The organism is Comamonas sp. MYb69, from assembly GCF_037479315.1.
Lineage (GTDB): Bacteria > Pseudomonadota > Gammaproteobacteria > Burkholderiales > Burkholderiaceae_C > Comamonas.
In genome coordinates, this window is the sequence record NZ_JBBGZG010000002.1 from 1 (window position 1) to 56,281 (window position 56,281).

Below are 56,281 nucleotides of genomic sequence, written 5' to 3' on the forward strand. Positions count from 1 at the left end.
GCCCGTGCGGGCGGGGCGCTCGCTGCGCGCCTGGCGCTGCACCGGCGCGGCATCGGCCTCAACCGGGGCTGCTGGCGCAGCAGCCACTTCCAGCGCATGGCCCTTGGTGGCCGCGCGCAGTGCATCGGCCATGGCCGAGTTCAGCACCGGCGCTGGGCCTGCAGGGCGCTCGCGGCGCTCCTGCTTGGGCTGGCGACGCGTATCACCGCCCGCTGCGGGCGCTGCCGCAGCTGGTGCCGGTGCGGAAGCATCAGAAGAGGTGGGGAGGGTCGGTTCGGTCATAAACAGAGGCTGGCGCAGAAAAAAGTGCAGACCCGCCAAGAGCAGCTGCACCGGTAAAAAGCAAAACGCCCTGGATCACCCAAGGCAAGACTGCAAGTATAACGAATCAAGCCCATCGCCCCGTAAGCAGCTGCACACCGCAGCAGGGCTTTAGAACGGACGCAGACAAGGCCAGCTGCGCGCTTGCATGGCAAAGCCAGGCCACCCAGCAGCGCCGGCTTTGTCCTTTGTCAATAAGTGCCCGGATACTCACCCCCGTCGATCAGCCAGCTCTGCCCGGTCACATAGCCGGTATGCTGCGATGCCAGGTAGGCGATCAGCGCGCCGACTTCTTCGGGCTGGCCAAAGCGGCCTGCGGGGTTGGCGGCCTCGCGGCTTTGGCGCACCTGGGCCGGCGAGCGGCCGCTTTGCTGGGCGAGCTTGTCAATGTGGCGAGCCTGCGCATCGGTGTCGAATGCGCCGGGCAGCACATTGTTGATGGTGACGTTGTGGCGCACCGTCTGGCGCGCCAGGCCTGCGACAAAGCCGACCAGGCCCGAGCGCGCGCCATTGGACAGGCCCAGCTCGGCATGCGCCGCCTTGACACTGCGCGAGACGATATTGATGATGCGCCCGTAGCCGCGCTGCTGCATGCCATCGACCACGCGGCGCATCATGTCGATGGGGCCGACCATCATCATGTCCAGCGCCGCGTGCCAGGTCTCGTCCGTCCATTCCCGAAAGTCGCCAGGCGGGTAGCCGTCCGAGTTGTTGACCAGAATGTCCGGCTCAGGGCAGGCAGCCAGCGCGGCCTCACGCCCCGCCTTCTGGGTGATATCGGCCACCACATAGCGCACGGGGCGGCCACATTCTGCCGACAAGGCCTGCGCCGCCGCCTGCAAGCTGCTTTCAGTGCGCGCGGCGATCACCACGTCCACCCCTTCCAGCGCCAGCTGGCGTGCCGCTGCATAGCCCATGCCCTTGCTGCCGCCCCAGACCAGCGCGGCCTTGCCCGTCAATCCCAGATCCATGGTGTGGTTCCTCAGCTTTGTTCGCTCAACTCGGCCACGGCGGCCGCTTCGTTCTGGAAGATGAAGCTGTCGCTGTAGATCTTGTCCAGCGCCGCCCCCGACAGCGCCATCAGCGCTTTCGCATCGGCAATCATAGAGGGCGATCCACACAGGTAGATCGAATGCTCGGACAGGTCCTCGAAGTCCTCGGCAATGGCGTCCTGCACATAGCCGCGCCGGCCAGTCCAGCGATCGGACGGGCGCGAGAGCACCGGCACAAAAGTGAATTCATACAGCTGCCCGGCCCAGGCCGCGATCTCATCGAGCAAATACAGATCGGCCTCGCTGCGCATGCCCCAGTAGAAGTGGATCGGCGGGCAGTCGGCATCGCCCAGCAGCGATTCGAGAATCGCCTTGATCGGCGCAAAGCCGGTGCCGGTGGCGGCGAACACCATGGGTTGGTAGTCCTGCGCGCGGTAGTAAAAGCTGCCATGGGGCAGTTCCAGCTCCAGCACATCACCCACTGCCATCGTCGCCAGCAGGCCATCGGTAAAGCGCCCGCCGGCAATCCTGCGGATCTGCAGGCTGACGCGCCGGCCCTGTGGCGGTGTGGCCATCGAGAAGCTGCGGTGCGCGCCACCGGGCAGGCAGATGTTCAGGTACTGGCCCGGCACATAGCGCAGGCCATGGTCCTCGGGCAGGTCGAGCGCCAGGTGGTAGATATCGGGCGTGTGCATGCGCAGCTCGGCCACCGTGGCCTGCACGCGGGTGGGCGCGGAGCTGTCCGGCCCGGTCGCGATGCTGATGACCAGGTCAGACTGCGCCCGGGCCTGGCAGGCCAGCGCATAGCCCTGGGCATGCTCCTCTTCTACCATGGCCAGCGGCAGCTCGCCGTCGGCATAGGCAAACTGGCCCTCTTCGACCTTCATGCGGCAGCTGCCGCAGCCGCCAAAGGTGCAGTCATGGGGCAGCGCCACGCCCTGGCGCGTGGCGGCGTCGAGCACCGATTCATCGGCGCCCACGTCAAACGATTGCTGCGTCTGCAGCCACTGTACGCGGTAGTTCATCGCAGACCTCAGCTCGGTTGTCCCTAGCGCTTATTTCTTGATATCGGCCTGCACCAGCACATCGGCTGCGGCGCCCAGGTGGTCTTTCAGCGCCTGCAAGGCGGCCACACCACAGGCAGTGTCCTGCTCGCCATTGCCGCCCGACAGGCCCACGCCACCAATCACCTCGCCGTTGACGACAATGGGGTAGCCGCCCACGAAGACGGCAAACTTGCCCTCAAAGCTCCACTGAATGCCAAAGGCCTCGTTGCCCGGCAGCGCCGGCCCATTGGGCAAGGTGTTGAACAGGTGCGTGGAGCGCTTGTGCCCTGCGGCCGTGAAGGCCTTGTTCCAGGCGATCTGCGGGCCGGTGACGCGGGCGCCATCCATGCGCTCGAGCACCAGCGGAAAGCCGCCTTCGTCGGTGATGCAGACCGTCTCGGTCACGCCAATTTCCTTGGCTTTGGCCAGTGCGGCCAGGGACATCACACGGGCTTCTGCCAGTTCCAGTTTCAGTGCGCTTTTCATCGTGTTTCCTCTTGCAGTCAGGGGTTCAGATACCGCGGTAGACGGTCTTGATCTGGGTAAAAAATTCCAGGCCGGCGCGGCCCGATTCGCGGAAGGTGGAGGTGCTGGAGTTCTTCAGCCCGCCAAAGGGCGCATTGACCAGGTTGCCGGTGGTCGTGCGGTTGATCTTGACGGTGCCCGCCTGGATCTCGTTGGTGAACACATGCATGTAGCGCGGGTTCATCGTGACGATGCTGGCCGACAGCCCGTACTGCGAGTCGTTGGCCTGGCGCAGCGCGTCGTCAAAATCGGCCACCTCGATGATCGCCAGCACCGGGCCGAAGATCTCTTCCTGTGCAATGCGCATGCTGTTTTTCACATCGGTGAACACTGCGGGCGACAGGTAGTAGCCATGGTCGAACTCACCGCCGGTGAGCCGCTCGCCGCCGCAGAGCCAGCGGGCCTCGCTCTTGCCGATGTCGATGTAGCGCTGCACGGTCTGCAGCTGCTTTTCCGTCGCCAAGGGGCCCAGGTCCATGCCCGGCGCCATGCCGTTGCCGATCTTGAGCTGGGACACGCGTGTCAGCAGCTTGTCGGTAAAGGCCGCCTTCACGCTGGGCACCACCAGGATGCGGCTGGTGCCGGTGCAGGCCTGGCCGGTCAGTGAGAAGCCGCCCTTGATCGCCAGGTCCACCGCCAGGTTGAGGTCGGCGTCCTCCATCACGATCAGCGGGTTCTTGCCGCCCAGCTCCATCTGCAAGCGGGTGGAGAGGTGCACGGTGCGGTGGATCTGGGTGCCCGCCGTCGTCGAGCCGGTGAACGAAATCGCGCGGATGGCCTGCGAATTGGTGATCACCGGCCCCACCTCGCCAGCGCGGCCGGTGACGCAGTTGACCACACCAGGCGGCACGCCCGCCTGCTCCAGCGCCTCGACCAGGCGCAGGCCCGAGAGCGGCGCATCCGACGAGGGCTTGAACACCACCGTGTTGCCGGTGATCAGCGCCGGCGCCAGCTTGCGCGCCGGGATGGACGCAGGGAAGTTCCAGGGCGAGATCACCGTCACCACGCCCAGCGGCTCGCGGTGGCTGAACACATGCATATTGGCATCGTCCTGCGGGTAGGTCTCGCCGCCCAGGGTCTGGCCTTCGGTGGCATAAAAACGAAAGGTTTGCGCGCTGCGCAGAAACTCGTCGCGCGCCTGGCTCAGCTGCTTGCCCTCCTCGCGGGTCAGCTCCTGGGCAAACTGCTCCACGTTCTTTTCCAGGTAGCTGGCCGCGTCGTTGAGGATCTTGGCGCGCTTGCCAATGGCCAGCTTGCGCCAGCCGTCAAAGGCCTTTTGCGCGGCCTGCACCGCGGCCTCGGCGTCAGCCGGGCCCGAGGCCTGAAAACGCCCCACCACATCGCGGGTATCGGCGGGGTTGAGGTTGTCAAAGGTGCTGCCCAGCAGGCAGGGCACCCAGGCGCCGTCGATATAGTTCAGAAACGTTTGCACGGTGTCGGCCATGGTCGGAGGTCTTGGAGAGGTGGGGGGGTCGGTCACAGCGGCGGCCGCCAGGGGCGCGCCGCTGCACGGGGCAAGGGGATGCCGCCAGGCTCAGGCGGCCAGCAGCTCTTCCTGCGAGATCTGCAGGTCCTTGGCGACATAGTCGTGGTAGAGCGCCGTCGTGTAGAGCAGGCGCATCTGGGCACCAATCTCGCAGATGCGCAGGCACTTGGCTTGCAGCTCGGGCGTGTTGGCGTGTTCCAGCACGATCTGGTAGCCACGCTCGCCATGGATTTCGTCAGAGACGATGTGCAGGTCAAAGAACTCGACCTCTTCATCGGTAAAGCCGTACTTGTCACGCAAGGTGGGCGTCTGCTTGCGGTAGATCGACGGCACCTGCGACTCCAGGCCCACGACCAGCCCAGCCACCGCAACCACCGGGTCTTCGCGCATCGCAATCGCATAGCACCAGGACTGCAGGCCGCGTGTGGTGGGCGACATGTTGTTGGGGTCGACCACGCGCTCACGCGTCGTGCCGCAGGCCTCGGCAAAGCGGATCAGCAGATCGGTGTGGCGGTCGCCACCAATCTCTTCCTCATACATATTGGCCAGCAAAAAGTCCTTGGCCTCCGTCATATGGTCTGGCGTGCGGGCATACAGATAGCCCAGGTAGTCGGCAAACGGGCCTACATAGTGGTAGTGGTTCTCGGCCCAGCGCGCCAGGTGCTCACGGCTCAGGCGGCCAGTGGCCCAGGCCACGCTGAAAGGGGCCTTGTTGGCGCTCTTGCCCTTGATGGCATTTTCAAGCGCAGCGCGGAATTCGTCGCGGTTCATCAATGTGCTGGTCATGGCGGGTTCCTCTGAAATGTTGGGGTCGTCGCCAAGTCAAACCGATCCAAGCGACGAAGTTAGAATACTGTATACAGAAAACATGGTCAATGTTTTCACACCCTCTTCCGCCTCAGTGCTTACCCCTATCCCCAGCAAATCTCAGAGCTAAGCATCGTCATCTCGTAGCCAAAACCCCTTGATATTCCATCGTTTTCAGGTGCACCCATGCAGCCCCCCATTCCCTTTGCATCAGGTTATCCCTAATACATCCATAACATCAAGTTGTATACAGTATACGTAATTGCAATGCGGAGGATGCCATGCCCCAGATCACCTTTCACAAGAACGGACAGACCTTCCAAGGCGAGGTCAAGACCGGCGCCAACCTGGTGGTGCGCGCGGGGATCAAGCAGTTCCCCTATCCCCACCTGGCCTACCAGTGCGGCATGGGCAAGTGCGCCACCTGCGCCTGCAAGGTGCTGGCGGGGGCTGAGCATTTGCCGGCGCCGAACTGGAAAGAAAAGAAGCAGTTGGGCGCGCATCTGGACGAGGGCTTCCGCCTGGTCTGCCAGCTCTGGCCCGAGCAGGACCTGGAGCTGGAACAAGTGCCGCTGCCGGCCACCAACGCCGGTACCGCCAGCGCCACCCAGCCCGCAGGCACAGCGTCCGCCACCCCTGCAGCCTGAGGAGCGCCCATGTTTGTGATCTTGACCAGCAAGCCCGGCCAGTACCGCACGCAGCCCAATGCCGACATCACCCTGCTCGAAGCCTGGGACTACCACTTCTGCGGCCGCCTGCTGGCCCGCTTTGCCGTGGGCGAGTTGCTGCGCGAGACCAAGGTGCTGGTGATCGAGGATGGCCCCGGCGGCACCACCAACCAGGTGCCATCCAAGTTTCTGGAGCGCTTTGACTCGCTGGAGCAAGCGCGTAGCGAGCTGCAGCACCTGTGCCAGTTCGGCGCGCTCGATGCCACCCTGACCCCAGCGCCCCTTACCGCCCCGCCTGCCACCCCATCCGCTGCCTGATTGCCCCGTATGCCCACCATCACCTTTGTCAGCAACGACAACAAGACCGTCGAAGCTCCGGAAAACAGCAACCTGCTGCGCGTGTCGCTGCGCGAGAAAGGCGGTATCCCGTTCAAATGCGGCGGGGGCCTGTGCGGCACCTGCAAATGCCGCATCGAGGAAGGCCTGGCCCACACCGATGCCATCAAGGCCAAGGAGCGCAAGCATTTCAGTGAGGAAGAGTTTGCCGCTGGCCACCGCCTGGCCTGCCAGACCTTTGTCAACGGCGACATCAAGGTCAGCTGGGTGCCCCGGCCATGAGCACCTGGACCGCCATGGCCGAGCACCTGAGTTGGGGCCGCTACCTGACCATGGGGCTGATGGTGCTCGCCGGTGCCGCCATGCAGGGCGTGGGCGGCCTGGGTTATGCGATGTTCTGCGCGCCGCTGGCGGCGATCCTCTTCCCCGAGCTGGTGCCCGGCCCCTTGCTGGCCGTGGGCGCGCCGCTGGCCCTGCTGGCCTATCTGCGTGAGCGCGAGGCCCTCAACCGCCAGGTCGCAGCAGCCACCTTGGTCGGCCGCGTCATCGGCACCTTTGCCGCCGCCGGGCTGCTGGTGCTGTTCAGCGCCCATGCGCTGTCCGTTCTGTTTGCGGTGCTGATCCTGGCAGCCGTCTGCCTCAGCACCCTAGGCTGGCGCGTGCAGCCCAGCACCACCAACCTGTCGATTGCCGGTGTGGCCAGCGGCATCATGGGCACCATCACCGCCGCGGGCGGCCCGCCGTTTGCGATTGCGATGCAGCACCTGGCACCGGCCACGATGCGCTCCACGCTAGGCGTGGTCTTTTTTGCCGGCACCATCGTCTCGCTCAGCGCGCTCGCCTGGGTCGGGCGCATGGGCAGCGGCCAGTGGCTGCTCAGCCTGGTGCTGCTGCCCTGGATGCTGGGCGGCTTCTTGGCCTCCAACCGCCTGGCCCGCCATATCTCCAAAGCCACCATCCGCCGCTGGCTGCTGGGCACCGCCGCCATCAGCGCCTGCATCATCCTGCTGCGCGTCTGGCTCTGAGCGCATTCCCACGCCAACCCACCCACCCATCACCCCACCACACACCATGCTGCACATCACCGATGCCATGGTGGACACCCTGGTGTCCACCGACCAAGCCCTGCAGGCCATGCACCGCGCCTTTGCTGCCTTTGGCGCGGGCGAAGCGGCCATGCAAGCGCGCGAGCGCACCGATGCCGGGGGCGTCAAGCTCTCTACCCTGGGCGCCGTCATTCCCGCGCAAGGGGTGACCGGCGCCAAGGTCTACACCACCATTGCCGGCCAGTTCAACTTTGTCATCCTGCTGTTCTCGACCGAGACCGGCGCGCCGCTGGCCACCTTGGATGCCAATGCCATCACGCGCCTGCGCACCGCCGCCACCACGGTGCTGGTGGCCCAGCACCTGGCGCCCGCCAACGCGCGCCATCTGTTCTTGTGCGGCGCTGGCGTGCAGGGCCTCGCCCATGCGCAGCAGATGGTGCAGCACTTCGGGCTGCAGCGTATCGATGTGTTTGACCCCTATGCGCCCAGCGGGCTGGAAGCACGCCTGGCGCAGCTGACCGGTTTGCCCGAGGCGCAGATCCGCCGCGTGGCGCACACCCAGGGCGTGGGCGAGGCGGACATCATCGTCACCGCGTCCCGCGCCAAGGAGCCGCTGTTCAACGGGGAACATGTCGCCCCCCATGCACTGGTCGCCGCCATTGGCTCCAGCCTGCCCCACACCCGCGAGCTCGACGATGCCTTGCTGGCGCGCGCGCAGCTGATTGTGGTGGAATGGAAAAAGCAGGCAACGAGCGAAGCAGGCGACCTGGTGCTGGCCGACCCGGGCCTGTCGCTAGCGGACAAGCTGGTGGAGCTGGGCGATATCGTCAGCGGCCGCCATGCCATCAGCGCGCAGCCGGGCATCCGGCTGTACAAGGCCGTGGGCGTGGGTTTGGAAGATATTGCGCTGGCGGGTGTGGCCTACCAGAACCACCTGGCCAGCAGGTCGTAAACGCGGACCTCAGGGCTCGATGCCGGCCGCGTTGTAGATATGGCGCGCGGCCAGCAGGCCGGCCAGCTCGGGGTCGCCCTTGATCACGGCGCGCAGGATGGCGGCATGCTCTTCCCAGTTCTGCGGCGCACGCGCCTGGCTGCGCGGCGCAAACAGCACCTCGGTGCGGTCGCGCAAGGACAGCATCACCTCTTGCAGCACCGAGTTGGCGGCAATCTTGCCCAGCGCGAGGTGGAACTTCTGGTTTAGCACGGCCAGCACATCGCCATCGCCCGAATGGGCGTTCTTCGTGCCCTCGGCCAGCAAGGCCTCCAGCGCAGCAATCTGCTCGGGGTCATGGCGCTTGGCGGCCAGGCGCGCATTGAGCGCTTCCAGGGTGGCGCGCACCTCGACCAGCTCGCGCAGCAGATCGCCATGGAACTTGGCGACCGAGGCACCGCGCCGGGGCTCGATGATCACCAGGCCGCTGGCCGCCAGCTGACGCAAGGCCTCGCGCACGGGCATGCGCGAAACGGAAAACTCCTCGGACAGACGCTCTTCCACCAGCCGCTCGCCCGAGGCCAGCTCGCCCGACATGATCTTCTCGCGCAAGGCCTCCACCAGCTGCTGGGTCAGCGGCGAGTGGTTGAGTCCAGGTTTTTTGTCTCCGTTGGCAATGGGCATGAAAGTCGGTCCGTTCGGTACGTTGCAAGCCCCGGGCCAGCGCATTGGCTGCAACGCGCCGCTCAGGGTCGCGCCCAGTTTACATGCCCAGCCAGGGTTTGCAGCGTCTTTGCCTTGCCTTGTATACAGAAATCTGCGCTCAGCGCCGGGCGCGGCGGATCTCGGCCAACGAGCGCGTATCTTGCAGTGCCTGGGCCCACAGGCGGCCCGGCTCCAGCTCGGCCAGGCGCTTGGCCTGCCAGCGCACAAAGGCGTTTTCCACCGCCGACAACCAGCCCAGCGATGCCGGCAGCAAGGCTTGGCGGGGCTCACGCAGTACCAGCAGATCGTCTTGCTGGGCAACCACCGCTTGGGAAGCAATGTTCTTCATGGGATAGCTCCTGGATAACCTAGTAGTAACCCTAGTGTATCCAGTGTACAAATCCATGTCCTTGATCTGGATCCATAACCCTGCACTATCCAAGCCTTTGATGCGCCTCGCAAATTTCTAAAAAAACAAGACTCTGACACCACCATAGCGTCAGGCATGCAAACGCCTTCATCGCGCAGATCCACCCTGAAATCCCCATCTTTGTATACGAAAATGGCGTTTTTTCACATTTAGCCCGGGTTTATCGCATGTTGCAATGCAATATTTCTGGTATTCCCTGATGATTTTTTGCTTCATTGTATTTAGTATACAAATTGGCTGTTAATCATTCTAAGGAGTAGCCACGATGGATCCGTCAGTCTCTATAGGCCCTGCGCACTGGGCCTACCTCGCCGGGGTGCTGGTCATCATCTTGACCATGGCCTTCCGTGCCAATGTGGTGGTGCCATCGATACTGGCTACCGTCGTTGTCGCCTTCGCCTGGAGCGGCAGCGCCATCACCGGGATAGGAAGCATATTCAGTGCCAGCATGGTGGCGGCCAAGGAGCTGTTCAACATCTTCCTGATCATTGCGCTGATGACGGCCCTGCTCAATGCGCTCAAGGACCTGGGCTCGGACATCCGCATGGTCAAGCCCTTTCGTGCGGTGATGAAAAACGGCCATGCGGCCTATTTCATCCTGGCGCTGGTCACCTACCTGATCTCGCTGTTCTTCTGGCCCACCCCGGCCGTGCCGCTGGTCGCGGCGGTGCTGCTGCCGGCAGCGATTGCGGCCGGCCTGCCGCCCATTGCAGGCGCGATGGCGATTGCGATTGCCGGCCAGGGCATGGCGCTGTCATCCGACTATGTGATTGGCGTGGCGCCGGGCATCAGCGCCAAGGCCGCTGGGGGCATCAGTGCCGTGGCGGTGGCCGACAAGGCGCTGCTGCTGTCCTGGGTGGTCGGAATGATTGCGCTGTTCCTGTCGTACTTCAAGGTGCGCAAGCTCATCGTGCCCAGCGACAACGCACTGCTGGAGCGCTGGGAGCTGAACCCCGTAGGCATCAACGCACAGATCGAGGGTGCAGGTGCCTTTGACAAGGCCGAGATCGCCAAGGGCACCGCCCATGAGGGCGACCTGGGTACCAATTCCGAGCTGGAAGCCGAGCTGCGCAAAACCCAGCCACTGGCCTCGGCCTCCAGGCTGTTTGCCGTCGTCACGCCGCTGGCCTTCCTGGTGGTGATTCTGGTGATGGTGGCGCCCAAGTTCACCAGCAGCGTGCCTGAGCTCAAGGGCGGCGATGCGGCCATGCTGATCGGCGGCGTCGCGGCACTGCTGATGGTCTGGGCCACCACCGCTGCCCGGGGCTTTCGCAAGATGCTCGACGGCGCGGCCGACCACATCACCGACGGCTTTGTCTTTGCGTTCAAGGCCATGGGTGCGGTGCTGCCGATTGCCGGCTTCTTCTTTATCGGCTCGCATGAGACGGCCGGTCCCATCCTGGGCATTGCCGCCGGCCAGCCGGTGCCCGATCTGCTGTTCGAGCTGGTCAAGGCCAGCCAGCACCTGATTCCCGACAGCCAGCTGCTGGTGTCCTTTGGGGTGCTGCTGATGGGCATGATCACCGGCATTGATGGTTCGGGCTTTGCCGGCCTGCCACTGACCGGCACCTTGTCGGGCGCACTGGGCCCAGCCTCGGGCATGGATGTGTCGGCGCTGGCCGCGCTGGGCCAGATGGGCGCGGTGTGGACAGGTGGCGGCACCTTGATCGCCTGGTCCTCGCTGATTGCGGTCGCAGGCTTTGCCCGCGTGAACGTGCTGGAGCTGGCCCGTGCGCTGCTGGTACCGGTGGTGCTGGGCCTGTTGGCCGCCGTCTTCACCGCCGTGGCGCTCTGGGGCGGTTGAGATGGCGCAATTGCACCGCCAAGACCTGCCAGCCGCAGCGGGCGTGCTGGGCCGGGGCGCGATGCTGGCCACCGGCCATCCGCTGGCCGCAGCGGCCGCCCGCGCCCAGCTGCAGCAAGGCGGCTCGGCCGTCGATGCCGCGATTGCCGCCGATGCGGTGCTGGGCGTGGTCGAGCCCATGGCCACCGGCGTGGGTGGCGACCTGCTGGCCATGCTGGTGCCGCCAGGCCAGGCGCCGCTGGCCTACAACGGTACCGGGCGCGCGCCCCAGGCTTTGACGGCGGCCCTGGTCGAGGCCCTGCCCCAGCGCCGCATCCCCGAGCGCCACCCGCTGTCCGTCACCACGCCCGGCGTGGTGCAAGGCTGGTGGGATCTGCACCAGCGCTTTGGCAAACGCCCCTGGGCGCAGCTGTTCGATGCCGCCGTGCAGGCCGCCAGCCAGGGCTTTGCAGTGGCCCCCGTTGCTGCGCGCGAATGGGCACTGTTCCAGCCGGTGATTGCCCGCGATGCCGCCAGCGCCGCCCTCTACCGCGCCGATGCCCCGCCCCACGCTGGCGAGCGCTTTGACAACCCGGCACTGGCCCGCTTGCTGCAGGCCGTCGCTGCGCAGGGGCCGCAGGCCTTTTATGCGGGTGCCATCCCCGCCGCTTGCGCCGCTGCCGTGCAGGCAGCGGGTGGGGTGTTGGCCGCTGCAGATTTCAGCGCCCACCAGGGCAACTTCTGCACCCCAGTGAGCACCTCGTTTCGCGGCGCCACCATCTACGAATGCCCGCCCAACACCCATGGCGTGGCGGTGCTGCATGCATTGGCTGCGATGCAGGACCAGGCCATCGACATGGCCAGCGCGGCCACCCAGGTCGCGCTGGTGCAGGCGATGGAGGCCGCGATAGCCCATGCCCAGCAGACCGTGGCCGACCCGGCCGGTAACACCGTCTGCACCACCGTGGTCGATGGCGATGGCCTGGCCATCAGCCTGATGAGCAGCGTGTTCAAGCGCTTTGGCTCGGGCATCGGCGTCGCTGAAGGCGGCTTTGTGCTGCAAAACCGGGGCCATGGCTTTTCGCAGCCCGGCCATATCAATGGGCCCGCGCCAGGCAAGCGGCCGTACCACACGGTGGTACCGGGTGCAGCGACGCGTGATGGCCAATTCCTCGGCGTGTTTGGCGTGGTGGGCGGCGCGATGCAACCCCAAGGCCAGGTGCAGCTGCTGTGCCGTATGCTGGCCGGCGGCGAGGCACCGCAGCCGGCCATGAACCAGCCGCGCTGGCGCCTGGAAGGCGGCCGGGTGCTGGCGGTGGAAGCCGGCATGCCACCCGCGATCAGCGCCGCACTGCGGGCCCAGGGCTACCGCGAGCCCAGCGGCGAAGGCGAGCTCGGCGGGCGCAGCGATTTTGGCGGCGCGCAGTGCATCTGGCGCCTGGCCGATGGCCAGCTCTGCGGCGCATCCGACCACCGCAAGGACGGCCTGGCGCTGGCCGTCTGAGCCGCTTCAGCGCTGGGCCTTGGCGGGCGCCAGCGCCTCGTCGATCACCTCGATCCAGTGGCGCACCGGCACATCGGTGCCCGACTGCAAATGCGAGATACAGCCGATATTGGCCGACAGAATCGCGGCGGGCGGCGCATCGCTGCAGGCCTGGTTCAGGGTGCCGATCTTGCGGTCGCGCAGCTGGTGCGCAATCTCGGGTTGCAGCAACGAATAGGTGCCGGCCGAGCCGCAGCACAGGTGCGATTCCACCCGCGAGACGCGGATGTCAAAGCCCAGGCGGCGCAGGCTGGTCTCCACCCCGCCGCGCAGCTTTTGGCCATGCTGCAAGGTGCAGGGCGGGTGGTAGGCCAGCGGCGCCTCGGGCAGGTTCAGCTGGCCCTGCAGGCGCTGCTCCAGCTCGGGCAGCATGTCGGGCAGCAGCTCGCAAAGGTCACGCGCCAGCGCGCCAATCGCAGCGGCACGCGCGGCATAGGCGCTGTCATGGCGCAGCAGGTGGCCGTAGTCCTTGACCATCACGCCGCAGCCAGAAGCCGTGGTCACAATCGCTTCGACCTGCTGGCTCTCCACATGGGGCCACCAGGCATCGATATTGGCCCGCGCCTGCGCCAGCGCGCCCTGCGGGTCGCTCAGGTGCTGCTGCACCGCGCCGCAGCAGGCAGCGGCCGGCGTGACCAAGGTCTGGATGCCCACAGCATCGAGCACCCGGGCAGCGGCCGCATTGATATTGGGCAGCATCACTGGCTGCACGCAGCCGGCCAGCATCAGCACCTTGCGCTCATGGGCACGCGTCGGCCACTTGCCGGCACGCGGTACGCGCGCCAGCTTGGCCTTCAGCGCGGCAGGCAGCACCGGGCGGGCCAGCCGCCCCAGCGCCAGCGCCGGGCCAAAGGCCTTGGAGACCATGCCCTTGCGCAGCGCCCAGCGCTGCAGGCGCTCGGCCGTCGGGCGTTCCACCTTCTGGTCAACGATGTGGCGGCCGATATCGAGCAGCTTGCCGTATTGCACGCCGCTGGGGCAGGTCGATTCGCAATTGCGGCAGGTCAGGCAGCGGTCCAGGTGGGTCTGGGTCTTGCGTGTGGGCTCCTGGCCCTCGAGCACCTGCTTGATCAGGTAGATACGGCCGCGCGGGCCGTCGAGCTCGTCGCCCAGCAGCTGGTAGGTGGGGCAGGTGGCCGTGCAAAAGCCGCAATGCACGCACTTGCGCAAAATGGCCTCGGCCTCCTGGCCTTCGGGGGTGTCTTTGAATTCGGGGGCTAATTGGGTTTGCATGGTGCAGGGGTGCCTCGATTAGCTTAGTTCAGCGCCCAGTCGCCCAAGCGCCCAGGGTTGAAGATGCCATGGGGGTCAAACGCGTGCTTGAGCCGCTGCTGCACTTGGCGCAGTGCGGGCGAGGCGGGCGTAAAACCAAAATCATCGGATGCGACCAGGCCCACCTGGGGGCCGGGCCTGAAGCACACGGCGCTGCCGCCGACACTGGTGGCCAGCGCCTGCAAGGCCTGGGCATGCTGCATGGGGGCCTGCACCCAGCGCAGCGCGCCGCCCCATTCCATCAAGGGTTGCAGGCCTTCTTCGGTGCAGGGCAGCACCGGCGTGGTGGCCGGCAGCGACAGGCGCCACAGCGCATGGCTCGGGTCCATGGCACTGAACCAGGGCAGCTGCTGCTCGCGGCAGGCCAGCCAGGCGGCATCGGCCTGGCCGTGGTCCAGCATGGTGCCGCCCATGCCATCCAGGGCCGACTGCACCGCTGCCACTGCGCCGCGCAGCCGCACCAGCAGATGGCCTTGCTCACCGTCGTCCGATTGCTGCCACAGGCTGGCATTGATGGGCAGCGGCTGGGCGCGCCAGGCCGAGAGCTTGTCCAGCGCCTGCTGCGCCGTGCATTCGTAGTACAGGGTGGCTTGGGCGCGCTGCATCGGCAGCACCTTGAGGCTGATGTCGGTCAGCAGGCCCAGGGTGCCCCAGGCACCGGCCATCAGGCGCGACACGTCATAGCCCGCGACGTTCTTCATCACCTGGCCGCCAAAGCGCAGCAGCTCGCCCTGGCCATTGATCAGCTCCAGGCCCAGGATGTAGTCACGCACCGCGCCCACCGCCGCCCGCGAGGGGCCGGACAAACCGGCAGCCACCATGCCGCCCACAGTAGCGTCCGGGCCAAAATGCGGCGGATCAAAGGCCAGGCATTGGCCGCATTCGGCCAGGCTCGCTTCCAGCGCCGCCAGCGCTGTGCCGGCCCGCACGGTCACGACCAACTCACTGGGCTCGTAGCTGATGATGCCGCTGTAGCTGCGGGTGTCGAACACCTCGCCGCCCAGGCGCGCACCATAAAAATCCTTGCTGCCACCGCCCCGGATGCGCAGCGGCGTCTTGTGGGCATGCGCCGATCGAACGCGCTCCTGCCAGTCGAGCACGGTGGGGGAAAGAGAGGCAGCCACAGCTTGGTCCATGGCCCCATGGTAGCGGCAGTTGCGTCTGGCGTGGTCCGCTCAAGTTAGATGGGAGACTGAGGCCCAGCCCCGCAAGGCCCATGCAGCCTGCGCCTGCGCTTAAAACCCATGCCCGATTTCCCGCCAAGGCTGGGTTGGCAGGCCCGCCACACCGACGCGCATCGCAAACACGCAGCCCGACAGCGGCAGCTGGGCCAGCTCGTCGCGGCTGCGGCCGTGGCGGGCGGAGGTGACGTACAAGGTGCGGCCATCGCTGCCACCAAAGCAGGGCATCGTGGGGCAGAGCGCCGGCGTGTAGTGGCTGGCGAGGATGCGGCCCTGGGGGGAGATCTGCAGCACGCGGCCGCCTTCGTACATCGCGCACCAGTAGTTGCCCTCAACGTCCACAGCGGCGCCATCGGGCCGGCCGCCATAGCCGGGCTCGCCCGGGGCCCAGCCCTCGGGCTTGGCATCAAAGCGCATGAAGACTTCGCCCTCGCCTTGCGGATAGCCGCTCACGTCGCAGGCGAATTTCTTGATCGTGTGGCTGGGGGTATCGGCCCAGTACATGGTGCGCCGGTCGGGCGACCAGGCCAGGCCATTGGCGTTGGAGACGCCATCTTGCACCTTGCGCACCGTCGTGGTGCCCGTCAGCCCATCGATGCAGTAGAGCGCGGCCACCGGCTGGCGCGGGCCGCTGGCGGGCTCGTGGATGGTGCCCACCCAGAAGCGGCCCTGGGCATCGCAGCGGCCATCGTTGCCGCGCTCGGTAGCCGGGTCGATCGGCAGGCGGGCGATGTCGTGCAGGGTGCCGCCCCAGTGGGTGGCGCGGCAGATGCGGTCGCGCAGCACGACGATCCAGCCGTCCAACGCGCCGCCGCTGCGGGCTGGCGCGATGCAGCCGGGCTCGGCGGGCATGTCCCAGCGGTCCATATAGCCCGATCCGGGCATCGTGCGCCACAGCTGTTTGCCAGCGACATCGACGCCATAGAGAACACCACCGCTGGCTTGCCAGAAAGGAGACTCCCCCAACGCAAAGGGCTGGCTGACCACGGTATGCCAGATCATGGCGTTCCTTTAGAAATAAATTGCATGGAAAACCCTAAGCATTATCTGTGCCACCTGGGTTGCAGCGAGGCGGGCTTATGGAATATAGGACAGCGGCAAGGCGGTGGTGAACTTCAGCTCTTCCATCGCAAAGCTCGACGACACATCGAGCAACTGGGTATCGGCGATCAGGCGTTTGTAGACCTTGTCGTAGGCGGCGATATCGGGCACCACCACGCGCAGCAGGTAGTCCACCTCGCCGCTCATGCGGTAGAACTCCACCACCTCGGCAATGGCCGCCACTGCCGCGCGAAAGCGCTCAAACCACTCCTGGCTGTGCGTGCTGGTGCGCACTGCCACAAACACCGTCACGCCCACATTGACCTTGTCGCGGTCCACCAGCGCCACCTGGCGCTTGATGACCCCGGCCTCCTTGAGCCGCTGGATACGGCGCCAGCAGGGCGTGGCCGACAGCCCGACCTGGGCCGCCAGATCGGCCACCTGGGTCTCCGCATCGGCCTGCAGCAACTCCAGCAGTTTGCGGTCAATAGAATCCAATTTCATTTTTTTCCTATTTTTTGGAATAGAACTCCAATATTGTGCAGTAGCTGGCGAATTTTGCGACTGTATTCCCCGGCCCGGGCTGGACAATTTGGGCATGGAAATCTACCTCGACGCCAACGCCACCACCCCCGTCCTTCCCCAAGCCCGCGCCGCCGCCCTGGCGGTGATGGCCGATGCCTATGGCAACCCCAGCAGCATCCATGGCAGCGGCCTCAAGGCCCGCGCGCTGCTAGACGACGCACGCGCGGCAGCACGCCAGGTGCTGGGCGTGCCCAGCGGCCAGCTGCTGTTCACCAGCGGCGCGACCGAGGGCATCCAGACCGCCGTGCTGTCCGCGCTGAGCGCCCTGCGCCAGCGCCGCGAGGCCGGCGACAACACTGTGCTGCAGCTGCTCTACGGCGCCACCGAACACAAGGCCGTGCCCGAAGCCCTCAAGCACTGGAATGCCGTGCTCGGCCTGCAGCTGCCGATCGCCGCCATCCCCGTGGGCCGCGATGGCAGCCATGACCTGGCCTGGCTGCGCGCGCAGGCGCCCTCGGCCGGCCTGGTGTGCACGATGGCCGCCAACAACGAGACCGGCGTCATCAGCGACCTGGACGGCATTGCCGATGCGCTGCGCGGCAGCCCGGCGCTGTGGCTGGTCGATGGCGTGCAGGCGCTGGGCAAGCTGGCGCTCAAGCCGGTAGAGCGCGGCATCGACTACGCGCCGTTCTCCGGCCACAAGCTCTATGCCCCCAAGGGCGTGGGCATGCTCTATGTGCGCGAGGGCGCGCCCTTTACCCCGCTGCTGGCCGGCGGCGGGCAGGAAGGCGCGCTGCGCGCCGGTACCGAAAACATGGCCGGCATTGCCGCGCTGGGCGCCGTGCTGCGCGCGCTGCAGGATGGCAGCAGCTTTGCCAGCGCCACCACGATGGCAGGCCACCGCAGCCAGCTCGAAGCCGCACTGCGCGAGGCCTTTGCCGGCCTGGTGTTCAATGCGCCCCCGGCGCTGTGCCTGCCCACCACGTTGAATTTTGCCGTGCCGGGCCTCAGCGCCAAGCTGCTGCTCGATCTGTTTGATGCTGCCGGCCTGCGGGTGAGCGGCGGCTCGGCCTGCAGCGCCAGCAAGGCCCAGCCCAGCTATGTGCTTGAAGCCATGGGCCTGCCCGCCTGGCAGACGGCTGCTGCGGTGCGCATGTCCTTTGGCGCGGCCGATTCGGCCGAGATGATTGCCGAGGCCTGCCAGCGCATCCGCGCCTGCGGCGCGGCACTGCGCGCGAACTGTCTGGTGGAAGCGCCCGAAGACACCGCCCATGGCACCGCCCCGCTGCTGACGCGCTTTGTCGTCGACGGCGCCTGCTGCTACCTGCTGGCCGATGCTGCCAGCCAGCGCTGCGTGGTGGTCGATCCGCTGCCCGAGCTGGTCGAGCGCCTGGCGCAATGGCTGCGCTGCCGGGGCTTTACCCTGGCCGCTGTGCTCGATACCCACAGCCATGGCGACCATGCCTCATCGGCGGCCGAGCTGCGCGCTGCCGTGCCCGCTGCGCTGCAGGCCACGGGCGCGGTCGATACGCTGGGCTGGCCCCAAGGCGCCACGCAGATCGCGCTGGGCGCCTACCGCTTAAGCCGCCTGGCGCTGCCCGGCCACACCGAAGATTCCACCGCCTACCTGCTGCACGAAGGTGCGCAGCTGCAGCTGGCCCTGGTGGGCGATACCGTGCTGCCCGGCGCGCTGGGCCGCAGCGATTTTGCACAGAGCGCGCCGCTGGCCTATGCGGACAGCCTGCGCCTGTTGGCCCAGACCGTGGGCCCGCAGACCCTGCTGCTGCCCGGCCATGACTATGACAACCGCTTTGCCTGCACCTTGGCCGTAGAAGCTGCAGCCCAGCCGCTGCTGGCCGGCGTGCTGCAGGGCCAGCTGGATGCCGCGGCCTTTGCCGCTGCCAAGGCCGTGCTGGAGCAGAACCTGGCCCCCACCGCCTACCAGACCATGGCCTGCGGCGCCCGCGTCGATGCCGCCACGCCCGCCGTGTGTGTGGAGCTACCGGTGGCCCGTGCCCAGGCGCTGCAGCAGGCCGGCAGCGCCGCGCTGCTGGTCGATGTGCGCGAGCCCTATGAGCAGCAGCTGGGCCAGGCACCTGGCATGGACGATGGCGCCAGCAGCCAGGCCGTGCCGCTGTCGGGCCTGCTCAATGCGCTGCCGCAGTGGCTGGCCTTGCCGGCCGATACCCCCGTGGTGTTTTACTGCCGCAGCGGCAACCGCAGCGCCCAGGCCGCCCATGCATTGCGCCGGCTGGGCCACCAGCAGGCCTTCAGCGTGGCCGGCGGCCTGGCGCTGTGGCCAGAGCGCGCCATGACACCCGTCTAAGCTTTGTCTTCAGCGCCAGTTCGGCGCATAAAAAAAGGCCGGCCGGGTTGTGCACCCGTCCGGCCCCCCAAGGAGTATCCGCAAGAATCAACGTCCGTAGGCCGCTTCGCCGTGGGAGGTGATGTCCAGGCCTTCGCGTTCGGCTTCTTCCGTCACACGCAGACCACCGGTCAGCAAACCTGCCACCTTGTACGAGATCCAGGCCACCACACCCGACCACACGATGGTGATCAGCACGCCCTTGGTTTGCACCCAGATCTGGTGGGCCATGTTGTAGCCTTCTGGCTCGACACCACCGAGGCTGGAGGCGCAGAACACACCGGTCAGGATGGCACCCAGGATACCGCCCACGCCGTGCACACCGAAGACGTCGCAGGTGTCATCGACCTTGAGCAGGCGCTTGAGACCGGACACACCCCACAGGCACAGAGCACCGGCGAGCAGACCCATCACGATGGCACCCATGGGGCCGACAAAACCAGCGGCTGGGGTGATGACCACCAGGCCACCGACGGCACCCGAAGCGGCACCCAGCATCGAGGGCTTGCCCTTGTGCAGCGTCTCGCAAACCAACCAGCTCACGCAGGCTGCTCCGGTGGCCACGATGGTGTTGATGAAGGCCAGGCCCGCAATACCGTTGGCAGCACCTGCCGAGCCGGCGTTGAAGCCGAACCAGCCCACCCACAGCAGCGATGCGCCCACCATGGTCAGAGTCAGGTTGTGGGGCGCCAGCGCTTCGCGGCCAAAGCCCAGGCGCTTGCCCAGCACATAGGAGCCCACCAGACCGGCCACACCGGCGTTGATGTGCACAACGGTGCCGCCGGCAAAGTCCAGCGCGCCATCCTTGCCCAGCAGACCACCGCCCCAGACCATGTGGGCAATCGGCAGGTAGCTGAAGGTGAACCACAGCACGGCGAAGATCATCACGGCCGCAAACTTGATGCGCTCGGCAAAGGCACCGACGATCAGCGCCACGGTGATGGCGGCGAACGTGGCCTGGAACGAGACGAACACATACTCCGGCACGGTGGCCATCGCACCCGACAAGGTATCGGGGGTGATGCCCATCAGGAACACCTTGCCGAAGTCGCCAAAGAAGTTGCCTTCACCGGAGAAGGTCAGCGAGTAGCCGTAGATGGTCCACAGCACGGTGATCAGCGAGAAGATCGTGAACACCTGGGCCAGCACCGACAGCATGTTCTTGCTGCGCACCAGACCGCCATAGAACAGCGCCAGACCCGGAATGACCATCAGGATCACCAGCATGGTCGAGGTCATGATCCAGGCGGTATCGCCTGCATTCAGAACGGGAGCTGCTGCATCGGCCGCAGCCGCGTTGCCCGCAGTGGCCAGTGCCACTGCCGCCAGCCCTGCCAAGGAAAGAAGTCGTCTCATGTTGTTCACACCTTCAAGATAAATTGGCTTGTTGCGCGCGCCTTGCCAGCGCGGAGCGCTGTTTTTTAGATCGCGTTCGGGCCGGTTTCGCCGGTACGGATACGCACCACCTGCTCCAGCGGCGAGACAAAGATCTTGCCGTCGCCGATCTTGCCGGTGCGCGCTGCGTTCTCGATGGCCTCGATCACCCGGTCCACCAGGTCCTCGGCCACCGCGATCTCCAGCTTCACCTTGGGCAGGAAGTCCACCACGTACTCGGCGCCGCGGTACAGCTCGGTATGGCCCTTCTGACGGCCAAAGCCCTTGACCTCGCTCACCGTGATGCCTTGCACCCCAATATCGGACAGCGCCTCACGCACTTCATCGAGCTTGAAGGGCTTGATCACCGCCACTACCAGTTTCATGTTCATAGTCTCTCCTGTCGTCACTTATTGCAGCGGCGCTGCATCAAAAAGCCTTGGTCAGCGACACGATCGCGCGACCCTTGTTCACAAAGCCAAAGGCACCGGTCTTGTTGGCGCCCACCCAGGCGGCGCTCAGCGAGAAGCCGTCACCCAGGTCGTAGGCACCACCCACGCTGTAGTCCACATAGTTGGGCACGCCCAGGTCCTTGATGTCGCTGGAAAAGCGCGTGTAGCCCACGGCCAGCTTCAAGGTCGTCTTGGGCGCCACTTCCTGGGCGAATGCCACATTCAGGTAACCGGTGTTGCGGCCCTTGTACGTGCTGTCGTACTTGGTGCCGGCCCAGCCAAAGTAATCCTTTGACACGGTGTGCGAGTACTTCACGGTCACGGGACCCAAGGTGCCCGAGCCATACAGTTCGGTGGTGTTGCCCAGCGTGTTGCCGGGGTAGACATAGGTCAGCAGACCCACATCCCAGTCCACATCGGCGGCCTTGAACTTGTAGCCACCGTAGAAATCCATCTCCAGCTTGTTGTTGTCGAGCCAGTCGACGGTGGAGTTCCAGTTCCCCACATAAAAGCCGCTGTCGCCAAAGGCGTAGTCGACCCCTCCCTGGAGTGCGGGCTTGACCCATTGGGCACTAGAGGACTTCTGGTCCTGACCGCGGAACTTGTAGTTCGTGGTCACGCTCACATTGGCGGTCAGCTGCGCGCTTGCCACCATCGGCAGCGCCAGGAACGCTGCACCCGCCACCACCATCCAGCCTCTGTTGCTCATTGCCATTGCCACACTCCTTGTTGATGAATTCGACCCATCCGTTTGTGGCAAGCACAATGCACAGAGCGTGCCAAACCCAGCGCCACCCGCTGCGTTGCGCGCACCAGACAAGCGCAGCGCGCTATATTTTTTTGCAAATGCTTACGTTCTGAGCCGCCACGGGGCGGCCGGGAGCGCGGAATGGCAGGCCGACGCCGCCGCCACGCCGGCCCCGGGCTGTCGCCACTTGTTGCTGCCAGCGACTTTTGCGATGCTGGTGGCAGCCGTGCCTCCAAGAGGTGCTTCGTAATGCACCAAAAAGGTGCAAAACCACAAGGAAGCCCGCCCATGAGTCTCGCCGTGGTGCACAGCCGGGCCCTGGTCGGGCTCACCGGCCATCCCGTCAGCGTCGAAGTCCATCTGGCCAATGGCCTGCCCAGCTTCACCCTGGTCGGCCTGGCCGATCTGGAAGTGAAGGAAGCGCGCGAGCGCGTGCGCTCGGCGCTGCAAAACAGCGGGCTGGAGTTTCCGCACAACAAGCGCATCACCGTCAACCTCGCTCCCGCTGACCTGCCCAAGGAGTCGGGCCGCTACGACCTGGCCATTGCGGTCGGCATTCTGGCGGCCAGTGGCGCCATCGATGCAGACCGGCTCCAGGACTATGAATTTGCCGGCGAGCTGTCGCTGTCTGGTGCATTGCGCCCAGTGCGCGGTGCGCTGGCCGCCAGCATGGACCTGCACCAGCGCGGCCAGCAGGTGCGCCAGGTGCTGCCCCCGGGCAGTGCAGAGGATGCCGCCCTGGTGCCCGATGCCGAGGTCTACCGCGCCAGCCACCTGCTGGACGTGGTGCAGCACTTTGCGCCCCAGGCCGCCAGCGCCGAGCCCGAGGCAGCGCCCAGCCAGTGGCAGCGTATGCCCGCCCAGCCCCGCCCGCCCGAGGTCCCCGGCGCCGACATGGCCGATGTCAAAGGCCAGGCGGCCAGCAAGCGGGTGCTGGAGATCGCTGCCGCAGGCGGCCACAACCTGCTGATGCTGGGCGCACCGGGCGCTGGCAAATCGATGCTGGCCCAGCGCTTTGCCGGCCTGCTGCCGCCCTTGAGCGTGGCCGAGGCGCTGGAGAACGCCGCCGTACACAGCCTGGTCGGCAGCTTTGATGCCCAGCGCTGGGGCCAGCGCAGCACGATGGCGCCGCACCACACCGCCAGCGCCGTGGCCCTGGTGGGCGGCGGCAGCCCGCCCCGGCCCGGCGCGATATCGCTGGCCCATTGCGGCGTGCTGTTTTTGGACGAACTGCCCGAGTTCCCGCGCAGCGCGCTCGAAGCACTGCGCGAGCCGCTGGAGACCGGCCAGATCAGCATCGCCCGCGCGGCGCAGCAGGCCACCTTTCCTGCCCGTTTTCAGCTCATTGCCGCGATGAACCCCTGCCCCTGCGGCTTTCGGGGCTCGCGCCAGCGCGCCTGCCGCTGCTCGCCCGACCAGGTCAGCCGCTACCAGGCCCGCATCAGCGGCCCCCTGCTCGACCGCATTGACCTGCACCTCGAAGTCAGCCCCCTGCCCGCCGATGAGCTGCTGACCGCCCCGGCCGGCGAATCGACTGCCACCATCCGCGAGCGGGTGACCGCCGCCCGTGCCCGGTCACTCCAGCGCCAGGGCATGCTCAACCAGCAGCTGCAAGGCCAGGCGCTCGACGATTACTGCCAGGCCGAGCCCGCCGCGCTGCAGCTGCTGCAAACCGCCGCCGCCCAGCTGGCCTGGTCGGCACGCGGCATCCACCGCAGCTTGCGCGTAGCCCGCTCGATTGCGGATCTCGCGCAGTCGGAGACCATCAGCCCGGCCCATGTGGCCGAGGCGGTGCAGTACCGGCGGGCGCTGCTGGGTACGAGCGGCATGTAGCCAGCGCTGCTGAACGCTCACCCTTATGCAGAAAACGCGTTTGCTAAGTCAGAAAAATTAGTTCCTCCCGCAACGCTGACTTCGCACAATCCCCCTTTTGCGCCGCGCAGCCCTGCTGCGAACGGCGGTTTTTTGAAAGCGGATATGGGCGTGAGCAAATGGGGCCAGTGGCGAGTCTTGGGCGTGGCGGCGGCGTCGCTGTGTGTGGTGGCCGGTGCCAGTGCGGCAGGCGCAGCCAGTGCCCCCAGCGGCGCCCCCATCCGTATCGGCCTGCTGGCCCCGCTGACCGGATCGGGCGGCGCCTATGGCAAGGAAGAGGAAACAGCGGCCAAGGCCGCCGCTGCCCATATCAATGCCCATGGCGGTGTGCTGGGCCGGCCGCTGGAGATTGTGGTGGCCGATGACGAGACCACGCCCACAGCCGGCGTGTCGGCCGCGCGCAAGCTGATCGATGTGGATGGTGTGGTGGCGATCACCGGCGTCTGGAGCAGCGCGGTGGCACTGGCCGTGCGCCCGGTGGCACTCGAGAAGAATGTTGCGCTGCTGCCCGTGGGCTCGGCCGATGAGCTGACCGAGGGCGACAACAAGGGCCTGGTCTGGCGCTTCCAGACCAATGGCAAGAACTGGGGCCAGGCCTTTGCCAATGTGGCCTACAAGGATGGCGCGAAGACCGCCTCCATCCTGGTGCTGCAAACGCCCTTCACGCTCAGCACCGTCAAGCCCTTTGCCGAGCGCTTTGCGCAGCAGGGCGGCAAGGTGCTCGACACCCTCTACTTCAACCCCAACCAGCCCTCGTACCGGGCCGAAGTGGAGAAGATCTTCAGCAAAAAGCCCGATGCGGTCTTCCTGCCCAGCTATATCCCCGAGTTCAGCGCCATCGTGCGCGAGATCTACCGCAGCGGCTACGAAAGCAAGCTCTACACTTTCAGCCATGCGGCCGACAGCGGCGGCAAGTTTGTGCAGAACGTGGGCAAGGCCGCCGCCGAAGGCGTGAACCATGTGCAGGCCACGCCGGTGGGCAACAACGCCAGCTACCAGCTCTACCTCAAGCAGACCCAGCAGCCCGAAGGCACCATCGTCGCCTTTGGCGCCAATGTGTTTGACGAGATCAATGTGCTGGCGCTCGCGATCGAAAAGGCCAAGAGCGCCAAGGCGGCCGACTTCAGCAAGGAAATCGCCAACGTGGTCAACGCCAAGGGCCCCGATGTACACGACCCCGTGCAGGGCCTGCAGCTGATTCGCGCGGGCAAGCCTTTCCGCTACTCCGGCGCGACAGCGGACTTCCGCTTTGCGCCCAATGGCGACCAGGTGGACCTGGACTACGGCCACTACCGCGTGCTCAACGGCGTGAGCAAGCTGGTGGGCACCACCAAATGAGCCTGCAGACAGACGATCTGCTCAGGGTTCAGGATGTTCATGTAGGTTTTGGCGAGTTCACCGCGCTGGACGGTGCCCACCTACGCATTGCGCGCGGTGGCATCACCGGCATGGTGGGGCCCAATGGCGCGGGCAAGTCCACCTTGTTCAATGTGCTGGGCGGCCAGCAGGCGCACAAAGGTGGCCGGGTGCTGTTCGACGGCCAGGACATCACGCACTGGTCCGTGCACCGGCGCGCCCAGGCCGGGCTCACCCGCACCTTTCAGATCTCGCGCGAGATGGGCGCGCTCACGGTGCTGGAGAACCTGCTGCTCGCCGCCCCGCAGCAGCCCGGCGAAAAGCTCTGGCATGCGCTGCTGAACACGGCGGCCGCCCGCCAGCACGAAGCCCAGGCGATGGCGCAGGCCCAGTCCCTGCTCGAGCGCGTGGGCCTGTGGCGCCTGGCGCATGAGCGGGCCGACAGCCTCTCGGGCGGCCAGAAGAAACTGCTGGAGCTGTGCCGCGCGCTGATGCTCAAGCCCCGGCTGGTGCTGCTCGATGAGCCGGCGGCCGGCGTCAACCCGGTGCTGGTCGGCGAGATTGCGGACTTCATCCGCAGCCTGCAGGCCGAAGGCATGAGTTTTGCCATTGTGGAACACAACATGGACATGATTGCCGCGCTGTGCGACCCGGTGTATGTGCTGGCCCAGGGCAAGGTGCTGACCCAGGGCAGCTTTGCCCAGGTATCTGCCAACGCGCAGGTGGTCGAAGCCTACCTCGGAGGTGTGGCATGAGCGCCGAACTGCGCCTGGACAGCGTCGTGGCCGGCTACGGCGCGCGCGCCGTGCTGCACGGCGTGAGCCTAGAAGTCGCACCCGGCTCCAGCTTGGTGGTGGTCGGCCCCAACGGCTCGGGCAAATCCACCTTGATGCGCGTCGTGACCGGGCTGATCCGCCCGCAGTCGGGCCGCGTCATCTGGGATGGCCGCGACATCACCGCCCTCGATGCGCCGGGCCGCGCACGCCTGGGGCTGGGCTATGTGCCGCAAGAGGCCAATGTGTTCCGCAACCTCTCGGTGCTGGACAACCTCAAGCTCGGCCACGAGTTCATCGCCAGCGGCGGCGCCAAGGCCTTGCGCGAGCGGCTCGATGCGGTGCTGGCGCTGTTTCCCGAGATCGTTCCCAAGCTGAATGTCGCCGCTGGCTTGCTCAGCGGCGGCCAGCGGCAGATGGTGGCCATGGGCGCGGCGCTAATGCCCTCGCCCCGGCTGCTGGCGCTCGATGAACCCTCGGCGGGCCTGTCGCCGCTGAATGCATCGCGCCTGTTTGAGGTGGTGCAGCGCGTGGCGCAAACCGGGGTCACCTTGTTCATGATCGAGCAAAACACCCGGCTGGGTCTGGCCGCTGCCGACCAGGGCCTGGTGCTGGTCGCCGGCCAGGTGCGGGCGCGCGCGCCCAGCCAGGAGCTACTGGCCAATGGCCAGCTGCAAAGTCTTTATCTGGGAGCGCACTGATGCTGGCGCAGCTCATCTTCAACGGCCTGGTATCGGGCCTGCTCATTGCGTTGCCTGCGCTGTCGCTGGCCTTGATTTTCAGCGTGCTGCGCTTTGCCAACTACGCCATTGGCGCGATGGTGACCACCGGCGCTTACCTGGTCTATGCCTTCAACGGCCCGCTGAACTGGCCCTTGCCGCTGGCAGTGGCTGCCGGCATGGCGCTCAGCATTGCGCTGGCGCTGCTGCTGGACCGGCTGGTGTTTGCGCCGCTGCGTGGGCGCTCGGGCGTCACCTTGCTGGTGGCCTCGATCGGCCTGGGCCTGGTGCTGGAGAACCTGGTGCGCCTGGTCGCCGGCAATGCGCCGCGCGGCTTTGGTGTCGAGATTGCCCGGCCCGCGCGCCTGCTCGGCCTGCGCGTCAACCAGGAGCAGCTCATCACCCTGGCCTGCGTGCTGGTGGCGCTGGCTCTCGTGTGGCTGGTGTTCCGCTTCACGCGCCTGGGCCGCGCCATGCAGGCGGTGGCCGACAACCCCGATCTGGCGGATGTGCGCGGTATCTCGCGCAAAAAGGTGACGGCCACGGTCTGGGCGCTGGCCGCCGCAATGGCGACCTTGTCGGGCGTGCTGATCGGCCTGGATTCGAATGTGGACCCGCAGATGGGTTGGAACTACCTGCTGCCGGTATTTACCGCAGCCATCCTGGGCGGCATCGGCAGCCCGATGGCGGCGGTGGCGGGCGCGCTGCTGCTGGGGGTGACCGAAGAGCTGGCCACCCTGTTGCTGCCGCCCCACTACCGCACGGTGGTGGCCTTTGGGGTCATGGCCTTGCTGTTGCTGCTGCGCCCGCACGGTCTGTTTGGTGCCAAGTGGGTGCGCAAATGACAAGCTATCTGATTGCAACCCTGGTGCTGGTGGTGATCGCCACCTTGTCGGGCCTGGCGCTGAACCTGCAATGGGGCCTGGGCGGCCTCGTTAATTTTGGCCTGTTCGGCTTTTACATGCTGGGTGCCTATGCCTGCAGCCTGCTGCAGATGCAGGGCTTGCCGCCGCTCGCTGCCATGCTGCTGGCCCTGCTGCTGACGGCTGCGGCCAGTGCGCTGGTCAGCTTGATATCGGTACGGCTGAGCGAGGACTACCTGGCCATCGTCACCTTGGGCTTTGCCGAATCGCTGCGGCTCTTTATCAGCTACGAGGAATGGCTGACCCGGGGCACCCTGGGCATCCCCAATATCGTGCGGCCCTTTGCCGACCTGGTGCCCAGCGCCTGGCGCGATCTGTTCTTTCTGGGCTTTTGCCTGGTCTGGCTGGCGCTGGTGTTTGTGGTGCTGCAGCGCCTGGCGCGCTCGCCCTTTGGCCGCCTGCTGCGCGCCACGCGCGAGGACGCGGGCGTGGCCGAGGCGCTGGGCAAGAACGTGCTCTGGGTGCGGGCGCGCAGCTTTGCGCTGGGCGGCGCCATCCTGGGCATTGCCGGCAGCCTGCACGCCTTCTACTACACCTATATCGACCCGACCCAGTTCAGCACCATCTTGACGGCCTACGCCTTCATGGCCGTGATCCTGGGCGGGCGCGGCAGCCACACCGGCGTGCTGGTCGCCGGCTTCACGGTGATCCTGCTGCTGGAGGGCAGCCGCATGCTGGCCGGCGTCGTGCCCTGGCTCGATGGCACGCAGCTGGCCGCCATCCGCCTGTCGCTGGTCGGCGTGCTGCTGCTGGCGATGCTGATCTTCAAACCCAACGGCCTGCTGCCGGAATACCGGCTGGGCCCCCGCTCTCAAGGAAAATAGCCATGACCCGAATCACCCGCAAATCCCGCGAAGACCTGCCCGCCGCAGAGCAGCCGCTGTGGGACCGCATGCTGGCCGCCGGCGATTTTGCCGACCAGGCCGGCGTCATGGCGCAGCGCCTGCCGATCTTCTCGCAGACCTGGGCGCTGCTGCTGCAGCTGGGCCAGGAAGCGGTGCTGCCCAGGCGCTACACCGAGCTGGCCATCGTCACCGTCTCGCTGCTCAATGCATGCGAGTACTGCATCGACCACCATGGGCCCAAGCTGCTGGTCGAGGGCCTGTCGGCCGAAGGCGTGCGAACGCTGCTGGACTATGCCAACCACCCCGAGCTGAACGAGGTGGACCGCCTGGTGGTGGAGTACGCGATTGCCGTGACCCGCAACTGGAGCCAGACACGCGACGAGATCTTTGGGCGCCTGCACCAGCATTTCAGCGAAGCGCAGATTGTGGAGCTGACCTGGCGCACGGCACTGTGCGGCGCGTTCAACCGCTTCAACGACATCCTGCAGGTGCAGACCGCGCCGCTGGCCAGCCCTGCGGCCAGCGCTGCCGCTGCGCAGGCCTGAAGAACGACCCCAGCGTGACGGATCCCATCGCATGAGCAGACAGCCCCGGCGTGAACTGCGCCTCAACAGCTTCCAGATGGCTGCGCCTTCCCACAACTGGGCCGGCCTATGGAAGCACCCGCGCGACAACCAGGCGCAATACCACCAGTTGCGCTACTGGGCGGACATGGCCCGCACGGCAGAGCGCGGCCTGCTCGACGGCATCTTTATCGCCGATGTGTTTGGCATCTACGACGTCTATGCCGGCAATGCCGATGCGGCCTTGGCGGCAGGGGCCCAGTCCCCGCAGCTGGACCCGACCATGCTCATCTCGGCGATGGCCCTGGTGACCGAGCACATCGGCTTTGGCGTGACCGCCAGCCTGAGCAACGACCACCCCTTCTCCTTCGCACGGCGCTTTGGCACCTTGGACCACCTGACCAACGGCCGCCTGGGCTGGAACATCGTCACCGGCTACCTGGAGAGCGGTGCGCGTGGCCTGGGCCGCGACAGCCTGCGCGACCATGACGAGCGCTATGACGTGGCCGAAGACTTCATGGCCGCGATCTACCAGCTCTGGGAAGGCAGCTGGGAGGCCGGCGCTGCCGTGCGCGACAAGGACAGCGGCGTGTTCAGCCACCCAGAGCGCGTGCATGCGGTGGCGCATGACGGCCCCTACTACCGCGTGCATGGCCGGGCACTGGCCGAGCCCTCGCCCCAGCGCACGCCCCTGCTGTACCAGGCCGGCAGCTCCGCGCGCGGCCAGCAGTTTGCCGGCCGCCATGCCGAGGCCTGCTTTATCAACGGCCCCACACCCGCAGCAGCCGCCAAATCGGTGAAGGCCTTGCGCGCATCGGCCCAGCACGCCGGCCGCGATCCCTACGATCTGCTCGCGCTGCTGGGCGCCACCGTGATCGTTGCGCCCACCACCGCCGAAGCCCAGGACCTGCGCGACGAATACCGGCACTACCTCGACAGCGCCGGCCAGCTGGCGCTGGTCTCGGGCTGGACCGGCATGGACCTGTCCCAGCTCGGCCTGGACGATGTGCTGCCCTTTGCCAAGACCAATGCCATCCAGTCCACCGTCGAGCACCTGACCCGCAACACGCCGCAGCCGCCCAAGGTCCGCGACCTGCTGGATTTCAGCCCCGTCGGTGCGCGCGCGCCGGTCTTCATCGGCTCGCCAACGGAAGTCGCCGACCAGATGGCCCATTGGGTCGCCGAGAGCGATATCGATGGCTTCAACCTTGTGCGCACCGTCATGCCCGAGAGCCTGAACGCCATCGTCGACCTGCTGATCCCCGAGCTGCAAAACCGGGGCATGTTCAAGACGCGCTACGCAGAAGGCACCTTGCGCGAGAAGCTGTTCCCGGCAGGGGGCAAGCTGCTGCCGGCCAGCCACCCGGGCGCAGCGTACCGGCGCTGATGTTCCAGCAGACAGCCGCAAGGACCACCCACAAAAAACAACCCCCATCGCCCGGCAACAGACAATGGGGGTTGGCACATCAGCGCAGACAGCCGCTTCAGGCTTCCGGCATCAGCGGCTCGCCCAGGTTCAGCATCAGGCGGTTGGCCCAGGCAAAGATGGCGTCCGAGTGCAGCAGGTCCAGCACCTCACCGTCGTTCAGGCCCTCGGCCTTGAGCGCGTCGATGTCGGCGGCGTTGATGGCGGCGGGCTGCTCGGTGATCTTGATCGAGAACTGCACGATGGCTTTTTCCCGCGCGGTGGTGCCGGCGGTGGCGGGCTCTTCGAACACCTGGGCGATGGTGTCGCTGCGCTTGGCCAGCTGCTCAAAGCGCTGCGCATGGACCGACGCGCAGTAGACGCAGCCGTTGATGCGCGATACCACCGTGGAGCCCAGCTCGCGCTCGGCCCGCGAGAGGCCGCCGGGCGCATACATGATGGCGTTGAAGGCGGTGGAGCGCTCGCGCAGGATCAGCGGCTGGTGCACCAGGAACAGGTAGTAGTCCGAGGTCTTGGCCTTGGGGTGGCTTTCTTCGAGCACGGCCATCTGGTCGGGCGTGGCCTGGCCCAGCTGGACCACATCCAGCCAGGCCTTCCATTCCAGCGATTCGTTGGTGAAGCCGTGGGCGCGGATGACCTGGGCGGGTTGGAATGCGGCGGGCGTGCTCATGCGGTGGCCTCCTCGGATGCTTTCATGGCTTGCAGGCCGGCCACAAGGCGGACCTGGTAGGAGAGAAATGCGATCAGCTGCGACAGCGCCACGACAGCCGGGGTGCTGATGCCTGCGGCGGGCAGGGTTTCCAGCGCCGCCTTGTCGCCCTCGATCGGGTTCTCGATCAGGGTGCGGGTAAAGGCCAGCATGGCGGCCAGGCGCGGGTCTTGCGCGTCCTGGGGCTGGCCGGTGTCGGCGACGGCGATCAGTGCGGCATCGACTGCCAGCTGCTGCAGGCGTTCGCGGTAGTGGGCAACCAACTCGGGCGCGGGGGTCAGGCGGCAGGCGTAGAGCGCAACCAGCAGGCGCTCGCCCAGGCTGATGCCCGGTAGCGCCGGATCAAACAGCGCCTGGTAGCTGCCCTGGGTAGCGGCCACCACCTTTTCACGCTGGTGGCGCGCCGCATAGGTGCGGCTGCCCGGTGCCAGACCGACCAGCCGGTCGATCAGGTCATCGCTGGGGGATGTGGACATGCAAGACTCCTTGGATTTATGGTTGTGCAGCGCCGGCCTGGGCCGCCACCGCGCGTTCTAGAAACTGCAGCACGCCCTGCCAGGACGCGGCATCGGCATGGGCGTTGTCGGCCGGGTTGCCGCCGCCGGTGCTGACCTTGCCCGAGACCGGGTGCGCATAGACCAGCTGCGTGGTCGGCACATAGGGGAAGAGGATCGCGTGGCCGGCGCGCTCAAAGTCCAGCCACTGCACATCGTGCGGGTGCTGCACTTCGGCGAGCTTGTCGCGCACCATCTTTGAGTACACGCTTGACGGCCAGGAGCCATCGTCAGTCGCCGACAACAGCATCACCGGGCCCTGGATGCGCTCCACCAGGATGCGCGCACGCGCCACGGCCTCGGCATCGCGCAAGGCGGTGCGCATCGCACGCTCATGGCGGTGGGGCGATGGGCCTTCGTCAAACGGGGCCCAGCTGGCCGTGCGGTTGTTCTCCCAGATGTGGGTGAGCGGCTTGCCGCCCAGCAGCCAGGTCGGGCCTTCGCGGCCCACCTGCGGGTCGCAGGCGTTCTGGCCGCTGTGCACCAAGGCGCTGGGCACATAGCCCACCACGGCCGATACCTGCTGTGCAAAGGTGGCCCCCAGCAGCAGCACCAGTTCACCGCCGCGCGACTGGCCGCTGAGCGCGACAAAGTCATGCGCCGGTTGCACCGTGCGGCGCAGCCATTGCAGGCCTTTTTCAAAATACTCCAACGGGGTGTTGGAGATGTAGGGCGACAGGCCCGGCGCCTTGAAATACGCCAGCGCAAAGGCCGCATAGCCGCGCGATGCATAGAGCGCCGCGCGCGGCTCATTGATGCCGCCGCCCGAGCCGTTGACGATCATCACCGCCGGGTGCGGTCCGGCGCCAGCGGGCAGGTACAGGGTGCCGACCAGGCCGTCCTCGCGCACCTCACGGCGGGTCACGCCGGGGGCAGCGAGCTGCTGGCTCAAGCGCGCCTGCGCCTGCGCAGTGCCCGCGCTGGCTTGCAAGCTCGTCAGCAGCGCCTCCGTCACCGGCTGGTTGAACAGCTCGCGGCTGGTGGATGCCACCGGGCTTTGCGACCAGACCAGGCCCATGCCATCGGCACCGGCATAGCTGCCGGAGACGGGCGCATCGCGGTTCAGATCAACCGTACCCTGCGCATCGGCGATGAAGCGCGCCTGCGCGCGCCACAGCACGCCGCTGCGCGGGGTCTCGGCAGTCACCTCCACCGCCTGACCGGGCTGGGCGCCTTCGATACGGATGTGGCGCGCCACATCGATCAGCGCGTCCGCCTGGTCAACCGTGATGGACAGCTGGGCCATCAGGGTGCCACCTTGGTCACCATCGAGGCGGTGGTGCGGTCGCTGCTGAACGGGGTGACCTTCAGGCCCTTCTTCGCGGCCCAGATATTGCGGTAGTGGAACAGCGGGATGATGCCCACATCATCGGACACCACCTTGGCCGACTGGCGCAGGATGCTCTCGCGCTTGGCCATGTCGAACTCTTCGGTGGATTCGGTCAGCGCCTTGTCCACGGCCGGGTTGCTGTAGTGGCCCCAGTTGGAGGCGCCCAGGCCCTTCTTGGCATCGACCGTGGCCAGCACGTTCACCAGCGCATAGCTGGCCTCACCGGTGCCATTGCCCCAGGCGAGCATGCTCATCGCATATTCGTTCTTGTTGGCGCGGCCCGAGTACACGGCCCATGGCACCACCTCCACCTGGGTCTTCACGCCAATGCGGGTCCAGAACTGGGCCACCACCTGGGCCGTTTCCGGGCCCTGTGGATAGCGGTCGTTGGGCACATGCATGGTCAGCTTGAAGCCTTCGGGGAAACCGGCATCGGCCAGCAGCTTCTTGGCCTTGGCGGCATCAAAAGGAATGTTCTTGATGTCGGGGTTGTAGCCATAGGTGTTCTTGGGCATCCACTGGTTGGCCTCGGTGGCCGCGTCCTGCAGGATGCGGTCCACGATGGCGCCCCGGTTGATCGCCAGGTTCAGTGCCTCACGCACGCGCTGGTCCAGCAGCGGGTTCTTCGCCAGCGGCTTGCCGGCGTTGTCGGTGATGAAGGCATTGGGCGCCGGATTGAAGCTGGGCTGCAGCAGCATCACGCGCAGGCCGTCGTAGGGGTAGACGGTGACGTTCGGTGCGTTCTTGAGGCGAGCCAGGTCGGAGACCGAGACCTTGTCGATCACATCCACATCGCCGGCCAGCAGCGCAGCGGTGCGCGATGCGGCATTGTTGATGTAGCGGTAGTTGACCTTGTCCCAGATGGCCTTGTCACCCCAGTAACCCTCATTGCGCTGCATCACCACGCGGTCACCCGGCGTGTAGGAGACCCATTTGTAGGGGCCCGAGCCGACCATGGCCTTGCCCGAGTTGTAGTCTTCGGTGGCCGATTTTTCGCCCACATGCTTGCTGACGATGTGTACCGAGGCCAGGTTCAGCGGCAGATCGGGGTTGGGGATGGTGGTCTTGATGATCAGCGTGTGCGGGTCCTTGGCGGTCACCGATTCGACGGTGCGCAGGTAGCCGGCAAAGGTGGCCACGCTGCCGGGCACGGCGCGGGCGCGCTGGTAGGAGTAGATGACGTCCTCGGCGCTGAAGGCCTTGCCGTCTTGCCACTTCACATCGGTGCGCAGCTTGAACTCCCAGGTCTTGGGGTCCAGGTTCTTCCAGCTCGCAGCCAGGCCGGGCTGCAGCTTGTTGTGGTTGTTCTGCACCAGCAGATCCCAGAAGTGCAGGTCCACCGAGCGGTCGCCGGCGTGGTTGTTGAGCTGGGGGTCCATCGACGAGACCGGGTCGGCAAAGCCGATGTTCAAGGTCTGCGCATGGGCAGCCAGGCCAGCGCCCATCAGGGCAGCGGTGAGGGAAGAGACGATGATGCGTTTCATGGCGAACTCCTGGTGAAACTGTAAAAGCGGGGCAATCAAATACGTAGAAAAAGGCGGCGCTCAGCTGAGCGCTCAGGCGTCGTTCAAATGGCAGGCGCTTTGGTGCTGGATGGCGATACCCTTGAGCTGGGGTGCCTCCACCTTGCAGCGCGGCATCGCACGCGGACATCGGGGATGGAAGTGGCAGCCGCTGGGGGGGTTCAAAGGGCTGGGGATTTCACCCTGGATGGCCGAGTAGGTCTTGTGGCGCGCGTTCATGTTGGGCACCTCGGCCAACAAGGCCTGGGTGTAGGGGTGGTTGGGCCGGGCAAACAGCTCTTCCACCGGTGCGGTCTCGATCACGCGGCCCAGGTACATCACCACCACCCGGTCGCAGATATGCTCGACGACGCCCAGGTCATGGCTGATGAACAGATAGGTCAGGTGCAATTGCTCGCGCAGGTCCATGAACAGGTTCAGGATCTGCGCCTGGATCGACACATCGAGGGCGGCCACGGCCTCGTCGCAGACCAGCATGCGGGGTTGCACGGCCAGCGCGCGGGCAATGCCGATGCGCTGGCGCTGGCCACCGCTGAACTGGTGCGGGTAGCGGCTGCGCAAGGCCGGGTCGAGCCCGGCGCGCTCCATCTGCGCGCAGACGTAGTCGTCAAAACCGGCCGGATCGACCAGGCCATGGATACGGGCTGCCTCGCCGACGATCTCGTCCACGCGCAGACGCGGGTTCAGGCTGGCGTACGGGTCCTGGAAGATCATCTGGATGCGCAGGCGCTCGGCATGGCGCTCGTCCGGCGTCAGGCTGGCCATGGCCTTGCCGGAGAACAGCACTTCGCCATCGGACGGTGGCAGCAGCCCCGCCGCGATGCGGCCCAGGGTGGACTTGCCGCAACCGGATTCGCCCACCAGGCCCACCACCTCACCGGGGCGCACCAGCAGATCGACATGGTCGACCGCGCGGGTGACCGGGTGGGGCTTCTCGAGCCCCAGGCTTTGCAGCAGGCGGCCACCGATGCCCGGCTTATGCTCGCCAAAGCGCTTGCTGACCTGGCGCAGCTCGACCACCGGGGTGTTTGCCGCGCTATCGGCCGCTGTGGTATTCGTCATCTCGTTCATACGCGGGCCTCCAGGCCTTGCGGCGCGGTGGCACCAGAGGTGCTAACGGCGCTGGGGGCGCTGCCGGTCAGCGCCGGGTGAAAGCAGCGTACCAGGCGGCCGGGCAGCGGCTCGGTCTGCTCGGGCTGGGCCTGGCAGGCGGCAGTGGCGCGGGCGCAGCGCGCGGCAAAGGCGCAACCGGGAGGAAGCTGCAGCATATTGGGCGTCATGCCGGGAATCTGCTGCAGGCGGCTGCCGCGCCGGTTGTTGGCCGGCAGGCTGCCGATGAGGCCAGCGGTATAGGGGTGCAGCGGGCTGTCCAGCACGGCATCCACGCCGCCTTGCTCGACAATGCGGCCGGCATACATGACTGCCACTTCGTCGGCCAGACCGGCCACCACCGACAGGTCGTGCGTGATCCAGATCAGCGCCGTGCCCTGCTGGCGCGCGAGCTTTTGCACCTCGGACAGGATCTGCGCCTGGATGGTCACATCCAGCGCCGTCGTGGGCTCGTCGGCAATGATCAGATCGGGTTGGTGCAGCATGGCAGTCGCTATGGCCACGCGCTGGCGCATGCCGCCCGACAGCTGGTGCGGGTAGGCCTGCAGGCGCTCGTCGGGGCTGGCAATGCCCATCATCGCCAGGGTCTCGCGGGCCCGCTCACGTGCCTGGGCCTTGCTGGCGGAGGTGTGGGCGCGCACCGCTTCGATCATCTGCGTGTCCACGCGCAACACGGGGTTGAGCGTCATCATCGGGTCCTGGAAGATCATCGCGATGCGGTTGCCCTGCAGCTGGCGCAGCTCGCGCGGCTTGATCTTGGTGATGTCGCGGCCCTGGAACAGCACCTCACCGCCGGTCACGCGGCCCGGCGCATCGACCAGGCCCATGATGGAAAAACCGGTGACGGACTTGCCCGAGCCGGACTCGCCGACCAGGCCCAGGATACGGCCACGCTCCAGGGTGAAGGACACATCATTGACCGCGCGCAGGGTGCCGGCGCGGGTCGCAAACTCGGTGCGCAGATTGCGCACCTGCAAGGTGGGCACGCTGCTCATCGGGTGTTCCTCGGGTTCAGGACATCGCGCAGGCGGTCGCCCACCAGGTTGATCGCCACGATGGTGACCAAGAGCGCAATGCCGGGGTAGAAGCTGATCCAGTACTGGCCCGAGAGCATGAACTGGTAACCGTTGGAGATTAGCAAGCCCAGCGATGGCTCGGTGACCGGCACGCCCAGGCCCAGAAAGCTCAGGGTGGCCTCCAGGGTGATCGCGCGGGCGATCTGCAAGGTGCCGATCACGATCAGCGGCGGCAGGCAGTTGGGCAGGATGTGGCGCACCATGATGCGCCAGTTGGGGATGTCCAGGCAGCGCGCCGCCTCGACATACTCGCGCCGGCGCTCGACCAGGGCCTGGCCGCGTGCGGTGCGGGCGTAGTAGGCCCATTCCAGGATCACCAGGGTCAGCACCACATTGCCCACGCCCTTGCCCAGGTAGGCGAGGATCATCATCGCCACCAGGATCGAGGGGAAGGACAGGATCAGGTCCACCACGCGCATGATGATCGTGTCCGTCTTGCCACCGGCATAGGCGGCCAGCAGGCCCAGCAAGGTGCCCACCACACCGGCAATCAGCGCCGAGCCCACGCCCACCAGCAGGCTGATGCGCAGGCCGTAGAGAATCGCCGAGTACAGGTCGCGCCCCTGGCCATCGGTGCCCAGCAGGTAGTGAAAGCTGTCCAGCCCATTGGCCGAGCCCGGCGGCAGGCGCGCATCGAGCACATCGAGCTGCTGCAGGTCATAGGGGTTCTGCGGCGTGATCCAGGGCGCGACGAGCGCTGCCAGGATCAGCACGACGGCGACGACGAGGCCAAACAGCGCCAGGCGCGAGGCCAGAAAATCGGCCACATGCGCGCGCCAGGGCGAAGGCTGGCGCAGCGCCGCTGCCGGGGCGGTGCCTACGGGGGCGTTGGCAGGGGTGTTAGCAGGGGTATTGGTGCCGCTCATGCTGCGCCCTCCAGGCGCACGCGGGGGTCGAGCACCTTGTACAAGATATCCACGATCAGATTGAGCGTGACAAACAGGCAGACCACCACCACCAGGTAGGAGACGATGACGGGACGGTCCAGCGCATTGATGCTGTCCAGAATCAATTTGCCGGCGCCCGGCCAGGAGAAGATGCTCTCGGTCACCACCGCAAAGGCGATGGTCGAGCCCAGCTCCAGGCCCAGCACGGTGACCAGCGGAATCATCGTATTGCGCAGCACATGCAGGCCCACCACGCGCAGCGGTGACAGGCCCTTGGCGCGGGCAAACTTCACATAGTCGAGCGGCAGCACCTCGCGCACACCGGCGCGCGTCAAACGGATCACCAGCGAGATCTTGAACAGCGACAGGTTGATCGCCGGCAGCAGCATGTGCCTGAGGCCATCGGCCGTCAGAAACGACCACTGCGCACCCAGGAACTCCACGGTCTGGCCGCGCCCGCTCGATGGCAGCATGCCCAGCGAGACGCTGAAGGTCATGATCAGCATCAGGCCGACCCAGAAGGTGGGCAGCGAAAAGCCCACGATACTGCCGGCCATGATGGATTTGGAGAACCAGCTCTCGGGGTAGAGGCCGGCCAGCAGACCCAGCGGCACGCCCAGCACCACGGCGATGACCAAGGCGGCAACCGCCAGCTCCAGCGTCGCCGGCAGGCGCTGCAAAATCAGCTCGATGGCCGGCACGTTGTAGACAAAGCTCACGCCCAGGTTGCCCTGCAGCGCGCCGCCGACAAAGCCCAGGTACTGCCGCCACAGCGGCTGGTCAAAGCCCAGCTGGGCGATGATGCGCGCGCGCTCGACCTGGTCCACGTCCTGGCCGATCAAAATATCGACCGGGTTGCCGATGGCATGCAGGCCGACGAAGACGATCACCGTCATCAGCAGCACCACCACCACGGCCTGCGCAAGGCGGCGCAGCAGCCAGCCGATCATGGTGCGCCCGCCTTGTCCAGCAGTGCGGCGGCTTCGCCAGGGGGCTCGGCCGGTGTCCACTCATCGCCAAACACCTCGGGGTCGCTGAAGGCCTGCAGCTTCTCGAAATGCCACTGCACATCTTCGGCATACAAGCGGCTGCTGATGCCCTGGGCCAGGCGCTCGGCGCCCACGCTGATCGCAGGAATATCGCCGGACACCGTGCCATGCGTCAGCGCGGCCGGGTAGGAGAACGCATGGATGCGCTCCAGCCCCGGGCAGGCGCCGGGAATCTTTTGCTGCAGCTCGAAGGCCGGGCCCAGGTCGGGCGAATCGGAGAGCTCCTGGTCGTCCTCGCCCTCGGGGTGGCGGTAGCGGTCGCCCCAGTTGCGCACATGGGCGGCAAAGGGCGCAAACTCGCTGCGCGCATTCCAGTCGATGCGAAAGCCGGTGGAGAACACGACAAAGTCCAGGTGGAACACGCCCTTGGAGGTGTGCACGCGGATCTCGTCGCCGGTCCATTCCATGCGCTCGATCGCGCAGCCCAGGTTGAAGCGGGCATTGGCATGGCGCGAGACGCGCAAGGTGCTGCCCCGGGGTGGCGGCACCTGCTGCACATTGATGTAGTGGCGGATCTTCCACTTCCAGTCATCGGGCAGCTGCAGGTGGCCATGGGTCAGACCCGGGCTGCCGGCGCCCTTGCCCTTGTTGACGCGGGGAATGTCCTTGCGGCGGATCAGCAGGTCGACGCTGGCCGCGCCGCTCTCCAGCGCGGTGGCGGCGCTGTCCATGGCCGAGGCACCGGCCCCGACCACGCCGATGCGCTGGCCGGCCAGCTGGGCGTAATCGGTGCTGTCCGAGGAATGGGCCCAACGGTCGCGCGGCAGGCTGCGCGCCATCTCGGGCACATAGGCGCCGCCCAGGCCGTCGCGGCCGGTGGCCAGCACCACATGGCGCGCCAGCACCTTGCGTGCGCCGCCGGGCGTCTCCAGATCGAGCTGCACCACGCCATCGGCGCCGCGCGGGCGCACGGCCAGCACCTTGTGGCCGTTGTGCACCGGCAGCGCCAGCACCTGGCGGTACCAGCGCAGGTAGTCCATCCACTGCAGGCGCGGGATCTTGTCGAGCGCCTCCCAGGCCTCCAGGCCGAACTGCGACTCGAACCAGGCGCGGAAAGTGAGCGCCGGTTTGCCCAGCGCCGGGCCGGTGAGCTGCTTGGGCGAGCGCAGCGTTTCCATGCGCGCTGTCGTTGCCCAGGGGCCTTCAAAGCCCGCCGGCGACTGGTCAAAGATCTCGGCCGGCACGCCCATGAAGCGCAGCGCCGCGCATGCGGCCAGGCCCGACATGCCGCCGCCGATGATGGCCACGGGCAGCACCGGCTCGCCCTCCAGTGCGGTCTCGGGCAGCCAGTCCTTGGCGGGCAGGTCCAGCCAGGCCAGGTCCTGGCGCACCCGGGCTTCGAGTGCGGCCAGCCCCTGGGGCGGCAGTAAGCGTTCGTCGTTCATGCGTGGTTCTCTCAAAATTCTGGTGTGCCCGTAGCGGGCCGCTGGCCCTCGGGCAGCATTTCTTCCAGCAGCGCGGCGTGGGCGCGTGCGTCATGCAGTACAAAGCCGGGCAGCAGCGCCTGCGCCACCTCGGTCAAGGCCTGGCACAGCGCATCCATCGCTGGCGTGCAGGGCGTGGCCTGCTGGCTGACCACGCCAAACAAAAAGGGGATCTCGGTATCGAGCGGGCGCACCACCACACCTTGCAAGGGCAGGCCCAACGCCGTCACCGGCTCCAGCACCGATACGCCCAGGCCCGCGCGCACGGCGGCCATCGCATTGACCGAGGCATTGGTTTCCATGAACTGGGTCTCGCCCGGCTGCGCACCCGGGCGGGCGGCGGCAAAGGCCTCATCCAGGCGGCCGCGCAAGCGGTAGGGATTGGCCATGGTGATGATGCGGCGCTCGGCCAGTGCCAAAAGCGGCACCACCTCGAGCGCAGCCAGTGGGTCCGCTTCGGGCAGCACTGCGACGCAGGGCGCGCGGCCAATCCAGTGCACCTGCAGGCCTCGGTGCTCCAGCGGCAGGCTGCTCACGCCCAGTTGGGCGGCACCCGTCAGCACGCCCTGCGCCACCTGCTCGGGCGAGGCGCTGCGCAACTGGATGTGCGAGATGCTTTGCGCCATCGCGCCTTCGAGCCGCGCCAGCGCCGCAGGCACCAGGCCCGCAGCCAGCGCCGGCGTGGCCAGCAGGTTCAGCGGGCGCTGGCTGCCGCCTGCAATCTCGCGGGCGCGCTGGCGGATCTGCTGCAGGCTGTGCAGCGCATGGGCCACATCCTCGTACAGCAAAAAGCCTTGCTCATTGGGCGTAATCCGCGGGCCATTGCGGCTGAACAGCGCGTAACCAATCTCCTGCTCCAGCTCCTGCACCAGGCGGCTGATCGCGGGCTGCGAGCGGCCCAGCATGCGGCCGGCGGCCGTCACGCTGCCGGTGGAGATGACAGCCGCAAAGGCCTCAAGCTGGCGAAGTTCCATGGTATTTGATGCGAAAAACGCATTCTGAACTATTGAGTATGCGATCTACAAATACTAAATACACATATCCAAATAGCAGAAGCGTATTTACCCGAGTACGCGGGGGCGCGCCAGCCGCCCTGCAGACGCAAAAAAGGGAGCATGTGCTCCCTGTGTGGCGGCCGTTTCCGGCTGCTTTTAGCTTAAAACTCGCTCAGAGCCCCAGCTTCTTGGCCACATAATCAGCGTCCTTGTCACCCCGGCCAGAGAGGTTGACGAGGATGTTCACCCCCTTGTCCAGCTGCGGCGCAATGCCCATGGCCCAGGCGACGGCATGGGCGCTTTCCAGCGCCGGGATGATGCCCTCGACCCGCGACAGGGTCATAAAGGCGTTGAGGCAGGCCTGGTCGTTCACGGCCTGGTAGTCGACCCGGCCCAGGTCCTTCAAGTAGCTGTGCTGCGGGCCGACACCGGGGTAGTCCAGGCCCGAAGCGATCGAATGCACGGCCGCAGGGCTGCCATCGGCGTTCTCCAGCACATAGCATTTCATGCCATGGATGGCACCGGGCTTGCCCACCGACAAGGTGGCGGCATGCTTGCCCGGCTGGTCCACGCCCTCGCCCGCTGGCTCCACGCCCACCAGCTTCACACCGGCATCGGACAGAAAGGCCGTGAAGATGCCCATCGCATTGGAGCCCCCGCCCACGCAGGCCGCCACATAGTCGGGCAGCTTGCCGTGGCGGGTCTGGAACTGCTCGCGCGCCTCGCGCCCGACGATGGACTGGAAGTCGCGCACCATCTTCGGAAACGGGTGCGGTCCCACCACCGAGCCAATCGCATAGAGGTAGTTCGTCGGGTCCTTGAGGTACTCCTCAAACGCGCTGTCGACCGCCTCCTTCAGAGTCGCCTGGCCAAAGCTCACCGGCACCAGCTTGCAGCCCAGGATGCGCATCTTGGTGACGTTGGGGTGCTCTTTTTCGATATCGACCTGGCCCATGTGGATTTCGCAGGGGATGCCCACCAGCGCGCAGGCCGTCGCCAAGGCCACGCCATGCTGGCCGGCGCCCGTCTCGGCGATCACCTTGGTCTTGCCCATGAACTTGGCCAGCAGTGCCTCGCCCAGGCAGTGGTTGATCTTGTGGGCCCCCGTGTGGTTGAGGTCTTCGCGCTTCAAATGGATCTGCGCGCCGCCCAGCTGTTCCGAGAGTCGCTTGGCATGGAAGATCGGGCTGGGGCGGCCCACATAGTCCTGGAACAGCTGCTGGAGCTCGTCCTGGAAATCCTGGCGCTGCACGATCTGCTCGTAGGCCTCGGCGATATCGTCCATCGCCTTTTTCAGATGCGGGGGCACCAGCTGGCCGCCATAGTCACCAAAGAAACCGTTGGCATCGGGCATCTCAGCAAAGTTCATCATTGTTGTCATAGGCTGCTTTAACTCTGTGATGGCAAAGCCTTGTTGATACCACAGCACTCCGGGCAAAACCTTGCAGGTTTTCCCGATGCCACAATAGCTGCCATGAAAGCTGACGCCGTTCGTGATATCGCCCTGGCCCATGCCATCGAAACCTCACCGCCCCATGAGGCCCTGCCCAGCGCTGCGCGCTGCGAGGCCATCACGCAGGAGGTGCTGCACACCTTGGGCAAGCCCGCGCTGGGTGGCAAGGCCGGCCAGGCCGCCTTTGCCCAGTTTCTGCAGCTGCGCGCCAAGCGCATCATCCAGGCCAGCCAGCTGCCCGCTGATGTGCGCCAGCTGTGGCAGCATGCCCCGGGCCTGGCGCGCTGGGCACCGCTGGCCATCGGCCTGCTGGCGCTGTGTTTTGGCTTTGCCAGCCACCGCATTACCGACCCGCACCGGGTCGATCTGCTGTCGCTGTCGCTGATGGGCATCGTGCTGTGGAACCTGCTGATGTATGCGGTGCTGCTGGTGCGCAGTCTGCTGCGCCTGGCACGGCGCCAGCCAGCGCACGTGGCGCCCTGGGAGCCTGCGCAACAGACTGCGGGCAGTGCAGACACCGCCAGCGCCACCGCCGACGAGCAGCCCGGCTGGCTGGCCCGCCTGCGCGGCAAGGCCATGCCTGCGCTGCGCGGCAGCGGCCTGCGCAAGATGGCGCTGCGCTTTGAGCGCAATTGGTGGCAGGCCAGCGAAGGGGTGCGCAACGCCCAGCTGCTGCAGTGGCTGCACCTGGGTGCGGCCCTGGTGGCGGTGGGCGCACTGGCCTCGCTCTGGCTCACGGGCCTCACCAAGGAATACCAGGTCGGCTGGGAGAGCACCTTCCTGTCGGCCCCGCAGGTGCAGCACTGGCTCAACATCCTGTTCGCCCCCACCCAATGGCTGCAGTGGACGACGCCCTGGAGCCTGGCCGACATCCAGGCGCTGCAAGGCTGGGTGACCAGCAGCATGCCGGCGCAGTACCCATCGGCAGCAGCCCAGGCGCCGCAGCCGGGTGTGCTGAGCGCGCCCGTGTCCTATGTTGGGGAGCGCTGGGTCTGGGCCTATACCGCCTTGCTGGGCGCCACCGTGGTGGTGCCGCGTCTGCTGCTGGCCCTGTGGCAGGGGCTGCGCGCGCGCTGGCGCCGCCAGCACCTGCAGCTGCCGCTGAACCAGGCCTACTTTGCCCGCCTGCAGCGCGACTTTGGCGGCCTGGCCACGCGCCTGGTGCTGCTGCCGTTCAGCATCGATGTGACGCCCGAGCGCCGCGCGGCGATCGACCACCATGCCATCGGCCTCTATGGCGCCGGCGCCCATGTCGACTGGCTGCCGACCCTCGCCTATGGCGCAGCGCTGCCGGCCGTCGATATCGCGCCCGCTGCGCAGGCCATTGCGCTCATCAACCTGTCAGCCACGCCCGAGGCCGAGGTGCATGGCGAGCTGCTGGCCCAGCTGCGCAGCCGCTTTGGCGCCAACGGCCAGCTCTGGCTCTGGGCCAGCGACTTTGCCGCGCGCAATGCCGGCGCCCCGCGCCGCCTGCAGGAGCGCGAAGCGCTGTGGCAGGAGTTTGCCCAGCAGCACGGCTTCAACGCCCAGCTGATCACCACCGGCGCCTGACGAGACCCGCACGATGACCGAGATGACGAACGCTCCCCCACTCCCCACCGCCGTGCCGCAGGCAGCGGATGCGGCCAACGACCAGACCATCGCCTGGTGCCTGCTGTCGCACACCAATATCGGCAAGACCACGCTGGCCCGCACCCTGGTGGCCGAGGACATTGGCGAAGTGCAGGACGCCGCCCATGTCACCAGCCAATCGCAGCGCTACCTGCTGCAGCGCACCGAACAGGGCGATGAACTCTGGCTCTGGGACACGCCGGGTTTTGGCGATTCGGTGCGGCTCTACAACCGTTTGAAGCAGCAGGGCAACCCGCTGGGCTGGTTTCTGTCCAACGTCTGGGACCGCTGGCGCGACAAACCCTTCTACATGAGTCAGCGCGCCTTGCAGGCCGCGCGTGACCATGCCGATGTGATGCTCTACCTGGTCAATGCCGCCGAAGACCCGGCCGACGCCGGTTACTGGGCCAGCGAGATGCGCATCCTGCAGTGGATGGACAAGCCCGTGCTGGTGCTGCTCAACCAGATCGGCAGCGACACCACAGCCGCGCAAACCGCTGCCGACCTGCAGCGCTGGCGCGCGGCGACGGCCGAGTTTGCCGGCACCGTGCGCTCGGTGCAGGTGCTCGATGCCTTCACACGCAGCTGGTGGCATGAAAAGCAAGTGATGCAGTCCATCGCGCCGCTGCTGCCCGATGCCAAGCAGCCGGCCTACCAGCGCCTCTTGCAAACCCGCGCGCAGCGCCAGCAAGCGCGCGAAGCGGCCAGCCTGCAGGCCCTGGCCGAGCAGCTGCTACTGGCGGCCACCGCGCAGGAGACCGTGCAGGCCAGCGACAACAAGCTCTGGCAGCGCGCCTGGAACAAGGTCAGCGGCTCGGTCGCGCAAGCGATCCGGGGCAGCGGCGCTGAGGGCGCTGAGCTCAGCCCCGAGCAGACCGCCGCGATGCAGCGCCTGACCCAATCCCTGCAGCAGGCCGACCTGGCCAGCACCCAGGCCCTGCTGGCGCTGCACCAGCTCGATGGCCAGGCGGCCAGCCAGATCCAGCAGCAGCTCAAGGACCACCTGAAAACCAGCACACCGCTGGACCCGCAGACGGCCAGCCTCTGGGGTGCGCTCACGGCAGGTGCTGCGACCGGCCTGGGCGCCGATATGGTGGCCGGCGGCATGACCTTGGGCGCAGGCGCGCTGGTCGGCGCTTTGGTGGGCGCCGTCACCTTTGCCGGTGCTGCCTGGAGCGCCAACAAGATGTTTGACCAGCAGGCCCAGCGCTTTCACCTCTCGCCCGAATACCTGAGCGCCTTGACCGGCCAGCTGCTGCTCAAGTACCTGGTGATCTCGCACTTTGGCCGGGGGCGCGGGCGCTACACCAGCCCCAGCGCGCCAGCGCAGTGGAGCGAGGCCGTGCAGGCCGCCGTGCAGCACCGCGCCACCCAGTGGCAGCAGCAGTGGAAAGCGCTGGGCAGCCTGGCGCCCGACGCGGGCCTGAGCAGTGAGGCACGTGCCGCCCATCTGCAGGCGCTGCAGCTGCAGCTGGGTGAATGCCTGCACCAGGCGCTGGGCCGCCTCTACCCCGACATGGATCGACCGACGGTCAATGCTGATGCGAATAATCAATAAAAACAAGCAATTACAAAATTATTGGCGATAAAAAACACCGATCCGCATTGACCCGCTTGTTTTTTGCAAACGCCCGTCGCAGCATGGAGATGCCATGGCCCAGCAAGCCAGGCATCCCAGCAACTCAAGGACAGGAGAGTTTTATGCGCAACACCTGGAAAGCCTGGATCAGCGGTATCGCCCTGTGCAGCACAGCGGCCGTTTTTGCCCAAACACCGGCAGCGGGTACGGCACCGGCGGCCAAACCAGCCCCTGCCGCCAAGGCCGCGCCAGCGGCCCCCGCAGCCGCAGCGCCAGCGGCCGCTGCCGACAAAGCCAAGGCCAAGACCCCCGCCCCTGGCGGCGGTGCCGGCAAGGTCTGGGCCAATACCAGCTCCAAGATCTACCACTGCCAAGGTGACCGCTACTACGGCACCACCAAGCAAGGCGAGTACATGACGGTGGCCGATGCGAAAGCCAAGGGCATCCAACCGGCCAAGGGCAGCAAGGCCTGCAACAGCTGATCAGGCCTACCCCAACACACTCCCCCCGCGCACCCTGGCGGGGTTTTTTATGCCCCGCGCCGCTGCAGCAGCCACTGCCACCAGCGCTTGCCATAACCGGCAATGCCCTGCGGGAACAGCAGCACCAGCAGCAGAATCACGGCGCCCAAGGTGGCACGCCAGTAATCGGTGTTGCGCGCCACGGCATCATGCAGCCAGGTAAAGCTGAAGGCGCCCAGAATCGGGCCGACCAAGGTCTGCACACCACCCAGCAGCACCATGACCAGGCCATCCACCGACTTGGCCACCGACATGGTCTCCGGCGAAATACTGCCCTTGGAGAACGCAAACAAGGCGCCCGCCAGCCCGGCCACCGAGGCGGCCAACACAAAGCCCATCCACTGCACCCGTGCCACCGCAATGCCGATGGCCTCGGCGCGCAGCGGTGCGTCGCGGCTGGCACGCAGCGCATAGCCCAGCGGCGCATACAGCACCCGCCACAGCGCCAGCACGCTGGCGGTGGCCAGCAGCAGGGTCAGCAGGTAGAACCAGCGCTTGTCCTCCAGCCAGGCCGCCGGCCAGACACCCGTGAGGCCATTGCTGCCGCCGGTGACCGAATCCCACTGGAAGGTGGTGGCCCAGATGATCTGGGCAAAGGCCAGGGTCAGCATCGAGAAATACACGCCCGTCAGCCGCACCGCAAACCAGCCCGTCAGCAGGCCGCCCAAGGCCGCCAGCAGCGGCGCCAGCAACAGCGCCCACAGCATCGGCAGGCCGGCCGCATTCAGCAGCAGCGCAGCGCCGTAAGCCCCCAGGCCAAAAAAGGCCGCATGGCCAAAGGAATGCAGGCCCGCCGGCCCCATCAAAAAATGCAGGCTGGTGGCAAACAACGCGGCAATGACCAGGTCCACCATCAGCACCAGGGTGTAGGACTGCGCATCCACCGCCCAGGGCAGCGCCAGCAAGGCCAGCAGCACGGCGGCGCCCACGGCCTTCAACGCAGGCGGGGGCGCGCGCAGCGGCTGCTCGCGCAGGCCATGGCTGCGGCTCGCGGCCTGCGGCTTGCCCAGCAGGCCCCAGGGGCGCAGCACCAGCACCACGGCCATCACCAAAAAGTCCGCCACCAAGGTGAGCTGCGGAAACGCGATGTCGATACCGGCGATCTGCACCACGCCCAACCAGATGCACAAGGCTTTCACCGTCGACACCAGCAGCGCCGCGACAAAGGCGCCGGTGAGCGAGCCCATGCCGCCGACCACCACCACGACAAAGGCCGAGCCAATGGTCTGCAGATCGAGCTCCAGGGTCGCCGGTTCGCGCGGCAGCTGCAGCGCGCCGCCCAACCCGGCCAAGGCGGCCCCCAGCGCAAACACCGCGGTGAACAGCCAGGCCTGGCGCACGCCCAGCGCACCGACCATTTCGCGGTCCTGCGTGGCGGCGCGCACCAGCATGCCAAAGCGGCTGCGGTGCAGCAGCAGCCAGGTGGCACCCAGCACCAGGGGGCCCACCGCGATCAAAAACAGGTCATAGCTTGGAAAGGCGCGGCCCAGGATATCGACCGCGCCGCCCAGCCCTGGTGCGCGCGGGCCCAGCAGCTCATCGGGCCCGCACAGCCACAGCACCGCATCCTTGATCACCAGCACCAGCGCAAAGGTGGCGAGCAGCTGAAACAGCTCGGGCGCCTTGTAGACGCGGCGCAGCAGCAGCACCTCGACCACGCCGCCCAGCAGGCCGACGGCGATGGCCGACAGCGGCAGCGACAGCCAGAAACCCCAGCCACCGCCCAGCGGTGCCATGGCCTCGGCCAGCGCATAGGCCGCATACAGGCCCACCATGTAGAAGGAGCCGTGCGCAAAGTTGACGATGCGGCAGACGCCAAAAATCAGCGACAGCCCGGCGGCCACCAGGAACAGCGACGAGGCGCCGGCCAGGCCATTGAGCAGTTGCACCAGCAGACCGGAAAAACTCATGCGCCTCCCTGCGCTTGTTGCCATGCCTGGCCGCTCTGGCGCCCCAGCCAGCGGGGCATGCGCGCCCACCGACCTGCGGCGCTTGCGGGGGCCAGGCAGCGGTCCATCGGCTTATTGCGGGCGCATCTTGCGCACTTCTTCATCGCTGGGCAAGTAGTCCTTGCCATCGCGGTAGACATAGTCCACCAGCTCGCCCTTGCCGCCCACGTTCTTGAGCTTGCCCACATAGGCGCCCATGGTCGATTGGTGGTCCTGCGCGCGCCAGGTGATCGGGCCAAACGGCGACACGACCTGCAGGCCTTCAAAGGCCTTGATCAGCGCCTCGGTGTCGGTGCTGCCGGCCTTCTTGATGCCCTCGGCCAGCGACTTGATACCGGCATAGCCAACGACCGAGCCCTGGCGCGGGTAGTCCTTGTACTTGGCCTGGTAGGCGTCAAAAAAGGCCTTGTGCTCGGGCGTCTTCAGGCTGTGCACCGGGTAGCCGGTGACGATCCAGCCATTGGGCGTTTCGGCCTTCAAGGTGTCGAGGTACTCGGGCTCGCCGCTCAGCACGCTGACGACCTCGCGGTCCTTGAACAGGCCGCGCGTATTGCCCTCGCGCACAAACTTGGTCAGGTCGGTGGCAAACAGCACGTTGAAGATCGCATCGGGCTTGGCATCGGCCAGCGCCTGCACCACGCTGCCGGCATCGACCTTGCCCAGCACGGTGGCCTGCTCGGTGACAAACTCCACATCGGGCTGCGCCGCCTTCATCTGCGCCTTGAAGGTGGCGACCGACGACTGGCCGTATTCGTAGTTGGGGTAGACCAGGGCCCAGCGCTTTTTCTTGAGCTTGAGCGCCTCTTCGACCAGCATCGACACCTGCATGTAGGTGGAGGGGCGCAGGCGGAAGGTGTAGGCATTGCCATTGCTCCAGACCATCTTGTCCGTCAGCGGCTCGGTAGCCAGGTAGAAGAACTTGCGCTGCTTGGCAAAGTCGGTCAGCGCCATGCCGGTGTTGGACAGAAAACCGCCCGCCAGCACATCGACCTTTTCGCGCGCGATCAGCTCCTCGGCCACGCGCACGGTATCGCCCGGGTTGGCGTTGTCGTCGCGCGTGATCAGCTCGAGCTTCTTGCCGTTCACGCCGCCTGCGCGATTGACCTCGTCCACCGCCAGCTTCATGCCGCGCTTGTAGGGCTCCAAAAACGCGGGCTGGTTCTTGTAGCTGTTGATCTCACCGATCTTGATGACACCAGCCGCCTGGGCAGCCGAGGCCCCCAGGCCAGCGAGCAGCAGCGCACTGGCCGTGCGGGACAACAAAGGGGTGCGGGCAGAAATACGCATGCAAAAGTCTCCAGGTGAGACCGGCCCCACAGCGGAGGCAGGCGCTGACAGTCAGGCCGCTATTGTGACGGCTTCCGCGCGCTGTGAACGCCCGGGACTGCAAAGGGCTGCCCGCATGCAGATCTGGACGCGGCTGCCGGTGCGGATGCCGATCAGGTTTTGACCGCTTGGTGCGATGGGTTTTGCTGCCTGCGGCGCCCTAGCCAGATCTTTTGACTAATTGCCATTCGATCACATGTATTCGTATTTCATCTAATACTAATCTTATTAAGAATTAGCCATCATCGAGTCCTCTCTCCCAGACTTTGGACCCGTGGGCATATGGCATTGATTCAGACCTTCATCGCGTTGCTTGGTGATAGCGCAGTTCTCCGCAGCAAGGAGGACCTGGCCGGCCATGTGACCGACTGGCGCGGACGCTACCAGGGCCAGGCCCAGTGCGTTGTGTTTCCGTCGACGACGGCGCAGGTGGCGGAGGTGGTCCGGCTCTGCCATGCAGCGCAGGTGCCGGTGGTGGCCCAGGGCGGCAATACCAGCCTCTGCGAAGGCGCGATTCCGCGCGCGGATCTGCCCGAGACCGTGGTGATCCACCTGGGCCGCATGCGCCAGGTGCGCGCGGTCGATCCGGCCAACAACTCGATGGTGGTCGATGCCGGCTGCGTGCTGCAGACCGTGCAGGAGACCGCCCGCAGCCATGGGCGCCTCTACCCGGTGAGCCTGGGCGCCGAAGGCTCCTGCCAGATCGGCGGCAATATTGCGACCAATGCCGGCGGCACGGGGGTGCTGCGCTATGGCAATACCCGCGAGAACGTGCTGGGCCTCGAAGTGGTGCTGCCCGATGGCCGCATCTGGGAAGGGCTCTACGGCCTGCGCAAGAACAACACCGGCTTTGATCTCAAGCATTTGTTCATTGGCTCCGAAGGCACGCTGGGCATCATCACCGGCGCCACGCTCAAGCTCCACCCGCTGCCCACGGCGCGGGCGATGGCCTGGCTGGCGGTGGAGTCGCCCCAGGCGGCGATCGACATGCTGGCCCGTTTCCAGAGCCGCTGCAGCGCCTCGCTGTCGGCCTTTGAGATGCTCAACGATGTGCAGCTGAACATTGTGCTGAACCATGTGGCCGACCGGCGCGCGCCGCTCAGCCCCAGCTACCCCTGGCATGTGCTGGTGGAGCTGACCGACACCTGCGACGAGGCGCTGCTGTCCGCTGCGCTCGAAGAGACGCTGTCGGCTGCTGCCGAAGAGGGCCTGCTGCTGGATGCGGCCATCGCCACCAACGGCAAGCAACAGGCCGACTGGTGGGAGGTGCGCCACAGCGTCTCCGAAGGCAACAAGAAGGCCGGCATCGGCATCAACACCGACCCGGCCGTGCCGCTGTCGGCCATCCCGGCCTTCATCAGCCAGGCAACGGCTGCGGCGCACGGCATTGTGCCGGGCGCGCCCATCATCATCGTGGCCCACCTGGGCGACGGCAATGTGCACTTCATCCCGCAGCTGCAGTTTGCGCAGTGGCAGGCGCTCTCGCCCGCTGAGCAGGACCAGCTCTCGCACCGCGTCAAGCAGGCCGTCAACGAAGTGGCCTGCGCGCTGGCAGGCACCTTCAGCGCCGAGCATGGCATCGGCCAGGTGCTGACCGACGAGATGGCGCTGTTCAAGCCCGCCGTCGAGCTCGACCTGATGCAGGCCATCAAGCGCGCCATCGATCCGCAGCAGCGCTTCAACCCCGGGCGCCTGCTGCCGCCCGCCCCCTGATCCCTCCCCTCCCTTGACTTCCCCTGCCTCTTCCTTCGAAAGGACACTTTATGACTGAGATCACTACCTCCCGTCGCACCGCACTGAAGGCGGCCGTGGCTGGCGCAGGCCTGATTGCTGCACCTGCCGTACTGCGTTATGCCCGTGCCACGTCCAAGCGTATCGTGGTGCGTGATGACGGCGGCATCTACACCAAGGCCTACGGCGCGGTGTACTACAAGCCTTTCACGCAGAAGACCGGCATCGAAGTGGTGGGGGTACAGGCAACGGCCGAGCCTGTGGCGCAGATCCGCAGCATGGTCGAGACCAAGAACTACACCTGGGACATGGCCAAGATCAGCCAGCCCGCCATTCTGCTGCTGACCGAAGGCGGCAAGGTGCTGCTGGAAAAGCACGGCCTGGAAAACGACCCCTTCGTCAAGACCATCCCGGCGCAGTACATGTCGCCCTACGGCGTGGGCACCAATGTCTACAGCACCGTGCTGGCCTACCGCGAAGAGGCCTTCAAGGGCCGCGCCGCACCCAAATCCTGGGCCGATTTCTGGAACGTCAAGGACTTCCCCGGCCGCCGTGGCATCCGCAAGCACCCGTTCGACACGCTGGAGCAGGCCGCGATGGCCTCGGGCGTGTCTGCTGCGCAGCTGTACCCGCTGGATCTGGACCGCGCCTTCAAGGCCCTCGATGAGATCAAGCCCAAGATCGATGTCTGGTGGAACTCCGGCGCCCAGGTCGAGCAGATGCTCAAGTCCGGCGAAGTCGACATGATCGCCACCTGGGTGTCGCGCCCGCAATCGGCCAATGCCGATGGCGCCAAGATCGGCATCGTCTGGAACCAGAACATCTGGGGCGTGGACAGCTGGTCCATCCTGGCGGGCACGCCCAATGCCGACGCCTGCCGCGAGTTCATCAAGTTCGCGTCCGAGCCCCAGCGCATGGCCTCGCTGACCCAGTACTTTGCCGCCGGCGTCACCCAGCCAGAAGCCTTCAAGTTCATCAAGCCCGAGCTGGCCAAGGAATCGCCCACCTATCCCGACAACATCAAGAACGGCGTGCAGATCGATGCCAAGTACTGGGTGGCCAACCAGGCTGCGGTGATCGAGAAGTTCAACGGCTGGGTGCTCAAGTAAACGCTGCCCGCCAGCGATGACGAAGCCTGCAGCGGCACGCCGCTGCAGGCATGTGGGAGTCTCTGCAAAGCTCCCTGCCCCGGACGAGGGTTTTGCAGAGCCTCCGTTGGTTCATTCGTTGCACCCCGGTGCAATGGAGAAGATTGAAATGAAGAATATAAAACTGTCGATTGCGGGCCTGACCAAGCGCTACGGCTCCTTTGTCGCGCTGCACCCCACCAACCTGGAAGTGCCCGAAGGCGAGTTCCTGACCTTGCTGGGCCCTTCGGGCTCGGGCAAGACCACCTTGCTGAGCATGATCGCCGGCCTGTCCGTGCCCGATGGCGGCCAGCTGCTGATCAATGGCAAGGATGTGACCTATGGCGCGCCCTATGAGCGCGACATCGGCATGGTGTTCCAGAACTATGCGCTGTTCCCGCACATGACGATTGCCGAGAACATCGCCTTTCCGCTGAAGATGCGCAAGCTAGACCGCGCCACTGCGATGAAGCGCGCCATGGAGGCGCTGGAGCTGGTGCACCTGCCCCATGTGGCGCAGCGCTTTCCCAAAGAGTTGTCGGGTGGACAGCAGCAGCGCATTGCGCTGGCGCGCTGCCTGGTCTACAAGCCCTCGATCGTGCTGATGGATGAGCCCCTGGGCGCACTGGACAAGAAGCTGCGCGAACACATGCAGCTGGAGATCAAGCGCATCCACCGCGAAGCCGGCACCACCATCGTCTATGTGACCCACGACCAGGAAGAGGCGATGACCATGTCGGACCGCATCTGCCTGATGAACGGCGGCCGCATCGAGCAGCTGGGCTCGCCCGCAGACCTGTACTTCCGCCCGCGCACGCCGTTTGTGGCCGATTTTCTGGGCGAGAGCAATCTGTTCAAGGGCACGGTGGTGTCCAGCCAGGGCGGCCAGGCCCGTGTGGCCTTGAACGGCACCAACACCGAGCTGCTGGCCTCGGCCGACCAGCCACTCACCACCGGCGCCAAGGTCTGCGTGATGGTGCGCCCGCAGAACATGGCCGCTGCTGCTGCGGCCCAGGGCGCCAGCGAGCGCTTCAGCGGCCAGCTGCTCGATACGATGATCACCGGCAGCCTCACCAAGCTCTACCTGAAGGCGCCAGCGCTCAGCAGCGAGCCGGTGGTGCTGTCCTTCCCGACCTCCATCGCCAAGCATGACCACGCGCTGGGCAGCACCTTGGACTTTGGCTGGTCCAGCAGCGACGCCGTGGCCGTCCCGGAGCCCGCATGAACAGCGCCGCCACCCCCCGTGCCGCCTGGGTGAGGCCACTGATGATGGCCGCACCGCTGGTCATGCTGTTTCTGGTGCTGCTGGTCTACCCGGTGGGCCAGTTGCTGCTGCTGAGCATCTACAGCGATGGCAGCTTCAAGTGGAACAACTACAGCCAGCTGTTCAGCTCCTCGGTGTATCTGGACACCATGTGGATCACCTTGAAGATCTCGCTGGTCACGGCGCTCTTGTCCATCGTCGGCGGCTACCCGATTGCCTACCTGGTCTCGTCGCTGCAAAAGGACAAGAAAAGCCGCTGGGTGTTCTGGATTCTGCTGTCGTTCTGGACCAGCTTTCTGGTGCGCGCCTTTGCCTGGATCGTCGTGCTGGGCCGCAATGGCCTGGCCAACCAGCTGCTGCTGGCGCTGGGCCTGCAGGATGCGCCGTCGAACATGCTCTACAGCTTTGGCGCCGTGCTCGTGGGCATGGTCCATGCGCTGATGCCGCTGGCCGTGCTGACCATGCTCTCGGTGATGGAGAACATCGACCGCAACCTGCCGCGCGCCGCGCTCACGCTGGGTGCGCGCCCGGGAACGGCGTTCTGGCGCGTCTACTTTCCGCTGTCCATGCCCGGCGTGGCAGCGGGCGCGATCATGGTCTTTGTCACCGCCGTGGGCTTTTTCATCGTGCCCCAGCTGCTGGGCGGCCGCAAGGAGACCATGATCACCCAGTTGATCATCGAACAGGTGATGCAGGTGATGAACTGGGGCTTTGCCGGCGCCATCTCGGTGCTGCTGCTGGTCGTCGTGCTGATCGTGTTTGCGGTCTATGACAAGGTGCTGGGCCTGTCGACCATGACGGGCGCGCAGTCGGACAAGAGCAACCACAGCAGCGGCTTCATGCGCCAGCTATCCGAGATGGTGCTGGGCTTGCTCGGCAGCATCAGCGACCGGCTGATCGCGCTGGTGCCGCGCTCGCGCAAACGCGATCTGCAGCAAGGGGATTCCTTCGTGCTGCGCGCCAGTGTGGTGGCCCTCTTGGTGTTCCTGAGCGTGCCTGCACTGCTGATGATCCCGATCTCTTTTGCCGACAAGTCGGGCCTGAACTGGCCGCCCCAGGGCTTTACCCTGCAGCACTACCAGGACATGCTGGCCTCGCCGCTGTGGATCAATGCCACGGTGCGCAGCTTTGTCGTGGGCTTCTTTGCCGCGCTGGCGGCTATGGCCGTGGGCACGCCGGTGGCCTTCTTGCTGGTGCGCGGCCAGATGCGCGGCAAGGCCTTGCTGCTGGCCTTTGTGCTGTCGCCGCTGATCATCCCGCGCATGATCATTGCCGTGGGCATGTTCTATTTCTTCTCCAAGGTGGGCCTGGTGGGCACCTCGCTGGGTCTGGTGCTGGGGCATACCGTCATCGCCATCCCCTATGTGGTGATGACCATGATGGCCGTGCTGCGCAACTACGACACGCGCCTGGACATGGCCGCCCAGAGCCTGGGCGCACGCCCCTGGCAGACCTTGCGCTACGTGACCTTCCCGATCATTGCCGCCGGCCTGACATCGTCCTTCCTGTTTGCCTTTGCCACCTCGTTTGACGAGCTGACCATCTCGCTGTTTGCCTCCGGGGGCCTGAGCTCCACCCTGCCCAAGCAGTTCTGGGATGAAGTGACCCTGCAGATCTCGCCGGTGATCGCCGCCGTCTCGACCTGCCTGTTCGCCTTCATTGGCATTTTGATCACCTGTGCGGACTGGCTGCGTCGCCGCTCCGCCGCTTCTTTGAATTGATGAACCATGACTACACGTATCACCTCTGAGCAACTCCGCGGCATCTTCCCGGCACTGGCCACGCCCGTGACCGCCGACGGCCAGATCGACACCCAGGCCGTGCGCGCGCTGCTCGCCCACCTGCAAGGCAGCGGCATCAGCGGCACCGTGCCACTGGGCGGTACCGGCGAGTACGGCGCGCTGTCCCGCGCCGAGCGGGCCCGCATGGTTGCCACGGTGCGCGAGCACCAGTCCGCCGACCTGCCGGTGCTGGCCGGCGTGCTCGACCCCGGCTACCACGACGCGATCGCCTCGGGCCAGGCGCTGGCCGATGCCGGCGCGGATGCGCTGATGCTGCTGACGCCCTACTACACCACGCCATCGCAGCAAGGCATCCGCGACTACTTCATGCGCTATGCCGATGCGTCGCCGCTGCCGGTGGTGATCTACGAGATCCCTTACCGCACCCGCATCTCGATTGCGCCCGAAGTGCTGCATGAACTGTCGCGCCACGAAAACATCATCGGCATGAAGGCCTGCAACACCGACATGTACCACTTCCTCAAGGTGGTCCAGGGCGTAGATGCCAGCTTTGCGGTGCTGAGCGGCGAGGACACCATCTTCCCCGCGCAGATGCTCTGCGGCGCCCAGGGCGGCATCATCGTGACGGCCAACCTGCTGCCCAAGACCTGGACCCGCATGTACGAACTGCTGACCAGCGGCAAGACCGAAGAAGCGCTGGCCCTGCACCAGGAGTTGATTGGCCTGTTGGACCTGGCCTTTGCCGAGACCAACCCCGGCCCGATGAAGTCGGTCTGGGACCTGGTGGGCGTGCAGGCCCCGCACCTGCTGGCCCCGCTGGTCGACTGCAACCCCGATTTGTCCGCCCGCCTGCGCCAGGCGCTGGCGACCCGCCTGCAGGCCGAGCGCCAGCTGGCCTGAGCGAGCATCCGCCATGCTGCCCGCCATCAAAGACTACCGCGCGCTGGCCCGCCGGCGCCTGTCCCGCTTTGCCTTTGACTACCTCGAAGGCGGCGCCGAAGACGGCCGCAGCATGGCCCGCAACCTCGCCTCCTGGGGCGATGTCACCTTCTTGCCGCGCACCATGGTCGATGTCAGCCAGGTGGATACCAGCATCGAGCTGTTTGGCCGCAAGCAGGCGATGCCCGCTTTTGTGGGCCCGACCGGGCTCAACGGCCTGTACTGGCCGCAGGCTGAGCAGGTGCTGGCCCGCGCAGCGCATGCCGCCGGCCTGCCCTTTGTGATGTCGACCGCGTCCACGTCGCTGTTGGAAGATGTGCGCGCCGCC

Annotated in this window: 52 protein-coding genes and 1 pseudogene (1 of these 53 cut by a window edge); 25 read left to right on the top strand and 28 right to left on the bottom strand. The window is 66.4% G+C overall.

The genetic code is table 11. The annotated features are described in order from the left end of the window. The 6 genes and pseudogenes from WH303_RS02180 to WH303_RS02205 all read right to left on the bottom strand — a co-directional run. Positions 1–282: pseudogene (locus tag WH303_RS02180) on the bottom strand (hypothetical protein); the annotation flags it as partial. Between the two features lie 230 nt (positions 283–512). Then, positions 513–1,292, bottom strand: a complete 780-nt coding sequence (locus tag WH303_RS02185; RefSeq protein ID WP_339516637.1) for an SDR family oxidoreductase — start codon at positions 1,290–1,292, stop codon at positions 513–515. Between the two features lie 11 nt (positions 1,293–1,303). Continuing rightward, entirely contained in the window at positions 1,304–2,338 is a 1,035-nt protein-coding gene (locus WH303_RS02190; protein WP_339516638.1) for a 2Fe-2S iron-sulfur cluster-binding protein, read from the bottom strand. A 30-nt stretch (positions 2,339–2,368) separates the two neighbouring features. Beyond that, on the bottom strand, positions 2,369–2,845 hold the full coding sequence (locus WH303_RS02195; RefSeq protein WP_133857535.1) for a GlcG/HbpS family heme-binding protein: 477 nt from the start codon (positions 2,843–2,845) through the stop codon (positions 2,369–2,371). 25 nt (positions 2,846–2,870) lie between these two features. Beyond that, the gene (locus WH303_RS02200; protein WP_339516648.1) at positions 2,871–4,328 is read right to left on the bottom strand and encodes an aldehyde dehydrogenase family protein; all 1,458 of its coding nucleotides are present in this window, start codon (positions 4,326–4,328) and stop codon (positions 2,871–2,873) included. 90 nt (positions 4,329–4,418) lie between these two features. Then, a complete protein-coding gene (locus WH303_RS02205) occupies positions 4,419–5,156 on the bottom strand; it encodes a TenA family transcriptional regulator (protein ID WP_116927629.1) in 738 nt (245 codons plus the stop codon). 302 nt (positions 5,157–5,458) lie between these two features. On the opposite strand from WH303_RS02205, the gene WH303_RS02210 reads away from it, so the two are divergent. From WH303_RS02210 to WH303_RS02230, 5 genes are read left to right on the top strand one after another with little or no spacing between them, the layout of a single operon-like run. Continuing rightward, positions 5,459–5,824: a 2Fe-2S iron-sulfur cluster-binding protein gene (locus WH303_RS02210; RefSeq protein ID WP_339516650.1), complete on the top strand. Its 366-nt coding sequence runs from the start codon at positions 5,459–5,461 to the stop codon at positions 5,822–5,824. 9 nt (positions 5,825–5,833) lie between these two features. Then, positions 5,834–6,163: a ferredoxin gene (locus WH303_RS02215; protein ID WP_339516652.1), complete on the top strand. Its 330-nt coding sequence runs from the start codon at positions 5,834–5,836 to the stop codon at positions 6,161–6,163. A gap of 9 nt (positions 6,164–6,172) precedes the next feature. Further along, positions 6,173–6,463 carry a 2Fe-2S iron-sulfur cluster binding domain-containing protein gene (locus WH303_RS02220; RefSeq protein WP_339516654.1) on the top strand — a complete coding sequence of 97 codons (291 nt, stop codon included), beginning with the start codon at positions 6,173–6,175 and terminating at the stop codon, positions 6,461–6,463. Beyond that, positions 6,460–7,206 carry a sulfite exporter TauE/SafE family protein gene (locus WH303_RS02225; protein ID WP_339516656.1) on the top strand — a complete coding sequence of 249 codons (747 nt, stop codon included), beginning with the start codon at positions 6,460–6,462 and terminating at the stop codon, positions 7,204–7,206. The genes WH303_RS02220 and WH303_RS02225 overlap by 4 nt, the downstream gene beginning before the upstream one ends. A 46-nt stretch (positions 7,207–7,252) precedes the next feature. After that, positions 7,253–8,179, top strand: a complete 927-nt coding sequence (locus WH303_RS02230; RefSeq protein WP_339516658.1) for an ornithine cyclodeaminase family protein — start codon at positions 7,253–7,255, stop codon at positions 8,177–8,179. A gap of 9 nt (positions 8,180–8,188) precedes the next feature. Here WH303_RS02230 and WH303_RS02235 read toward each other — a convergent pair whose 3' ends face one another. Then, entirely contained in the window at positions 8,189–8,842 is a 654-nt protein-coding gene (locus WH303_RS02235) for a GntR family transcriptional regulator (protein WP_021024713.1), read from the bottom strand. A gap of 139 nt (positions 8,843–8,981) precedes the next feature. After that, positions 8,982–9,212, bottom strand: coding sequence for a hypothetical protein (locus WH303_RS02240; protein ID WP_339516660.1), 231 nt, complete (start codon positions 9,210–9,212; stop codon positions 8,982–8,984). A gap of 346 nt (positions 9,213–9,558) precedes the next feature. Between WH303_RS02240 and WH303_RS02245 the strand changes: the two genes are divergently transcribed. Then, positions 9,559–11,097 carry a hypothetical protein gene (locus WH303_RS02245; RefSeq protein WP_339516662.1) on the top strand — a complete coding sequence of 513 codons (1,539 nt, stop codon included), beginning with the start codon at positions 9,559–9,561 and terminating at the stop codon, positions 11,095–11,097. A gap of 1 nt (position 11,098) precedes the next feature. Beyond that, the gene (locus WH303_RS02250; RefSeq protein ID WP_339516664.1) at positions 11,099–12,580 is read left to right on the top strand and encodes a gamma-glutamyltransferase family protein; all 1,482 of its coding nucleotides are present in this window, start codon (positions 11,099–11,101) and stop codon (positions 12,578–12,580) included. A 6-nt stretch (positions 12,581–12,586) separates the two neighbouring features. Here WH303_RS02250 and glcF read toward each other — a convergent pair whose 3' ends face one another. From glcF to WH303_RS02270, 4 genes are all read right to left on the bottom strand, one after another. Beyond that, positions 12,587–13,852: a glycolate oxidase subunit GlcF gene (glcF, locus tag WH303_RS02255; protein ID WP_339516666.1), complete on the bottom strand. Its 1,266-nt coding sequence runs from the start codon at positions 13,850–13,852 to the stop codon at positions 12,587–12,589. Between the two features lie 23 nt (positions 13,853–13,875). After that, positions 13,876–15,027: a glycolate oxidase subunit GlcE gene (gene glcE, locus WH303_RS02260; RefSeq protein ID WP_339516667.1), complete on the bottom strand. Its 1,152-nt coding sequence runs from the start codon at positions 15,025–15,027 to the stop codon at positions 13,876–13,878. A 99-nt stretch (positions 15,028–15,126) separates the two neighbouring features. Next, positions 15,127–16,074, bottom strand: coding sequence for an SMP-30/gluconolactonase/LRE family protein (locus WH303_RS02265; protein WP_339516669.1), 948 nt, complete (start codon positions 16,072–16,074; stop codon positions 15,127–15,129). 75 nt (positions 16,075–16,149) lie between these two features. Next, positions 16,150–16,611: an Lrp/AsnC family transcriptional regulator gene (locus WH303_RS02270; protein ID WP_027011371.1), complete on the bottom strand. Its 462-nt coding sequence runs from the start codon at positions 16,609–16,611 to the stop codon at positions 16,150–16,152. A 100-nt stretch (positions 16,612–16,711) separates the two neighbouring features. Between WH303_RS02270 and WH303_RS02275 the strand changes: the two genes are divergently transcribed. Further along, positions 16,712–18,964, top strand: a complete 2,253-nt coding sequence (locus WH303_RS02275) for an aminotransferase class V-fold PLP-dependent enzyme (protein ID WP_339516671.1) — start codon at positions 16,712–16,714, stop codon at positions 18,962–18,964. An 87-nt stretch (positions 18,965–19,051) separates the two neighbouring features. On the opposite strand, the gene WH303_RS02280 is transcribed toward WH303_RS02275, so the two are convergent. The 3 genes from WH303_RS02280 to WH303_RS02290 all read right to left on the bottom strand — a co-directional run bounded on the left by WH303_RS02280 (position 19,052) and on the right by WH303_RS02290 (position 21,538). After that, positions 19,052–20,359: an ammonium transporter gene (locus WH303_RS02280; RefSeq protein WP_043338911.1), complete on the bottom strand. Its 1,308-nt coding sequence runs from the start codon at positions 20,357–20,359 to the stop codon at positions 19,052–19,054. 65 nt (positions 20,360–20,424) lie between these two features. Next, the gene (gene glnK / locus WH303_RS02285) at positions 20,425–20,763 is read right to left on the bottom strand and encodes a P-II family nitrogen regulator (protein ID WP_027010591.1); all 339 of its coding nucleotides are present in this window, start codon (positions 20,761–20,763) and stop codon (positions 20,425–20,427) included. 43 nt (positions 20,764–20,806) lie between these two features. Beyond that, complete coding sequence (locus WH303_RS02290) at positions 20,807–21,538, bottom strand: TorF family putative porin (RefSeq protein WP_312988489.1); 732 nt, start codon at positions 21,536–21,538, stop codon at positions 20,807–20,809. A gap of 327 nt (positions 21,539–21,865) precedes the next feature. Here WH303_RS02290 and WH303_RS02295 point away from each other — a divergent pair, with 327 nt between their 5' ends. The 8 genes from WH303_RS02295 to WH303_RS02330 all read left to right on the top strand — a co-directional run bounded on the left by WH303_RS02295 (position 21,866) and on the right by WH303_RS02330 (position 30,015). Further along, the gene (locus WH303_RS02295; RefSeq protein ID WP_339516674.1) at positions 21,866–23,410 is read left to right on the top strand and encodes a YifB family Mg chelatase-like AAA ATPase; all 1,545 of its coding nucleotides are present in this window, start codon (positions 21,866–21,868) and stop codon (positions 23,408–23,410) included. Between the two features lie 132 nt (positions 23,411–23,542). After that, positions 23,543–24,787 (top strand): ABC transporter substrate-binding protein, encoded by a 1,245-nt coding sequence (locus WH303_RS02300; protein WP_339516676.1) that lies wholly within the window; start codon positions 23,543–23,545, stop codon positions 24,785–24,787. Beyond that, positions 24,784–25,560 (top strand): ABC transporter ATP-binding protein, encoded by a 777-nt coding sequence (locus tag WH303_RS02305; RefSeq protein ID WP_339516678.1) that lies wholly within the window; start codon positions 24,784–24,786, stop codon positions 25,558–25,560. The genes WH303_RS02300 and WH303_RS02305 overlap by 4 nt, the downstream gene beginning before the upstream one ends. Next, positions 25,557–26,279 carry an ABC transporter ATP-binding protein gene (locus tag WH303_RS02310; protein WP_339516680.1) on the top strand — a complete coding sequence of 241 codons (723 nt, stop codon included), beginning with the start codon at positions 25,557–25,559 and terminating at the stop codon, positions 26,277–26,279. The genes WH303_RS02305 and WH303_RS02310 overlap by 4 nt, the downstream gene beginning before the upstream one ends. Further along, a complete protein-coding gene (locus WH303_RS02315; protein WP_339516682.1) occupies positions 26,279–27,142 on the top strand; it encodes a branched-chain amino acid ABC transporter permease in 864 nt (287 codons plus the stop codon). Before WH303_RS02310 ends, WH303_RS02315 begins: the two co-directional genes overlap by 1 nt. After that, entirely contained in the window at positions 27,139–28,044 is a 906-nt protein-coding gene (locus tag WH303_RS02320) for a branched-chain amino acid ABC transporter permease (protein WP_339516684.1), read from the top strand. The genes WH303_RS02315 and WH303_RS02320 overlap by 4 nt, the downstream gene beginning before the upstream one ends. 2 nt (positions 28,045–28,046) lie before the next feature. Further along, positions 28,047–28,610, top strand: a complete 564-nt coding sequence (locus WH303_RS02325) for a carboxymuconolactone decarboxylase family protein (protein ID WP_339516686.1) — start codon at positions 28,047–28,049, stop codon at positions 28,608–28,610. A gap of 31 nt (positions 28,611–28,641) precedes the next feature. Continuing rightward, positions 28,642–30,015, top strand: coding sequence for an LLM class flavin-dependent oxidoreductase (locus tag WH303_RS02330; protein ID WP_339516687.1), 1,374 nt, complete (start codon positions 28,642–28,644; stop codon positions 30,013–30,015). A 97-nt stretch (positions 30,016–30,112) separates the two neighbouring features. Here WH303_RS02330 and WH303_RS02335 read toward each other — a convergent pair whose 3' ends face one another. From WH303_RS02335 to trpB, 11 genes are all read right to left on the bottom strand, one after another. Further along, a complete protein-coding gene (locus tag WH303_RS02335) occupies positions 30,113–30,724 on the bottom strand; it encodes a peroxidase-related enzyme (protein ID WP_021024826.1) in 612 nt (203 codons plus the stop codon). After that, the gene (locus WH303_RS02340) at positions 30,721–31,239 is read right to left on the bottom strand and encodes a CMD domain protein (RefSeq protein ID WP_339516690.1); all 519 of its coding nucleotides are present in this window, start codon (positions 31,237–31,239) and stop codon (positions 30,721–30,723) included. Before WH303_RS02340 ends, WH303_RS02335 begins: the two co-directional genes overlap by 4 nt. Before the next feature lie 16 nt (positions 31,240–31,255). Next, on the bottom strand, positions 31,256–32,563 hold the full coding sequence (locus WH303_RS02345) for an acyl-CoA thioesterase/bile acid-CoA:amino acid N-acyltransferase family protein (protein WP_339516692.1): 1,308 nt from the start codon (positions 32,561–32,563) through the stop codon (positions 31,256–31,258). Continuing rightward, positions 32,563–34,131 (bottom strand): ABC transporter substrate-binding protein, encoded by a 1,569-nt coding sequence (locus tag WH303_RS02350; RefSeq protein ID WP_339516694.1) that lies wholly within the window; start codon positions 34,129–34,131, stop codon positions 32,563–32,565. Before WH303_RS02350 ends, WH303_RS02345 begins: the two co-directional genes overlap by 1 nt. Before the next feature lie 72 nt (positions 34,132–34,203). Continuing rightward, complete coding sequence (locus WH303_RS02355; protein ID WP_339517144.1) at positions 34,204–35,232, bottom strand: ABC transporter ATP-binding protein; 1,029 nt, start codon at positions 35,230–35,232, stop codon at positions 34,204–34,206. 5 nt (positions 35,233–35,237) lie between these two features. Next, positions 35,238–36,275, bottom strand: coding sequence for an ABC transporter ATP-binding protein (locus WH303_RS02360; protein ID WP_339516696.1), 1,038 nt, complete (start codon positions 36,273–36,275; stop codon positions 35,238–35,240). Next, positions 36,272–37,222, bottom strand: coding sequence for an ABC transporter permease (locus WH303_RS02365; RefSeq protein WP_312988448.1), 951 nt, complete (start codon positions 37,220–37,222; stop codon positions 36,272–36,274). Before WH303_RS02365 ends, WH303_RS02360 begins: the two co-directional genes overlap by 4 nt. Then, on the bottom strand, positions 37,219–38,193 hold the full coding sequence (locus tag WH303_RS02370) for an ABC transporter permease (RefSeq protein ID WP_312988447.1): 975 nt from the start codon (positions 38,191–38,193) through the stop codon (positions 37,219–37,221). The genes WH303_RS02365 and WH303_RS02370 overlap by 4 nt, the downstream gene beginning before the upstream one ends. Then, a complete protein-coding gene (locus WH303_RS02375; RefSeq protein WP_339516701.1) occupies positions 38,190–39,677 on the bottom strand; it encodes an NAD(P)/FAD-dependent oxidoreductase in 1,488 nt (495 codons plus the stop codon). Before WH303_RS02375 ends, WH303_RS02370 begins: the two co-directional genes overlap by 4 nt. Positions 39,678–39,688: 11 nt before the next feature. Continuing rightward, complete coding sequence (locus WH303_RS02380) at positions 39,689–40,690, bottom strand: LysR family transcriptional regulator (protein WP_339516703.1); 1,002 nt, start codon at positions 40,688–40,690, stop codon at positions 39,689–39,691. A 193-nt stretch (positions 40,691–40,883) separates the two neighbouring features. Beyond that, entirely contained in the window at positions 40,884–42,083 is a 1,200-nt protein-coding gene (gene trpB, locus WH303_RS02385) for a tryptophan synthase subunit beta (protein WP_445228251.1), read from the bottom strand. A gap of 102 nt (positions 42,084–42,185) precedes the next feature. On the opposite strand from trpB, the gene WH303_RS02390 reads away from it, so the two are divergent. From WH303_RS02390 to WH303_RS02400, 3 genes are all read left to right on the top strand, one after another. Further along, positions 42,186–43,715, top strand: coding sequence for a DUF2868 domain-containing protein (locus WH303_RS02390; protein ID WP_339516707.1), 1,530 nt, complete (start codon positions 42,186–42,188; stop codon positions 43,713–43,715). Between the two features lie 22 nt (positions 43,716–43,737). After that, positions 43,738–45,333, top strand: coding sequence for a DUF3482 domain-containing protein (locus WH303_RS02395; protein ID WP_339516709.1), 1,596 nt, complete (start codon positions 43,738–43,740; stop codon positions 45,331–45,333). Between the two features lie 143 nt (positions 45,334–45,476). Beyond that, positions 45,477–45,836, top strand: a complete 360-nt coding sequence (locus WH303_RS02400; RefSeq protein ID WP_428175307.1) for a signal protein — start codon at positions 45,477–45,479, stop codon at positions 45,834–45,836. Between the two features lie 47 nt (positions 45,837–45,883). Here WH303_RS02400 and WH303_RS02405 read toward each other — a convergent pair whose 3' ends face one another. Together WH303_RS02405 and WH303_RS02410 are read right to left on the bottom strand one after the other, a co-directional pair. Continuing rightward, positions 45,884–47,785 (bottom strand): ABC transporter permease, encoded by a 1,902-nt coding sequence (locus WH303_RS02405; protein ID WP_339516711.1) that lies wholly within the window; start codon positions 47,783–47,785, stop codon positions 45,884–45,886. A 111-nt stretch (positions 47,786–47,896) separates the two neighbouring features. Continuing rightward, the gene (locus tag WH303_RS02410; RefSeq protein WP_339516713.1) at positions 47,897–49,111 is read right to left on the bottom strand and encodes an ABC transporter substrate-binding protein; all 1,215 of its coding nucleotides are present in this window, start codon (positions 49,109–49,111) and stop codon (positions 47,897–47,899) included. Between the two features lie 321 nt (positions 49,112–49,432). On the opposite strand from WH303_RS02410, the gene WH303_RS02415 reads away from it, so the two are divergent. From WH303_RS02415 to WH303_RS02440, 6 genes are all read left to right on the top strand, one after another. Next, positions 49,433–50,863: an FAD-binding oxidoreductase gene (locus WH303_RS02415; protein ID WP_339516715.1), complete on the top strand. Its 1,431-nt coding sequence runs from the start codon at positions 49,433–49,435 to the stop codon at positions 50,861–50,863. Positions 50,864–50,913: 50 nt separating this feature from the next. Continuing rightward, positions 50,914–51,990, top strand: a complete 1,077-nt coding sequence (locus tag WH303_RS02420; protein WP_021029043.1) for an ABC transporter substrate-binding protein — start codon at positions 50,914–50,916, stop codon at positions 51,988–51,990. A 148-nt stretch (positions 51,991–52,138) separates the two neighbouring features. Continuing rightward, entirely contained in the window at positions 52,139–53,233 is a 1,095-nt protein-coding gene (locus WH303_RS02425) for an ABC transporter ATP-binding protein (protein ID WP_339516719.1), read from the top strand. Further along, positions 53,230–54,993, top strand: a complete 1,764-nt coding sequence (locus tag WH303_RS02430) for an ABC transporter permease subunit (protein WP_339516721.1) — start codon at positions 53,230–53,232, stop codon at positions 54,991–54,993. Before WH303_RS02425 ends, WH303_RS02430 begins: the two co-directional genes overlap by 4 nt. Before the next feature lie 6 nt (positions 54,994–54,999). Then, positions 55,000–55,914, top strand: coding sequence for a 4-hydroxy-tetrahydrodipicolinate synthase (gene dapA, locus WH303_RS02435; RefSeq protein ID WP_339516723.1), 915 nt, complete (start codon positions 55,000–55,002; stop codon positions 55,912–55,914). A gap of 13 nt (positions 55,915–55,927) precedes the next feature. After that, on the top strand, positions 55,928–56,281 hold the 5' end (the start) of the coding sequence (locus tag WH303_RS02440; protein ID WP_339516725.1) for an alpha-hydroxy acid oxidase. The gene runs 783 nt beyond the window's last position; 354 of the gene's 1,137 nt are visible here — the first part of the coding sequence; its start codon is at positions 55,928–55,930; the stop codon falls past the right edge of the window.

Coding starts and splice junctions, on each gene's coding strand:
- WH303_RS02185 (WP_339516637.1), bottom strand. CDS start 1,292: ATGGATCTGGGATTGACGGGCAAGGCCGCGCTGGTCTGGGGCGGCAGC.
- WH303_RS02190 (WP_339516638.1), bottom strand. CDS start 2,338: ATGAACTACCGCGTACAGTGGCTGCAGACGCAGCAATCGTTTGACGTG.
- WH303_RS02195 (WP_133857535.1), bottom strand. CDS start 2,845: ATGAAAAGCGCACTGAAACTGGAACTGGCAGAAGCCCGTGTGATGTCC.
- WH303_RS02200 (WP_339516648.1), bottom strand. CDS start 4,328: ATGGCCGACACCGTGCAAACGTTTCTGAACTATATCGACGGCGCCTGG.
- WH303_RS02205 (WP_116927629.1), bottom strand. CDS start 5,156: ATGACCAGCACATTGATGAACCGCGACGAATTCCGCGCTGCGCTTGAA.
- WH303_RS02210 (WP_339516650.1), top strand. CDS start 5,459: ATGCCCCAGATCACCTTTCACAAGAACGGACAGACCTTCCAAGGCGAG.
- WH303_RS02215 (WP_339516652.1), top strand. CDS start 5,834: ATGTTTGTGATCTTGACCAGCAAGCCCGGCCAGTACCGCACGCAGCCC.
- WH303_RS02220 (WP_339516654.1), top strand. CDS start 6,173: ATGCCCACCATCACCTTTGTCAGCAACGACAACAAGACCGTCGAAGCT.
- WH303_RS02225 (WP_339516656.1), top strand. CDS start 6,460: ATGAGCACCTGGACCGCCATGGCCGAGCACCTGAGTTGGGGCCGCTAC.
- WH303_RS02230 (WP_339516658.1), top strand. CDS start 7,253: ATGCTGCACATCACCGATGCCATGGTGGACACCCTGGTGTCCACCGAC.
- WH303_RS02235 (WP_021024713.1), bottom strand. CDS start 8,842: ATGCCCATTGCCAACGGAGACAAAAAACCTGGACTCAACCACTCGCCG.
- WH303_RS02240 (WP_339516660.1), bottom strand. CDS start 9,212: ATGAAGAACATTGCTTCCCAAGCGGTGGTTGCCCAGCAAGACGATCTG.
- WH303_RS02245 (WP_339516662.1), top strand. CDS start 9,559: ATGGATCCGTCAGTCTCTATAGGCCCTGCGCACTGGGCCTACCTCGCC.
- WH303_RS02250 (WP_339516664.1), top strand. CDS start 11,099: ATGGCGCAATTGCACCGCCAAGACCTGCCAGCCGCAGCGGGCGTGCTG.
- glcF (WP_339516666.1), bottom strand. CDS start 13,852: ATGCAAACCCAATTAGCCCCCGAATTCAAAGACACCCCCGAAGGCCAG.
- glcE (WP_339516667.1), bottom strand. CDS start 15,027: ATGGACCAAGCTGTGGCTGCCTCTCTTTCCCCCACCGTGCTCGACTGG.
- WH303_RS02265 (WP_339516669.1), bottom strand. CDS start 16,074: ATGATCTGGCATACCGTGGTCAGCCAGCCCTTTGCGTTGGGGGAGTCT.
- WH303_RS02275 (WP_339516671.1), top strand. CDS start 16,712: ATGGAAATCTACCTCGACGCCAACGCCACCACCCCCGTCCTTCCCCAA.
- WH303_RS02280 (WP_043338911.1), bottom strand. CDS start 20,359: ATGAGACGACTTCTTTCCTTGGCAGGGCTGGCGGCAGTGGCACTGGCC.
- glnK (WP_027010591.1), bottom strand. CDS start 20,763: ATGAAACTGGTAGTGGCGGTGATCAAGCCCTTCAAGCTCGATGAAGTG.
- WH303_RS02290 (WP_312988489.1), bottom strand. CDS start 21,538: ATGAGCAACAGAGGCTGGATGGTGGTGGCGGGTGCAGCGTTCCTGGCG.
- WH303_RS02295 (WP_339516674.1), top strand. CDS start 21,866: ATGAGTCTCGCCGTGGTGCACAGCCGGGCCCTGGTCGGGCTCACCGGC.
- WH303_RS02305 (WP_339516678.1), top strand. CDS start 24,784: ATGAGCCTGCAGACAGACGATCTGCTCAGGGTTCAGGATGTTCATGTA.
- WH303_RS02310 (WP_339516680.1), top strand. CDS start 25,557: ATGAGCGCCGAACTGCGCCTGGACAGCGTCGTGGCCGGCTACGGCGCG.
- WH303_RS02315 (WP_339516682.1), top strand. CDS start 26,279: ATGCTGGCGCAGCTCATCTTCAACGGCCTGGTATCGGGCCTGCTCATT.
- WH303_RS02320 (WP_339516684.1), top strand. CDS start 27,139: ATGACAAGCTATCTGATTGCAACCCTGGTGCTGGTGGTGATCGCCACC.
- WH303_RS02325 (WP_339516686.1), top strand. CDS start 28,047: ATGACCCGAATCACCCGCAAATCCCGCGAAGACCTGCCCGCCGCAGAG.
- WH303_RS02330 (WP_339516687.1), top strand. CDS start 28,642: ATGAGCAGACAGCCCCGGCGTGAACTGCGCCTCAACAGCTTCCAGATG.
- WH303_RS02335 (WP_021024826.1), bottom strand. CDS start 30,724: ATGAGCACGCCCGCCGCATTCCAACCCGCCCAGGTCATCCGCGCCCAC.
- WH303_RS02340 (WP_339516690.1), bottom strand. CDS start 31,239: ATGTCCACATCCCCCAGCGATGACCTGATCGACCGGCTGGTCGGTCTG.
- WH303_RS02345 (WP_339516692.1), bottom strand. CDS start 32,563: ATGGCCCAGCTGTCCATCACGGTTGACCAGGCGGACGCGCTGATCGAT.
- WH303_RS02350 (WP_339516694.1), bottom strand. CDS start 34,131: ATGAAACGCATCATCGTCTCTTCCCTCACCGCTGCCCTGATGGGCGCT.
- WH303_RS02355 (WP_339517144.1), bottom strand. CDS start 35,232: ATGACGAATACCACAGCGGCCGATAGCGCGGCAAACACCCCGGTGGTC.
- WH303_RS02360 (WP_339516696.1), bottom strand. CDS start 36,275: ATGAGCAGCGTGCCCACCTTGCAGGTGCGCAATCTGCGCACCGAGTTT.
- WH303_RS02365 (WP_312988448.1), bottom strand. CDS start 37,222: ATGAGCGGCACCAATACCCCTGCTAACACCCCTGCCAACGCCCCCGTA.
- WH303_RS02370 (WP_312988447.1), bottom strand. CDS start 38,193: ATGATCGGCTGGCTGCTGCGCCGCCTTGCGCAGGCCGTGGTGGTGGTG.
- WH303_RS02375 (WP_339516701.1), bottom strand. CDS start 39,677: ATGAACGACGAACGCTTACTGCCGCCCCAGGGGCTGGCCGCACTCGAA.
- WH303_RS02380 (WP_339516703.1), bottom strand. CDS start 40,690: ATGGAACTTCGCCAGCTTGAGGCCTTTGCGGCTGTCATCTCCACCGGC.
- trpB (WP_445228251.1), bottom strand. CDS start 42,083: ATGATGAACTTTGCTGAGATGCCCGATGCCAACGGTTTCTTTGGTGAC.
- WH303_RS02390 (WP_339516707.1), top strand. CDS start 42,186: ATGAAAGCTGACGCCGTTCGTGATATCGCCCTGGCCCATGCCATCGAA.
- WH303_RS02395 (WP_339516709.1), top strand. CDS start 43,738: ATGACGAACGCTCCCCCACTCCCCACCGCCGTGCCGCAGGCAGCGGAT.
- WH303_RS02400 (WP_428175307.1), top strand. CDS start 45,477: ATGCGCAACACCTGGAAAGCCTGGATCAGCGGTATCGCCCTGTGCAGC.
- WH303_RS02405 (WP_339516711.1), bottom strand. CDS start 47,785: ATGAGTTTTTCCGGTCTGCTGGTGCAACTGCTCAATGGCCTGGCCGGC.
- WH303_RS02410 (WP_339516713.1), bottom strand. CDS start 49,111: ATGCGTATTTCTGCCCGCACCCCTTTGTTGTCCCGCACGGCCAGTGCG.
- WH303_RS02415 (WP_339516715.1), top strand. CDS start 49,433: ATGGCATTGATTCAGACCTTCATCGCGTTGCTTGGTGATAGCGCAGTT.
- WH303_RS02420 (WP_021029043.1), top strand. CDS start 50,914: ATGACTGAGATCACTACCTCCCGTCGCACCGCACTGAAGGCGGCCGTG.
- WH303_RS02425 (WP_339516719.1), top strand. CDS start 52,139: ATGAAGAATATAAAACTGTCGATTGCGGGCCTGACCAAGCGCTACGGC.
- WH303_RS02430 (WP_339516721.1), top strand. CDS start 53,230: ATGAACAGCGCCGCCACCCCCCGTGCCGCCTGGGTGAGGCCACTGATG.
- dapA (WP_339516723.1), top strand. CDS start 55,000: ATGACTACACGTATCACCTCTGAGCAACTCCGCGGCATCTTCCCGGCA.